This window comes from Pseudooceanicola nanhaiensis, from assembly GCF_020171315.1.
Taxonomy (GTDB): Bacteria; Pseudomonadota; Alphaproteobacteria; order Rhodobacterales; family Rhodobacteraceae; genus Pseudooceanicola; species Pseudooceanicola nanhaiensis_A.
The window spans coordinates 1-54,454 of sequence record NZ_JAIUZP010000018.1; the positions used below are offsets into that span (position 1 = coordinate 1).

56 protein-coding genes are annotated in these 54,454 nt (G+C 67.7%); 38 read left to right on the forward strand and 18 right to left on the reverse strand.

The window, feature by feature from the left end; all coding sequences use genetic code 11:
- Positions 1-248: 248 nt before the first annotated feature.
- The gene (locus tag LCM32_RS21075) at positions 249-1,421 is read right to left on the reverse strand and encodes an aminotransferase class V-fold PLP-dependent enzyme (protein ID WP_224823058.1); all 1,173 of its coding nucleotides are present in this window, start codon (positions 1,419-1,421) and stop codon (positions 249-251) included.
- Between the two features lie 126 nt (positions 1,422-1,547).
- Between LCM32_RS21075 and LCM32_RS21080 the strand changes: the two genes are divergently transcribed.
- On the forward strand, positions 1,548-2,540 hold the full coding sequence (locus tag LCM32_RS21080; RefSeq protein WP_412070703.1) for an NAD(P)-dependent oxidoreductase: 993 nt from the start codon (positions 1,548-1,550) through the stop codon (positions 2,538-2,540).
- Positions 2,541-2,742: 202 nt separating this feature from the next.
- Here LCM32_RS21080 and LCM32_RS21085 read toward each other — a convergent pair whose 3' ends face one another.
- From LCM32_RS21085 to LCM32_RS21105, 5 genes are all read right to left on the reverse strand, one after another.
- Positions 2,743-3,138, reverse strand: a complete 396-nt coding sequence (locus tag LCM32_RS21085) for a cupin domain-containing protein (protein ID WP_224823060.1) — start codon at positions 3,136-3,138, stop codon at positions 2,743-2,745.
- Positions 3,139-3,573: 435 nt separating this feature from the next.
- Positions 3,574-4,503, reverse strand: coding sequence for a LysR family transcriptional regulator (locus LCM32_RS21090; RefSeq protein WP_224823061.1), 930 nt, complete (start codon positions 4,501-4,503; stop codon positions 3,574-3,576).
- 155 nt (positions 4,504-4,658) lie between these two features.
- Positions 4,659-5,522 carry an aldo/keto reductase gene (locus tag LCM32_RS21095; protein WP_224823062.1) on the reverse strand — a complete coding sequence of 288 codons (864 nt, stop codon included), beginning with the start codon at positions 5,520-5,522 and terminating at the stop codon, positions 4,659-4,661.
- A gap of 533 nt (positions 5,523-6,055) precedes the next feature.
- Positions 6,056-6,805 carry an SDR family oxidoreductase gene (locus tag LCM32_RS21100; protein WP_224823063.1) on the reverse strand — a complete coding sequence of 250 codons (750 nt, stop codon included), beginning with the start codon at positions 6,803-6,805 and terminating at the stop codon, positions 6,056-6,058.
- 321 nt (positions 6,806-7,126) lie between these two features.
- A complete protein-coding gene (locus LCM32_RS21105; protein WP_224823064.1) occupies positions 7,127-7,540 on the reverse strand; it encodes a VOC family protein in 414 nt (137 codons plus the stop codon).
- 363 nt (positions 7,541-7,903) lie between these two features.
- Here LCM32_RS21105 and LCM32_RS21110 point away from each other — a divergent pair, with 363 nt between their 5' ends.
- From LCM32_RS21110 to LCM32_RS21145, 8 genes are all read left to right on the forward strand, one after another.
- A complete protein-coding gene (locus tag LCM32_RS21110; protein ID WP_224823065.1) occupies positions 7,904-8,764 on the forward strand; it encodes a transporter substrate-binding domain-containing protein in 861 nt (286 codons plus the stop codon).
- A gap of 132 nt (positions 8,765-8,896) precedes the next feature.
- On the forward strand, positions 8,897-9,649 hold the full coding sequence (locus LCM32_RS21115) for an amino acid ABC transporter ATP-binding protein (protein ID WP_224823111.1): 753 nt from the start codon (positions 8,897-8,899) through the stop codon (positions 9,647-9,649).
- Complete coding sequence (locus LCM32_RS21120) at positions 9,649-10,317, forward strand: amino acid ABC transporter permease (protein ID WP_224823066.1); 669 nt, start codon at positions 9,649-9,651, stop codon at positions 10,315-10,317. The genes LCM32_RS21115 and LCM32_RS21120 overlap by 1 nt, the downstream gene beginning before the upstream one ends.
- Before the next feature lie 10 nt (positions 10,318-10,327).
- Complete coding sequence (locus tag LCM32_RS21125) at positions 10,328-10,996, forward strand: amino acid ABC transporter permease (RefSeq protein ID WP_224823067.1); 669 nt, start codon at positions 10,328-10,330, stop codon at positions 10,994-10,996.
- Positions 10,997-11,018: 22 nt separating this feature from the next.
- Positions 11,019-11,948: an N-carbamoyl-D-amino-acid hydrolase gene (locus LCM32_RS21130; RefSeq protein WP_224823068.1), complete on the forward strand. Its 930-nt coding sequence runs from the start codon at positions 11,019-11,021 to the stop codon at positions 11,946-11,948.
- A complete protein-coding gene (gene hydA, locus LCM32_RS21135; protein WP_224823069.1) occupies positions 11,945-13,399 on the forward strand; it encodes a dihydropyrimidinase in 1,455 nt (484 codons plus the stop codon). Before LCM32_RS21130 ends, hydA begins: the two co-directional genes overlap by 4 nt.
- Positions 13,396-14,028 (forward strand): aspartate/glutamate racemase family protein, encoded by a 633-nt coding sequence (locus LCM32_RS21140; protein WP_224823070.1) that lies wholly within the window; start codon positions 13,396-13,398, stop codon positions 14,026-14,028. The genes hydA and LCM32_RS21140 overlap by 4 nt, the downstream gene beginning before the upstream one ends.
- Complete coding sequence (locus tag LCM32_RS21145; RefSeq protein WP_224823071.1) at positions 14,025-14,939, forward strand: LysR family transcriptional regulator; 915 nt, start codon at positions 14,025-14,027, stop codon at positions 14,937-14,939. The genes LCM32_RS21140 and LCM32_RS21145 overlap by 4 nt, the downstream gene beginning before the upstream one ends.
- 462 nt (positions 14,940-15,401) lie before the next feature.
- Here LCM32_RS21145 and LCM32_RS21150 read toward each other — a convergent pair whose 3' ends face one another.
- Entirely contained in the window at positions 15,402-16,817 is a 1,416-nt protein-coding gene (locus LCM32_RS21150) for a M20 family metallopeptidase (RefSeq protein WP_224823072.1), read from the reverse strand.
- A gap of 495 nt (positions 16,818-17,312) precedes the next feature.
- On the opposite strand from LCM32_RS21150, the gene LCM32_RS21155 reads away from it, so the two are divergent.
- Complete coding sequence (locus LCM32_RS21155) at positions 17,313-18,155, forward strand: type IV pili methyl-accepting chemotaxis transducer N-terminal domain-containing protein (protein ID WP_224823073.1); 843 nt, start codon at positions 17,313-17,315, stop codon at positions 18,153-18,155.
- A gap of 440 nt (positions 18,156-18,595) precedes the next feature.
- Positions 18,596-19,924: a trigger factor gene (tig, locus tag LCM32_RS21160; protein ID WP_224823074.1), complete on the forward strand. Its 1,329-nt coding sequence runs from the start codon at positions 18,596-18,598 to the stop codon at positions 19,922-19,924.
- Positions 19,925-20,447: 523 nt separating this feature from the next.
- Here tig and rplI read toward each other — a convergent pair.
- The 3 genes from rplI to rpsF are packed head-to-tail and all read right to left on the reverse strand — an operon-like array spanning position 20,448 to position 21,672.
- A complete protein-coding gene (gene rplI / locus LCM32_RS21165) occupies positions 20,448-21,047 on the reverse strand; it encodes a 50S ribosomal protein L9 (protein ID WP_224823075.1) in 600 nt (199 codons plus the stop codon).
- 12 nt (positions 21,048-21,059) lie between these two features.
- Complete coding sequence (gene rpsR, locus LCM32_RS21170) at positions 21,060-21,287, reverse strand: 30S ribosomal protein S18 (protein ID WP_058310770.1); 228 nt, start codon at positions 21,285-21,287, stop codon at positions 21,060-21,062.
- Between the two features lie 28 nt (positions 21,288-21,315).
- Entirely contained in the window at positions 21,316-21,672 is a 357-nt protein-coding gene (gene rpsF / locus LCM32_RS21175; protein WP_224823076.1) for a 30S ribosomal protein S6, read from the reverse strand.
- Positions 21,673-21,984: 312 nt separating this feature from the next.
- Here rpsF and LCM32_RS21180 point away from each other — a divergent pair, with 312 nt between their 5' ends.
- Complete coding sequence (locus LCM32_RS21180; RefSeq protein ID WP_224823077.1) at positions 21,985-22,215, forward strand: hypothetical protein; 231 nt, start codon at positions 21,985-21,987, stop codon at positions 22,213-22,215.
- Positions 22,216-22,356: 141 nt separating this feature from the next.
- On the forward strand, positions 22,357-22,956 hold the full coding sequence (locus LCM32_RS21185; protein ID WP_224823078.1) for a YceI family protein: 600 nt from the start codon (positions 22,357-22,359) through the stop codon (positions 22,954-22,956).
- Positions 22,957-23,124: 168 nt separating this feature from the next.
- On the opposite strand, the gene LCM32_RS21190 is transcribed toward LCM32_RS21185, so the two are convergent.
- Positions 23,125-23,715, reverse strand: coding sequence for a histidine phosphatase family protein (locus tag LCM32_RS21190; RefSeq protein WP_224823079.1), 591 nt, complete (start codon positions 23,713-23,715; stop codon positions 23,125-23,127).
- 165 nt (positions 23,716-23,880) lie between these two features.
- Entirely contained in the window at positions 23,881-25,107 is a 1,227-nt protein-coding gene (locus LCM32_RS21195) for a cytochrome b/b6 domain-containing protein (RefSeq protein WP_224823080.1), read from the reverse strand.
- Between the two features lie 161 nt (positions 25,108-25,268).
- Between LCM32_RS21195 and fabD the strand changes: the two genes are divergently transcribed.
- The 23 genes from fabD to cysE all read left to right on the forward strand — a co-directional run bounded on the left by fabD (position 25,269) and on the right by cysE (position 45,658).
- Positions 25,269-26,210, forward strand: coding sequence for an ACP S-malonyltransferase (gene fabD / locus LCM32_RS21200; protein WP_224823081.1), 942 nt, complete (start codon positions 25,269-25,271; stop codon positions 26,208-26,210).
- Between the two features lie 192 nt (positions 26,211-26,402).
- Positions 26,403-27,140 (forward strand): 3-oxoacyl-ACP reductase FabG, encoded by a 738-nt coding sequence (fabG, locus tag LCM32_RS21205; protein WP_224823082.1) that lies wholly within the window; start codon positions 26,403-26,405, stop codon positions 27,138-27,140.
- Between the two features lie 416 nt (positions 27,141-27,556).
- Positions 27,557-27,790 (forward strand): acyl carrier protein, encoded by a 234-nt coding sequence (locus tag LCM32_RS21210; RefSeq protein WP_224823083.1) that lies wholly within the window; start codon positions 27,557-27,559, stop codon positions 27,788-27,790.
- 293 nt (positions 27,791-28,083) lie between these two features.
- Positions 28,084-29,343, forward strand: a complete 1,260-nt coding sequence (gene fabF, locus LCM32_RS21215; protein WP_224823084.1) for a beta-ketoacyl-ACP synthase II — start codon at positions 28,084-28,086, stop codon at positions 29,341-29,343.
- Positions 29,343-30,509: an endolytic transglycosylase MltG gene (gene mltG / locus LCM32_RS21220; RefSeq protein ID WP_224823085.1), complete on the forward strand. Its 1,167-nt coding sequence runs from the start codon at positions 29,343-29,345 to the stop codon at positions 30,507-30,509. The genes fabF and mltG overlap by 1 nt, the downstream gene beginning before the upstream one ends.
- A 178-nt stretch (positions 30,510-30,687) precedes the next feature.
- The gene (locus tag LCM32_RS21225; protein ID WP_224823086.1) at positions 30,688-31,023 is read left to right on the forward strand and encodes a hypothetical protein; all 336 of its coding nucleotides are present in this window, start codon (positions 30,688-30,690) and stop codon (positions 31,021-31,023) included.
- Positions 31,024-31,042: 19 nt separating this feature from the next.
- Positions 31,043-32,302 (forward strand): DNA-packaging protein, encoded by a 1,260-nt coding sequence (locus tag LCM32_RS21230; RefSeq protein ID WP_224823087.1) that lies wholly within the window; start codon positions 31,043-31,045, stop codon positions 32,300-32,302.
- A gap of 198 nt (positions 32,303-32,500) precedes the next feature.
- Positions 32,501-33,676 (forward strand): phage portal protein, encoded by a 1,176-nt coding sequence (locus LCM32_RS21235; RefSeq protein WP_224823088.1) that lies wholly within the window; start codon positions 32,501-32,503, stop codon positions 33,674-33,676.
- On the forward strand, positions 33,669-33,899 hold the full coding sequence (locus tag LCM32_RS21240; RefSeq protein WP_224823089.1) for a hypothetical protein: 231 nt from the start codon (positions 33,669-33,671) through the stop codon (positions 33,897-33,899). The genes LCM32_RS21235 and LCM32_RS21240 overlap by 8 nt, the downstream gene beginning before the upstream one ends.
- A gap of 78 nt (positions 33,900-33,977) precedes the next feature.
- Positions 33,978-34,529, forward strand: a complete 552-nt coding sequence (locus LCM32_RS21245) for an HK97 family phage prohead protease (protein ID WP_412070704.1) — start codon at positions 33,978-33,980, stop codon at positions 34,527-34,529.
- Positions 34,530-34,553: 24 nt separating this feature from the next.
- Positions 34,554-35,750: a phage major capsid protein gene (locus tag LCM32_RS21250; protein WP_224823091.1), complete on the forward strand. Its 1,197-nt coding sequence runs from the start codon at positions 34,554-34,556 to the stop codon at positions 35,748-35,750.
- Positions 35,751-35,894: 144 nt separating this feature from the next.
- On the forward strand, positions 35,895-36,491 hold the full coding sequence (locus tag LCM32_RS21255) for a head-tail connector protein (protein ID WP_224823092.1): 597 nt from the start codon (positions 35,895-35,897) through the stop codon (positions 36,489-36,491).
- Positions 36,488-36,826 carry a head-tail adaptor protein gene (locus LCM32_RS21260; protein ID WP_224823093.1) on the forward strand — a complete coding sequence of 113 codons (339 nt, stop codon included), beginning with the start codon at positions 36,488-36,490 and terminating at the stop codon, positions 36,824-36,826. The genes LCM32_RS21255 and LCM32_RS21260 overlap by 4 nt, the downstream gene beginning before the upstream one ends.
- On the forward strand, positions 36,823-37,233 hold the full coding sequence (locus LCM32_RS21265) for a DUF3168 domain-containing protein (RefSeq protein WP_224823094.1): 411 nt from the start codon (positions 36,823-36,825) through the stop codon (positions 37,231-37,233). The genes LCM32_RS21260 and LCM32_RS21265 overlap by 4 nt, the downstream gene beginning before the upstream one ends.
- Positions 37,234-37,297: 64 nt before the next feature.
- Positions 37,298-37,711, forward strand: coding sequence for a phage major tail protein, TP901-1 family (locus LCM32_RS21270; RefSeq protein WP_224823095.1), 414 nt, complete (start codon positions 37,298-37,300; stop codon positions 37,709-37,711).
- Positions 37,711-38,043, forward strand: a complete 333-nt coding sequence (locus tag LCM32_RS21275; protein WP_224823096.1) for a gene transfer agent family protein — start codon at positions 37,711-37,713, stop codon at positions 38,041-38,043. Before LCM32_RS21270 ends, LCM32_RS21275 begins: the two co-directional genes overlap by 1 nt.
- Positions 38,030-38,230 (forward strand): rcc01693 family protein, encoded by a 201-nt coding sequence (locus tag LCM32_RS21280; protein WP_222490473.1) that lies wholly within the window; start codon positions 38,030-38,032, stop codon positions 38,228-38,230. Before LCM32_RS21275 ends, LCM32_RS21280 begins: the two co-directional genes overlap by 14 nt.
- Positions 38,220-38,876 carry a phage tail tape measure protein gene (locus LCM32_RS21285; RefSeq protein WP_224823097.1) on the forward strand — a complete coding sequence of 219 codons (657 nt, stop codon included), beginning with the start codon at positions 38,220-38,222 and terminating at the stop codon, positions 38,874-38,876. The genes LCM32_RS21280 and LCM32_RS21285 overlap by 11 nt, the downstream gene beginning before the upstream one ends.
- 9 nt (positions 38,877-38,885) lie before the next feature.
- Entirely contained in the window at positions 38,886-39,518 is a 633-nt protein-coding gene (locus tag LCM32_RS21290; protein ID WP_224823098.1) for a DUF2460 domain-containing protein, read from the forward strand.
- The gene (locus LCM32_RS21295; protein ID WP_224823099.1) at positions 39,518-40,402 is read left to right on the forward strand and encodes a DUF2163 domain-containing protein; all 885 of its coding nucleotides are present in this window, start codon (positions 39,518-39,520) and stop codon (positions 40,400-40,402) included. The genes LCM32_RS21290 and LCM32_RS21295 overlap by 1 nt, the downstream gene beginning before the upstream one ends.
- Positions 40,399-40,839 carry an NlpC/P60 family protein gene (locus LCM32_RS21300; RefSeq protein WP_224823100.1) on the forward strand — a complete coding sequence of 147 codons (441 nt, stop codon included), beginning with the start codon at positions 40,399-40,401 and terminating at the stop codon, positions 40,837-40,839. Before LCM32_RS21295 ends, LCM32_RS21300 begins: the two co-directional genes overlap by 4 nt.
- 3 nt (positions 40,840-40,842) lie before the next feature.
- Positions 40,843-44,745 (forward strand): glycoside hydrolase/phage tail family protein, encoded by a 3,903-nt coding sequence (locus LCM32_RS21305; RefSeq protein WP_224823101.1) that lies wholly within the window; start codon positions 40,843-40,845, stop codon positions 44,743-44,745.
- 109 nt (positions 44,746-44,854) lie between these two features.
- Positions 44,855-45,658: a serine O-acetyltransferase gene (gene cysE / locus LCM32_RS21310; RefSeq protein ID WP_224823102.1), complete on the forward strand. Its 804-nt coding sequence runs from the start codon at positions 44,855-44,857 to the stop codon at positions 45,656-45,658.
- Positions 45,659-46,018: 360 nt separating this feature from the next.
- Here cysE and LCM32_RS21315 read toward each other — a convergent pair whose 3' ends face one another.
- The 6 genes from LCM32_RS21315 to LCM32_RS21340 form a co-directional block, all read right to left on the reverse strand.
- Positions 46,019-47,329, reverse strand: a complete 1,311-nt coding sequence (locus LCM32_RS21315; RefSeq protein ID WP_224823103.1) for a pyruvate dehydrogenase complex dihydrolipoamide acetyltransferase — start codon at positions 47,327-47,329, stop codon at positions 46,019-46,021.
- A gap of 11 nt (positions 47,330-47,340) precedes the next feature.
- Positions 47,341-48,717: a pyruvate dehydrogenase complex E1 component subunit beta gene (locus LCM32_RS21320; RefSeq protein WP_224823104.1), complete on the reverse strand. Its 1,377-nt coding sequence runs from the start codon at positions 48,715-48,717 to the stop codon at positions 47,341-47,343.
- A 16-nt stretch (positions 48,718-48,733) separates the two neighbouring features.
- Complete coding sequence (gene pdhA, locus LCM32_RS21325) at positions 48,734-49,747, reverse strand: pyruvate dehydrogenase (acetyl-transferring) E1 component subunit alpha (protein ID WP_224823105.1); 1,014 nt, start codon at positions 49,745-49,747, stop codon at positions 48,734-48,736.
- 520 nt (positions 49,748-50,267) lie between these two features.
- Positions 50,268-50,567 (reverse strand): FtsB family cell division protein, encoded by a 300-nt coding sequence (locus LCM32_RS21330; RefSeq protein ID WP_224823106.1) that lies wholly within the window; start codon positions 50,565-50,567, stop codon positions 50,268-50,270.
- Between the two features lie 262 nt (positions 50,568-50,829).
- Positions 50,830-51,723, reverse strand: a complete 894-nt coding sequence (locus tag LCM32_RS21335) for a fructose bisphosphate aldolase (protein ID WP_224823107.1) — start codon at positions 51,721-51,723, stop codon at positions 50,830-50,832.
- A 131-nt stretch (positions 51,724-51,854) separates the two neighbouring features.
- Positions 51,855-53,039 (reverse strand): phosphoglycerate kinase, encoded by a 1,185-nt coding sequence (locus LCM32_RS21340; protein ID WP_224823108.1) that lies wholly within the window; start codon positions 53,037-53,039, stop codon positions 51,855-51,857.
- Between the two features lie 132 nt (positions 53,040-53,171).
- On the opposite strand from LCM32_RS21340, the gene LCM32_RS21345 reads away from it, so the two are divergent.
- Both LCM32_RS21345 and LCM32_RS21350 read left to right on the forward strand, forming a co-directional pair.
- Positions 53,172-53,678 carry a peptidylprolyl isomerase gene (locus LCM32_RS21345; RefSeq protein ID WP_224823109.1) on the forward strand — a complete coding sequence of 169 codons (507 nt, stop codon included), beginning with the start codon at positions 53,172-53,174 and terminating at the stop codon, positions 53,676-53,678.
- Positions 53,671-54,225 (forward strand): peptidylprolyl isomerase, encoded by a 555-nt coding sequence (locus LCM32_RS21350; RefSeq protein WP_224823110.1) that lies wholly within the window; start codon positions 53,671-53,673, stop codon positions 54,223-54,225. The genes LCM32_RS21345 and LCM32_RS21350 overlap by 8 nt, the downstream gene beginning before the upstream one ends.
- The last annotated feature ends 229 nt before the right edge of the window (positions 54,226-54,454 follow it).

The following is a 54,454-nucleotide window of genomic DNA, read 5'->3' on the forward strand; positions in this document are numbered from 1 at the left end:
GTGCTCCTTCAGGATGCCAATGATCTGCTCTTCGCTGAAACGGCTTTTCCGCATCGTCTGTCTCCTCGTTTGGAGAACAGGCTAACCTCAAACCGCGGACTTTTCAGGGGAGCAGGTCAGACAGGCTGCGACGTTTCGACGGTGCCCTTCACCCGCACCACTTCAAGAAACTTCGTGAAGATCCAGCTTGCTGGCTGCGCGACAGGGCGCCGCCCCGGAGGGCAGCGCGGGCCGAAACCGCTCCCGTGTCAGAGGAGCGTACCGAGGTGCGCGACAGCACGATCCAGTTCGTCCTCGGTGTTGAAGTAGTGCGGCGCGAGACGCAGCAGCGTCGGCAGGCCGCGCCGCTCCGCATCGAGGCGGGTGCTCGACGGGGCCGAGGTGCCGATGACAAAGCCGGCCTCGGCCATCCTGGCCACAAGCGATTGCGGTTCCGGGTGGTCGACCGAGACGCTGACGATGCCACAGCGCTCACGACCGAGATCGCGGAGCTGAACGCCCCGCGTCGCCGCCAGCAGCGATCGGGCGTGATCGGCCAGCAGGCGCACGCGGGCCTCGATCGCTTCGATCCCGATCCGGTCGGCGTAATCGATCGCCGCACCGAGGCCGGCGCGCAGGGCATAGGAGTTCTCCCAGGTCTCGAAGCGCCGCGCGTCGTCGCGCAGCTCGTACCGGTCCCGCTCCACCCAAGGCGCGCCGAAATGGTCGATCATCGCGGGTTCGAGGTGGTCCAGCCACCGCTCCGCAACATAGAGAAAGCCCGTGCCGCGCGGGCCGCGCAGGTACTTCCGCCCGGTCGCCGAGAAGAAATCGCAGCCCAGCTCTGCCACGTCGATGCGCATCTGGCCTGCGGCCTGGCACCCATCCAGCAGATAGGGCACCCCGTGCGCCCGCGCGATCCGGCCGACCTCGGCCGCCGGGTTCACGAGGCCACCGTTGGTGGGAATCCAGGTGATCGCGATCAGCCCCACGTCGTCGCCCATCCGGTGCTCCAACGCCTCGACGTCCAGCGCGCCATCTGCGTCCGAGGGGATCACCTCGATGATGATGCCATCGCGCTTGGCCCGCTGGAGGAAGGCGACGTAGTTGGCGGCATATTCGGCCTCGCAGGTCAGCACCCGGGCGCCCTTGCGCAGAGGCAGGGCATAGAAGGCGTGACACCACGCGACCGTCGCATTCTCCATCAACGCGATCTCGCGCGGGCGGGCCCCGATGTGGCGGGCGACGGAGGCATAGACCCCCTCCAGCGGCGCCGCCTGCTGGGCGTGGGCCTCGTACCCGCCGATCTGCGCTTCGAGCCGGGTGTGTTTGATCACCGCATCGGCCACGCAGCGCGGCATGAGGGAGGAGCCACAGGCCAGAAGATGGGTCGTGGTCTCGGCGCCGGGCGTGTCCCGGCGGACTTGTGCGATGTCGATCATGGGAGGGGGCCTGATGTCAGCGAAGGTGTTGGAGGCAGAGTGTCACCGCTCACGGCAAGATGCGCAACCGCACATCTTGGGGGGTGCGCCGCGGCTTCCAATGATGAGGGCCGACCACGAGGGGGGATGCGCTCATGCTGTCCCCGCGCGGGCAGGGGCTCTCGCCGCATAGCGGGCGGCCCTATAGCAGGCGCGGGTCTTGATGCTTTTGCCAGCGAACCGACTGATCCGGATCACATTTTTTACGCGCAGCGCAATATCGTCATGACCCCGCACATCGGTGGTGTCACGGTGCAGGCGAATGCGCGGGTCGGCGCGGAGGCGCTGCGTGGCATCTGCCAGATCCTCGCCGGCACACCGGTTCCGCCCGAGCACATCGTGAACCGTACCCTCATGGCCGCCGCTGCGGCTTCCCTCACTTCCGTGGAGAACTCACCCATGCCCGCAGGCTTCCGCATCCTCAACCGCACCCAAGTCGCCTCCAAGGAGCTGGTCGCGGCCTACGCCAAGCTGCCGGTTGCCAACGTCTCGGATAGCATGGCGCGCCTGACGGCCGCCGGTCCGGCCCTGCGTCCGATGCATGCCTCCGGCGGCATGGCCGGCGTTGCGCTGACCGTGAAGTCGCGCCCCGGTGATAACCTGATGCTGCACAAGGCCATCGACATGGCCGTGCCGGGCGACGTGATCGTGGTGGATGCGGGCGGCGATCTGACCAACGCGCTGATGGGCGAGCTGATGCTGGCCTACGCGGTGAAGAAGGGCGTGGCGGGCTTCGTGCTGAACGGCGCGATCCGTGATCTCGACGCCTTCGTCGCAACGAACCTGCCGACCTTTGCCGCGGGCGTCACCCACCGCGGGCCCTACAAGTATGGCCCCGGCGAGATCAACGTGCCGATCAGCCTTGGCGGCATGGTCATCCACCCCGGGGACATCGTGATCGGCGACAGCGACGGCGTGCACTGCGTGCCGCTGGCCGAGGCCGAGGCCGTGCTGAAGAGCACCCAGGCCAAATCCGCCGCCGAGATCGGCCAGATGAAGGCCATCGCCGAGGGCACCAACGACCGCAGCTGGGTCGACGCCGCGCTGAGGGACCTGGGCTGCGAATTCCCGGCCGATTGAGACACGACCGAGAACAGACCTACGCATGAACAGGAGGGGTCACATGCTGAGGCTGCTCCAGAAGGGCGCCCTTGCCGGTGCCATGGAGCCTTGCGGCGCGGTGCCGCCCTGCGCGGGGGCCGGTTGCGCGGCCATGAGGCTGGCGGGGCAGGGGCGACCGCCGCAATGGGGCAGGGCGCAGGCAGCGCCCTGCCGGGACGGCTCAGCCGTTGTAGTCTTCGTCGGCGACCTTATCCATCCAGGTGGTGAGCGTGCCGTTGATGCTTTCCTGAATGGCGATGTGGCTCATCGCGGTCTCTGCCGAGGCGCCATGCCAGTGCTTTTCATCCGCCGGGAAGAAGACGATATCGCCCTGGGTCACTTCCTCGACCGGGCCGCCTTCGCGCTGCACGCGGCCACGGCCGAAGGTGACGATGAGCGTCTGACCGGCAGGGTGGCTGTGCCACGCGGTGCGTGCACCGGGTTCAAACGTCACATGGGCACCCGTGGTGCGGCCGGGTTCGTCAGCCTGAAACAGCGGGTCGATGCGCACGGTGCCGGTGAACCAGTCCGCAGGGCCGGGGGTGGAGGGCGCGCTGCCGGAACGGATGATTTTCATGGGAAGTGTCCTTTCTCTGCGCCTCAGCGCAGCTTGGTGAATCTGTCGGTCCAGGACGCCGGGCCGGGCGGGCCAGGGCCAGCCGCTGTCGTCGTCTGCTGTGGTCTTTCGTGCTGCTGTCTCAGCCCTACCGTAAGGGGGATTTGGACCTCTGTCCCGCCATCGTAAATAGCGCATCCCAGCAGGTCAGTCATGAAGCCTGCTCATCTATCGCTTGTTTGTCGGCAGATCGCCGTTGCGCGCTGGAACACGGGCGCATTGCCCTTCACCTCCCCCGGTACCGGGCCGTGTGCTTGCCGGGCAGACATGCTTTTCACCGGTCTTTTCGCGACCGGTCGGTTTTGCGTCCAGATGAGGTGGAGGCGTCCACAGAAAGGTAATGCACCCGCCCCCATGCCGGTCATGATGCGCCGTTCATCAATGACTTGAGGTCGCTCAGCCGCGTTCGCGCAGCGCGTCCAGCACGATCTGGAAGGCCGAGGAGGGCCGCTGGCGGCTGGGGTAGTAGAGGTGGAAGCCCGGGAAGGAGGGGCAGAAGGCATCAAGGCAGGTGCGCAGCCGCCCCGCGGCGATATCGGCCTCGGCCAGCCGTTCGGGCACGAGGGCGAGCCCATGGCCATCGACCGCCGCGCGCAGCACAGGGTTGATCGTGTTGAAGCAGAGCTGACCGCTGACTTTGACGCGGATCTCGTGGCCCTCCCGGTCTTCGAACTCCCAGGCATAGAGCGCGCCATGGGTCGAAAGCCGCAGGTTCACGCAGCGGTGGTGTGCCAGGTCCTGCGGCACCTCGGGCGCGCCCATCTCGTCGAAGTAGCTGGGGGCGCCGACGCAGATCATGCGCTCGTCCGGGCCGATCCGCATGGCGATCATGCCGTCGCTTACCTGGTCGCCGTAGCGCACGCCCGCGTCGCACTGCGACGCGGCCAGATCGGTGAAGCCATAGTCCATCACCAGCTCGATATTCACCGCGGGGTACTCTTTCAGCACGGGCGAGAGCTTGGGCCAGAGCAGGCTTTCGATGGCATATTCCACCGCCACGATCCGCACGGTGCCGGTGGGCTGGTTGCGCGCATCGTTGAGGGCCAGCAGCCGGGCCTCGATCTTCTCGAAGCAGGGGGTGAGCGTGGCGAGCAGGTCTTCGCCCTCCAGCGTCGGCGCGACAGAGCGCGTGGTGCGCGTCAGAAGCCGCATGCCGAGCCGCTGTTCGAGCCCCTTGATCGTGTGGCTGAGCGCCGATTGCGAGACGTTCAGCCGCGCGGCCGCCTTGGTGAAGCTGCGCTCCTCGGCCACGGCAGCCAATGCGATGAGGTCGCTGATATTCTCGCGGAGCATGAGGGACGTCTCGAACTGGTGTCGGTGGATCACGGTGGTCCTGCCGAAAATAGAGGCGTGACATTCATGAGTCTAATCATCTGATTGCGAGACGTCCTTTATGTATGCGCCGGGCCGGATTAGCCGGTTGTCGGGTGGCGCGGTCCGGCTGCGAGCGCGGCCCCGAAAAGGCCGCGCGGCAGGGGCGATCAGAGCTTGCCGCCGTAGACCGGGAACATGCTCGCGTCGCCATAGTCCTTGATCCGGTCCACGTTTTTCAGCGTGTCCATGTCCGCGTCGGAGATCACGAAATCCAGCTCGGCGTTGGATTTCATATGCGCGGGCGTCGCGGTCTTGGGCAGCGCCACGCAGCCCAGTTGCAGCACGTAGCGGATGCAAAGCTGCGGCACGGTCACGCCGTAGGTGTCGGCCATGGCCTTGATCTCGGCGTTGTCGAGGATCTTGCCGTGGGCGATCGGCGAATAGGCTTCGACCAGCAGGCCGTTCGCGGTGGTGTAGTCGATGAGCTCGAAGGGCGTGTTGCTGACGTGGGCGAGGATCTGGTTCACCATCGGCTTGACGGTGGCGTTCTCCAGCAGGTTGGCGAGGTCTTCCTTCTGGAAGTTCGACACGCCGATGGCGCGGATCTTGCCTGCCTCATAAGCCTCTTCCAGCGCCTTCCACGCGGCGAGGTTGCCTTCGAAGAAGCGGTCTTCGCCGGCGAACTCCATCCACGGCTGCGGCGAGTGGATGATCATCAGGTCGATGTAGTCGAGGCCAAGCGCGTTCAGCGAGCCCTCGATGGCGGCCTTGGCGCCGTCATAGTCCTTCACCTCGGCGGCCAGCTTGGTCTGGATGAAGAGCGCTTCGCGGGCCACACCGCTGGCCTTGATGCCTGCGCCGACGCCGCGTTCGTTCTCATAGGCCTGCGCGGTGTCGATGTGGCGGTAGCCCAGTTCGATGGCGGCGCGGACGGCCTCTGCGGCCTTGTCGTCCTCGATCATCCAGGTGCCGAGGCCCAGCTTGGGTACGGAGACGCCGTTGGATAGGGTATAGGTTTCGTCGAAAATCATGGCTCTGTCCTTTCTGTCCGGCCCGGGGCCGGTCTGCATGGCCCCGCACGTGGGGGGCGGCTGATGGCAAGCAGATAGGCGCGGAGCGGGGGGCAGATAATCTGCGGATTATTCACGCTACTCATGAGCAGAGGACATGAAACCGGACGGCGTTGCGAAAGTGGAATGGTTCTTCGATAGATTATTTGGTAATGGTTTCAAAGGCTTGAAGCCTTACTCCCGTCCTCTCGATAGGGGGCGTCATGGCGGCTACCGGCGGGCCGGTCGGTCCACAGGGAGCCGACCCAAAGGCGCAAGGAGCCGTATCGATGAATAAACTTGTCCTCCATATCGGGACACACAAGACCGGCACCATGTCCTTTCAGAAGAGCCGTGTGGAGAACTAAAAGCCCCTGATCGCAAACGGTATTTGGCCAATTTTCGGCCCCCGGTTCGAAGACGTGAAACGGGTGCTGCACCCCGCCGAAACCTGAAACGGTTTCCGGGACCGTTGCGGTCAGGGCCCGGATGCCCTGACCACGCCTGTCAAAGCGTCACTGGCTGCGGAGCATGCCGCCATCGACGCGCAGCGCCGTGCCGGTGATGTAGCCCGCCTGCGCCGAGCACAGGAAGGTCACGGCTGCGGCGAATTCCTCCGGCGTGCCATAGCGCCCGGCGGGGATGGTCGCCTGCGAGGCGCGGCGCACCTCGGCGACATCCTGACCGCTGGCCTTGGCGCGCACGCCGTCCAGTTCGGCCACGCGGTCGGTGGCGATGCGGCCCGGCAGGACGAGGTTCACCGTGATCCCGAGGGGCGCGACTTCCGAGGCCAGCGTCTTGGACCAGCCCGCCACCGCGCCGCGCACCCCGTTGGAGAGCGCCAGCCCCGGGATCGGCGCCTGCATGCCGGAGGACCCGATGGTCACGATCCGGCCCCAGCCCGCGGCCTCCATGCCGGGCAGGGCGGCATCGGCCAGACGGAAGAGCGCGACGGCCATCTGCTCGAAGGCGGTGCGCCATGTCTCGGCGGACTGGCCCCGGGCGGGGCCGGCCTTGGGGCCGCCTGAGTTCAGCACGAGGATATCGACCGGTTCTGCCGCCAGCCTTGCCTCCATCGCGGCGACCGATGCCGCGTCGGAGAGGTCGAGCGTCACGCCGGTGACGCCCGCACCCGTGGCCGTGCCGGAGCGCGAGGCGGCCAGCACCTCTGCGCCTTCTGCCGCCAGCATGGCCGCAGAAGCGGCGCCAAGGCCGCGGCTGGCCCCCAGCACGAGGGCGCGTTTGCCGGTCAGTCCGTAATCCATCTGTGGTCTCCTCAGGTCATCCGCTGTGCCGGGCCGGGTGGCGACCGGGCGGTGCGTGGTATGTCTCGGCACGTCTTCGTGCGGCCATCGCGGCGATGCCGCGCCGACCTCGCCGGTCTGGCTCTGTCCCGTCATGCCTGCGGGAGCGGCGCCGGGCAAGGTGCAGCGGTAAGGCAAAGCCCGCCGCGCGGCCGGGGCAGGGCGTATGAAAAAGCCGCCGCTCCATGGGAGCGGCGGCCAACTGTCACAGGACGCGATCTGCGTCGGGCATCTCGGCGGCTCTCATGGTCCCGTCCGGGTGTCCATGGGGGCCGGCGCCGCTCACTTGGCGAAGAGGCCTTCGAAGTCGGCAAAGCCCTTGATCTCGATCGGGTTGCCCGAGGGATCGAAGAAGAACATCGTGCGCTGTTCGCCGGGCTGGCCTTCGAAGCGGACCACGGGCGGGATGTCGAAGGCGATGCCCTTTTCCTGAAGCCGGTCGGCGAGGGCCAGCCAGTCGTCGAGGCGCAGCACGGCGCCCATGTGGGGCATCATCACCATGTGATCGCCGACCTTGCCGGTGCGGGTGGTGGGGAAGGGCTCGCCCAGGTGGAAGGAAAGCTGGTGGCCGAAGAAGTCGAAGTCGACCCAGGTGTCGGTCGAACGGCCTTCCTCGCAGCCGAGCACGTCGCCGTAGAAGGCGCGAGTCTCGTCGAGGTCTTTCACGTGGATGGCGAGGTGGAAGAGCGATTGCATGGTCTGTCCTTTCGTTGGCCCCCCGCAGAGGGCCCGGGTTGACGGGGCGTCTGCCTCTTCCTTGCGCACAGTTGCTGAGCGGTAAAGAGAGCAGCCATCGCGGGCCGGGTTGTAAGCGCCCCCCGGAATCGGCGCTTCGGGGCCTCTTGGGGCCCTGTGTTCCACCTTTATTATCAGTGATCTAGGGGAATTCGCACGACAGGCGGCGAATGTCATGAAACCGCAATATATAATATCCGATTATATTGATAGTTGTATAATAATCCTGATCTATACTGGAAAACAGGCGCTTCAGATGTCTTCTGGGGGCAGGACACGCCCCAGAAGGTGTGCCGCTAGACGCAACCAACAGGATTCTGACCCATGATGAAGCATCTTCTCCTCGCCTCCGCCGCCACCGTGGCGCTTGCCGGGGCCGCCTCTGCCGAGCTGGCCGAGATCAAGCCCGAGGGCTACAAGGTCGCTCTTGACGGCACCTTCGCTCCCCACGCCATGCCGACCATGTCGGGCGGCGTCGAAGGCTTCAACGTCGATCTCGCCGCTGCGATCGCCGAAAAACTGGGCGTGCCGGTCGATGTCACCGCCGCTCAATTCTCGGGTCTGATCCCCGCGCTGCAGGCCGGCACCTACGACTTCCTCGTCGCGCCGACCACCGTGACCGAGGAGCGCGCCGCCAACCTGCTTTTCACCGAAGGCTTCATGGACACCAACTTCCGCTTCGTCGTGCCCAAGGGCTCGGAAGCGGCGGCTTACACCACCCTCGAAGACTTCAAGGGCAAGACGCTGGCCGTGAACAAGGGCTCGGTCTACGAGCGTTTCCTGAGCGACAAGGCCGATGAAATGGGCTGGACCGTCGTCTCCTTCGGCACCAACACCGACGCGATCCAGGCCGTGACCTCGGGCCGGGCCGACGCCAACATGGCCGGTGCCACCGTTTCCGCGTGGGCCGTGCAGAAGAACCCGCAGATCGAGCTGTCCTTCGAATACCCCACGGGCCTCGTCTGGGGTCTGCCCTTCCGCAAGGATGACGCCGCCACCCGTGACCTCGTCGACAGCGTGCTGGAATGCCTCAAGACCGACGGCACCCTGACCGCCCTGTCCGAGAAATGGTTCGGCGTGACCCCGGCCGAAGGCGCCACGATCATCACGCCCACCGCCGGCTACGGCACCCCGGGCTTCGACGGCTACGACGCCACCGAACACGAGATCACCTGCGAATTCTGATCTCCCTTCGCTGCGAGGTCTGATCTCCCCTCTCTTCTCGCAGCTGGCGGGGGCCCTTGTTCTCCCTCTTCCGGGCCCCCGCCACCAATATCCCTCAATATAAAGGCAACAGCGATGACCCAACCGCGCACCATGCTCGAAATCTCGGGGCTCGAAAAAAGCTTCGGAGATATCGAGGTGCTGAAAAGCATCGACCTCAAGGTGCAGGAAGGCGAGCTGGTCTTCGTGATCGGGCCCTCCGGTTCGGGCAAGTCCACGATGCTGCGCTGCTGCAACCGGCTGGAGGAACCCACCTCCGGCGCGATCTTCATCGAGGGCGAGCGGATCACCGACATTCCGCGCCGCGATCTCGACCGCATGCGCCTAAAGGTCGGCATGGTCTTTCAGGGCTTCCACCTCTATCCGCACATGTCCGTGCTGAAGAACGTGATGCTGGCCCAGATCAAGGCGCTGAAACGGGCCAAGCCCGAGGCCGAGGCCCGCGCGCTGGAAATGCTCGACCAGGTCGGGTTGAAGCACAAGGCCGACGCCATGCCCGCCGAGCTTTCGGGCGGCCAGCAGCAGCGGGTGGCGATTGCCCGCGCGCTTGCGCTCGACCCGGGCGTGATGCTCTTCGACGAACCCACCTCGGCGCTGGACCCGGAACTGGTCGGTTCGGTGCTGAAGGTGATGAAGGACCTGCGCGACAAGGGCATGACCATGCTCGTCGTCAGCCACGAGATGCAGTTCGCCCGTGAGGCCGCCGACCGCGTGATCTTCATGGATGGCGGCTACGTGGTGGAGCAGGGGACCCCGGAGGAGATCTTCGGCAATCCCAAGTCCGACCGCCTGAAGACCTTCCTCAGCCGCGTCTCGCACGAGGACGCCGGGGCGGAGGCCGACTGATGCGGTTCATCGAGACATTCTTCAACACCAAGGTCATGGCGGATTACATGCCGGACCTGATCCACGCCATGGGCGTGACGCTGGGCCTTGCGGTGGCGACGATTATCACCGGGATCCTGTGCGGCGCGGCTCTGGCCTGCCTGCGGGTGGCCGGGCTGAAACTGGTGAACTTCTGCATCATCGTCTTCGCCGACATCATGCGCGCCCTGCCGCCGCTGGTGCTGATCCTGATCCTCTTCTTCGGGATGCCCTCGCTGGGGCTGAACATCTCGGGCTGGATGGTGGTCTACATCGTCCTGTCGCTGGTGCTGACCGCGTTTTCCGAAGAGATCTTCTGGGGCGGGCTGACCGCCATTCCCGCGGGCCAGTGGGAAGCGGGCCGGGCCACGGGCCTGTCGAAGGCGCAGACGCTCTTTTACATCGCCTTCCCGCAGGCTGCGCGCCGGGGCATCCCGCCGCTGGTGAACCGCGTGCTGGCGACGACCAAGCTGACCGCGCTCGGCTCTGTCATCGGGGTGAAGGAAATCCTCTCGGTCTCCTCCTCGGCGCAGAGCTTCTCGGGCTCGGCCACGCCGCTGACCATGGCGGCCATCGCCTATCTCATCATCTTCATTCCCGCCGTGATCGCATCGCACAAGATCGAACGGCGCTACCACTTCGCGACCTGAGGGGGGCATCATGGACACCTTCATCCAGACCTTCTTCAACCTCGACATCATGTCCCAGGCCTTCCCGCTGCTGCTCAAGGGCGCGGTGATGACCCTGAAGCTCTGCGCCGTGGTCATCGTCTGCGGCCTCGCGGGCGGGCTGATGCTTGCGCTTGCGGCGCTCTCGCCCAACCGGGCGCTGCGCTGGAGCGCGATCGCCTATATCGACCTCTTCCGCGCGCTGCCGCCGCTGGTCCTGCTGGTCTTCGTCTATTCGGGCCTGCCCTTCGCGGGCGTCCGGCTGTCGCCCTTCATGGCCGTGGTCATCGCCTTCTTCCTGAACAACTCCTCCTACTTCGCCGAGGTGTTCCGCGCGGGCATCAACGCGGTGCCCAAGGGCCAGACCGAAGCCGCGCGGGCCACGGGCCTGTCTCAGGCGCAGGCGCTGACCTACGTCGTGCTGCCGCAGGCCGTGCGCAACGTGCTGCCGGACCTGCTGTCCAACACCGTCGAGGTGGTGAAACTCACCTCGCTGGCCTCGGTCGTGTCCCTGTCGGAGCTGCTCTACTCCGCCAACATGGCGCGCTCCGTCACCTACAACGCCTCGCCGCTGGTTCTCGCAGCCGGCATGTACCTCCTCGTGCTTTGGCCCCTGGTGCGCGTGATTGCCCGCTACCAGCGTGGACTGGCCGTGAATTGATCCCCCCGAAAGGACATCTCCCATGACGAAAATGATGATCGGCGCCGCCCAGATCGGTGGCATCCAGAAGGCAGAGACCCGCGAAGAGGTCGTCGCGCGCATGATCGCGCTGATGGACGAGGCGGCCGCTAAGGGCGTCAAGTTCCTGGCCTACCCGGAAATGACGCTGACCACCTTCTTCCCGCGCTTCTACGTCGAGGACCGGGCCGAGTTCGATCATTGGTTCGAAAAGGAAATGCCGAACGCCGCCGTCCAGCCGCTCTTTGACAAGGCGAAGGAATACGGCATGGGCTTCACCTTCGGCTATTGCGAGCTGACCCCGGAAGGCCAGCACTTCAACACCTCGATCATCGTGTCGCCCGAGGGCGAGATCATGCTGAAGTACCGCAAGACCCACCTGCCGGGTCATGCCGAGTTCGAGGAAGAGCGGAGCCACCAGCACCTGGAAAAGCGCTACTTCCTGCCCGGTGACACCGGCTTCAACGTGGTCCGCAGCCAGGGCGTGATCATGGGCATGTCGATCTGCAACGACCGCCGCTGGCCGGAAAGCTGGCGCGTGATGGGCCTGCAGGGCGTTCAGCTTGTCTCGATCGGCTACAACACGCCCTCGCAGAACAACCTCTCGGCGGATGAAGGTCTGGCCAAGCGGCTCTACCACCACGAGCTGTCGGTCTGCGCCGGTGCCTACCAGAACTCCACCTACGCCATGGCCGTCGCCAAATGCGGCACCGAGGACGGCAACCACATGATCGGTGGCTCGATCATCGTCGATCCCGATGGCTTCGTGATCGCCAAGGCCGAAGGCGAAGGCGACGAACTGCTTGTTGCAGAGGCAGATTTCGACAAATGCGCCTTTGGCAAGTCGACGGTCTTCAACTTCGCCGCACACCGCCGTACCGAACACTATGGCCGGATCGTTTCGCAAACCGGCGTAGAGGAACCTTCGGAATGACTTTTGACACGGTAATCCACGGCGGCACGATCGTGACCGCCGACGGACAGTTCAAGGGGGATCTCGGGATCAAGGACGGCCGCATCGCGGCCGTTGCCGAGACCCTCGATGGCGGGGAAGAGCGGATCGACGCGGGCGGGCGGCTCGTCATGCCCGGCGGGATCGAGGCCCATGCCCACATCGCGCAGGAAAGCTCCTCCGGCGTCATGACCGCCGATGATTACCTCTCTGGCTCCATCTCGGCGGCCTTTGGCGGCAACTCTTCCTTCATCCCCTTCGCGGCGCAGCAGCGCGGCCAGTCGGTGGATGACGTGATCAAGACCTACGACGCCCGCGGCGTCCGGTCGGTGATCGACTATTCCTACCACCTCATCATCTCGGACCCGACCGAGAAGGTCCTGACGGACGAACTGCCGCGCGCCTTCGCCCGCGGCATCACCTCGTTCAAGGTCTTCATGACCTATGACCTGATGAACCTCGGCGACGGCGGGATGCTCGACATCCTCGAAGTCGCGCGCCACCACGGCGCCATCACGATGGTCCATGCCGAAAACAACGACATGGTGAAGTGGATGAACAAGCGGCTGGCAGGCAACGGCCTGACCGCGCCGAAGTACCACGCCATCAGCCGTCCGCAGCTGGCCGAGGAAGAAGCGATCAACCGCGCGATCCAGCTCGCCAAGCTGGTCGATGCGCCGCTCTTCATCGTCCACGTCTCGACCGAGGCCGGCGCCGAGATCGTGCGCCGCGAGAAGTTCAAGGGTGCCAAGCTCTTTGCGGAAACCTGCCCGCAATACCTTGCGCTGACCCGCGACGACCTCGACCGCGAGGGCATGGAGGGCGCCAAGTACATCTGCTCGCCGCCGCTGCGCGGGGCCGACACGCAGGAGCTCCTGTGGCACCACATCGCGCAGGGCACGTTTGAAAGCGTCTCCTCCGACCACGCGCCCTACCGCTTCGACGAGACCGGCAAGTTCCTGAACGGTGCCAATGCACCCTATCCCAAGATCTCGAACGGGATGCCCGGCATCGCCGCGCGTCTGCCGTACCTCTTCTCCGAAGGGGTGGTGAAGGGCCGGATCACGCCCGAGCAGTTCGTGGCGCTGTCCTCGACCAACGCCGCCAAGACCTTTGGCTGCACCACCAAGGGCCGCATCGCGCCCGGCATGGATGCCGACATCGCGATCTGGAACCCCGAGGTGACGCGCACCGTCGTCGCGGCCGACCAGCACGACAACATGGACTACACCCCCTTCGAGGGGATGGAGCTGACCGGCGTGCCGGAAGTCGTGATGAACCGTGGCCGCACCATCGTGGCGCACGGCGCGCTGAAGGCCGAGGAAGGGCAGGGCCGCTTCTTCGGTCGTGCGCCCGTCGATCTGCGTGGCAAGCCGGGCTATCAGGCGCCGGAATTCGACCCGGCGCAGAACTTCGGCACGGTCCTGCGATGAGCCGTATCCTCGTCATCAACCCCAACAGCTCCTCCGCGGTGACGCGGGGGATCGCCGAGGCGCTTGCGCCGCTGGGGGATCACTTCGACTGCCGCGACCTGCCGTCTTCGCCCGCGACCATCGCGACGGACGAGGACGTGGCGCGCGCCGGTGTCGGACTGGCCGAGATGGTCAAGACGACGCCTGCCGCGGCCTATGTCACGGCCTGCTTCTCGGACCCGGGCCTCGACATGGCGCGGGCGCTGACGGACCGGCCTGTGATCGGTATCCAGGAGGCGGGCATCCTGACCGCCATGGCGCGGGCGGACCTCTTCGGGATCATCGCCCTGGGGCCGAATTCCATTGGTCGTCACCGGCGCAAGATCCGCATGATGGGCGTCGAATCCCGTCTGGCCGGTGAACTGCCGCTGTCGGGCGTTTCTGCCGAGGCCTCGGGCCGGGATGAAACCGTCTATGCCGAAGTGCGCGAGACTGCCGCCCGGCTGCGCGACATGGGCGCGGGCGCGATCGTTCTGGGCTGTGCCGGCATGGCCCCGATCCGGGCGCGGTTGGAGCGTGACACGGGCGTCGCCGTCATCGACCCCGTCATGGCGGGTGCGGCCATGGCGCTTGGCGCGGTGCTTGGATGACGCGCGCGGCGGATCTGCCCGAGGTCTCCCTGCGTCTGCTGGAGATCTTCGCGGCCATGATGCGCTGCACCACCACGGTGGAAACCGCCGAGTTCCTCGGCATTTCGCAGCCCGCGGTCTCCGCCGGGCTGCGACAGCTGGAAAACCAGCTTGGCTTCTCGCTCTTCGAGCGGACGGGCCGCAGGCTGACGCCCACGGGTGAGGCCAACGATCTCTTCGAGGAAATCCGCCCGCTCTTCGGCATCCTGCGCTCCTTCTCGACGCGGGCGCGGGACATCCGGTCCGGCCGTGTCGGGCGTCTGCGCGTCATGGCGACGCCGCCGCTTGGCTATTCGCTGGGGCCGCGGGCATTGCAGGCCTTCCATGTAGCCCGGCCCGAGGTCACGATCAGCTATGACGTGCGGCGGCTGGAGAACGTACTGGATGCGATCCAGACCGGGCAGGCGGACATCGGCCTCGTGCTGAACGCCGAGCGGCTGGAGACCGTGAACTCCGAGATCATCCAGCGCAGCCAGATGGTCGTGCTGATGCCGGAAGACGATCCGCTGGCCGAGGGCGCCTTCGTCACCGCCGAAGAACTGACCGGACGCCAGATCGTCGGCATCGACCAGGCCTCGCAGCTGGGGCGGCTGGTGGCCAAGGGCTTTGCGCAGGGCGGCGGGCAGTATCGCCCGGGGATCGAGGTGCGCTATTGTCAGACCGCCTCGGCGCTCGTGGCGGATGGCATGGGCGTCACGGTGACGGACCCCTATTCGGCCGAGCCCTACCTTGATCGCGGTCTGGTCTCGCGGCCGTTCATGCCGACGCTGGAGGTGAGCGCCTCGATGCTGACCCGCAAGGGCGTGCCGCATTCGGGGCTTCTGCTGAGCTTCATGGAAGAGTTGCGGCGGCAGTTGAACCGGAGCCGGTGACGGGGCGGCAGGGCCCGTTTTGGTGCGGGGCCTTCGCTATCTCGCAAGGGGCATACCCCGCCTCGGCGGCGAGGGGGTACCTATCTCGGCGATATTTTCGTGAGACCTAGCTGACCCACGCTGATCTTGCAGTGGCTCGAGTAAGCAGTGCTGCGCGGCAAGGTAGAGGCGTCGCCTCTATCGGACACCGTTGCGCCGACTTCTCTACCATGTTCCGCCCGGCCTCAGGCCGGGCAGCGCCGTCCCGCCCCCCTGGGGCGGCGCTATTGCGCCACCCCGCGGGACGGCGCTGCCCTTTGCGTTTCGTCGGCAATGTCTTGGAGGGGGGGCAGGGTCGCTGAACAGCCCCCGCTGCCCCGGGGTAGCCGCCCGCTGCCCTTCGGGTTCAACCGCCAGCCATCGGACAGGGCTCGAAATGAAAAACGCCCCGGCGAAAAGCCGGGGCGTCTCCAATCGTCAAGCTCAGCCCTTCACGGGCGGCATCACGTCGTCCGGCAGCGGGCAGCGGTAGGGCGTCTGCGCCAGCTTCTGCTCATGCACCGCCTTGGCCGCAGCCAGCAGCTGCGGCTCGCGGATCAGGTCGCGCGCCGTGGCGGCCATTGCCTTGGCGGCCTGCACCATGCCCTTGTGCGCCATGGGCGACTTGCCCTGCGCCGTCAGCTGCCAGCTGTGGAAGGCCGTGCCCATGGCGCAGGTCGCCATCCAGCACTGCGCCGTCGGCACCGCCCAGCTGACATCGCCCACGTCGGTCGACCCGGCCCCGCCGCGCCCCGCGGGCGTGTCCAGCGGCACCACGAAATCGCACAGCGCCAGATCCGGATCGGTCGGCAGGCCGACGCCATTCAGGGTCGAGGCGATGTCCTCGGCCGAGAGCGTCGCGCGGATTTCCTCGGCGAAGGCGCGGTCCTCGGCGTCGAAATCGGGCGCGCCCAGACGGTCGAGGTTGGCCTGCAGCAGCTCCTCCAGCGGGCGGTTGCCCAGAAGGTTCGACACGCCGGAGAAGACCTTGGCCTCCACCGTGGTGCCGGTCATCAGCGCGGCGCCGTCAGCGATCTTGCGGACCCGGTCGAGCAGGTCGAACATCTCGGGCAGCTGCGGGGCGCGCACCAGCTGGCGCACGGTCGCCTTGGCGGGCACCACGTTCGGCGCGATGCCACCCGCGTCGAGGTAGGCGTAATGCACGCGGCAGCCGTCGGGCATGTGTTCGCGCATGTAGTTGATGCCGACGTTCATCAGCTCCACCGCGTCGAGCGCCGAGCGCCCGAGGTGCGGCGAGGCCGCGGCATGGGCCGCCTTGCCGGTGAAGGTGAAGTCGATCCTCGTGTTCGCCAGCGAGGTGGGCCGGTCCACGCCGATGAAGGGCGAGGGGTGCCAGGTGATCGCGGCGTCCACGTCATCGAAGAGGCCCGCGCGCACCATGTAGGTCTTGGCCGCGCCGCCTTCCTCGGCCGGGCAGCCGTAGTAGCGCACCCGTGCCTCGATGCCTTCCGCCTCCAGCCACTCCTTGACCGAGGCGGCGGCCATCAGCGCGGCTGAGCCGAGCAGGTTGTGCCCGCAGCCGTGGCCCATGCCGTCGCCGGGCAGGGGGGTGTGGCTGGTGGCACCCGCTTCCTGGCTGAGGCCGGGCAGGGCGTCGAACTCGCCGAGGATCGCGATCACCGGGCCCTTCTCGCCCGCTTCGCCCATCACGGCGGTGGGGATGCCCGCGATGCCCATCGTCACCTTGAAGCCTTCGGCCTCCAGCTGCTGGCGATGCTCCTCGACCGAGCGGTATTCGTCATAGGCGATCTCGGGCATGTCGAAGACGCGGTCGGCAAGGCCGGTATAGGCGGCGCGGCGGCTGTCGACGATGTCCCAGATCGGATCGGTATTCTGCATGTTCGGGTCCCCGTGAACACTGGATGGTCTGGCCTGATGGCCCGCGCTCTCTTTGCCGCAGGGCGTCGGGCAATTCCATGCCTTGCGCACGTAAATCACGAGAATTCGAGGGGGGCGCCTTAACGGTGATCATTCGCGGGCAGCGGGCCGCCGCGGTCTGCGTGGCGGGCTGGCGAAGGCTGGCGGGCTGCGTGGAGACGGGGCCGGAGGGCTGGCTGCCTGGGGAGCGGGCTGGCGTCCTTGCGGGGCTGGCGTGCGATCCTGGGGGGCGGGCTGTCCGACCGTTGGGGAGGGGATAACCCCACAGGCCCGCGCAGGACATGCGACAGGCGCGCCCGAGTGATTTTATCGGGAACGCATCCGGCGCGGCGGCAGGGGCCTGTTGCGGGGTTCTTAACCCCTCGCCGCTAGGCAGGACCCATCCAGTCGAGGAGACGCGCCATGCCCCGATTCCCTTCTCTGCCCCGAGTCCTTTTCTTGCCCGGAGTCCTTCTCGTGTTCTGCGCCTTGGCGCTCTGCCTGCTGGCCCCTGTGCCGCTTCATGCGGCAGAGGGCAGCGCGGCGGAGCTTGCCAAGTACAAGATCAACATCGCCGGGCGGCAGCGGATGCTGTCGCAGCGGATCGCCAAGGCCGTGTGCCTGAACCGGATCGGCGCCTCGGCAGAGATGCAGGCCCATCAGGCCCGCACGGCGATCGCGGAGTTCGACAAGGTGCTGGTGGCCCTGCGCCACGGTGATGCAGAGCTGAAGCTGGAGCCGGAGGTAAATCCGGAGATCGCCGCGCAGCTCGACCATGTCGGCACGCTCTGGCAGGCCTATCGCGCCGCGGCGGAGGGGCTGCTGGCGGGCGATGCCGGGCAGGTCACCGCCTTCGTTCAGGGCGCGGGCGAGGTGCTGGTCGAGATGAACAAGGCCGTGGGCCAGATGGACAAGGCCTATGGCGCAGGGCTCATTCACCCGGACCTTGCCCGCGCGATCAACGTCGCGGGCCGCCAGCGGATGCTGAGCCAGAAGGCGCTGAAGGAATACTGCTTCACCGAACTGCCCGGCGCCCCGGAGGCCCGTGGCGACCTGACCCAGACGGTGTCCAGTTTCGACGGGGCGCTGCATGCCTTGATCCAGGGCGATCCCGCACAGCATATCCTGCTGCCGCCCACGTGGGAGCTGATGGCCCAGCTGGACGGTGTCGGCATGATCTGGGCCCGGGTGAAGCCCGAGCTTGATCGCGTGGCCGCCGGTGGCGTGCCGGAGCGGGCGGAGCTGAGCCGCTTCCTCTCGGACAGCGAGGAGCTGCTGAAAGAGATGAACAGCGCGGTGTGGATGTACGAGTCCCTCTGAGGGGCCAAACGGACGTCCGGCGGCGGACCCTGTGGGGTGGCATCGGCCCGGTCGACCCAGTTGTGGCCCCTGATGCAAACGCGCGCGCGCGTCGGGGCCGGCGCCTCGCGCCGATGGGCGGAGTTGGCCGGCGCCTCTCGGCCATGCGCGGAAGACGTTGGGCAGGACTGCGCAAAGATTGGGCGGAGGGCTGGCCGGGCCAGCCTGCGCCAGCCCTCTCGCCACGGAGAATTTCCCCGCCTGAGCGCCGGTGACGGGCGGGCTTGGGGCGTCACGGTGCCGTGAGGGGGCAGCGAATGGCGCATTCCGGTGTCGCAGCCCGTGTAATCAGGTCTTTTCACCTTGCATGAGCGCGGGCCGCCTCATAGAAGGGCGACTGATTTTACCACCGCCCGCGGGCGGTGCGTTGCTTGATAGCCTGAGACAGAAGGACGACAACGATGCAGGTCACCGAGACCCTGAACGAAGGCCTCAAACGGGGGTACCAGATCACCGTGACCGCCGCCGAGCTCGACGCCAAGGTGCAGGACAAACTGACCGAGGCGCAGCCCGAAATCGAGATGAAGGGTTTCCGCAAGGGCAAGGTGCCGCTGGCCCTGCTGAAAAAGCAGTTTGGCCCGCGCCTCCTCGGCGAAGCGATGCAGGAAGTCATCGACGGCGCCATGTCCGAGCATTTCGAAACCTCCGGCGATCGCCCCGCGCTGCAGCCGGAAGTGAAGATGCAGGACGGTGAGAACTGGAACGAGGGCGACGACGTCGTCGTCGACATGTCCTACGAAAAGCTCCCCGAGATCCCCGAGGTCGAGCTCAAGTCGATCAGCCTCGAGAAGATGGTCGTGAAGGCCGACGACTCGGCTGTCGACGAGGCCCTGAAGAACCTCGCGGAGAACGTGAAGGACTTCGAGACCAAGGACGGCGCGGCGGAAGACGGTGACCAGGTGGTCTTCGATTTCCTCGGCAAGGTCGACGGCGAAGCCTTTGAAGGCGGCGCGGCGGAAGACTACCCGCTGGTGCTCGGCTCGGGCCAGTTCATCCCCGGCTTCGAAGAGCAGCTGGTGGGTACCAAGGCCGGCGAGTCCAAGGACGTCACCGTGACCTTCCCCGAAGAGTACCAGGCCGCGCATCTCGCCGGCAAGGAAGCCGTCTTCGAGTGCACCGTCAAGGAAGTGAAAGCTGCCAAGGACGCCGAGATCGACGACGAGCTGGCCAAGAAATACGGCGCCGAGGACCTCGACGCGCTGAAAGGCCAGATCCGTGAGCGTCTGGAAGCGGAATACGCCGGTGCGGCCCGCGCGGTCATGAAGCGCGGCCTGCTGGACGCGCTGGACGAGACCGTCACCTTCGAGCTGCCGCCGAGCCTGGTGGAAGCCGAAGCCGGTCAGATCGCGCACCAGCTGTGGCACGAGGAAAACCCCGACGTGCACGACCACAGCCACGACAAGATCGAGCCGACGGATGAGCACAACAAGCTCGCCGAACGCCGCGTGAAGCTGGGCCTGCTGCTGGCCGAGCTGGGCCAGAAGGCAGAGGTCCAGGTGACCGACGCCGAGATGACCCAGGCGATCATGAACCAGGCGCGTCAGTACCCGGGCCAGGAACGTCAGTTCTTCGAGTTCATCCAGCAGAACGCCCAGATGCAGCAGCAGCTGCGCGCGCCGATCTTCGAAGACAAGGTCGTGGACTACGTCTTCGAACTGGCCGACGTGTCGGAGAAGGAAGTCAGCAAGGACGACCTGACCAAGGCTGTCGAGGCGCTCGACGAAGAATAATCCCGCATCGGGATCATGGATTGAGGGCCGCTCGTTTGAGCGGCCCTTTTTCGTTTGTCGGGCTGGGATTGGTTCGACCGTCGGGGAGGCAGCTGTGAGGCGCTTAGGGCTGCGCCTCGATGTGCGCGATACCAGGGTCTGTCCCCTGTGCGCTATTCCCTCGGCAGGTCCCGCCCGGCCGAGAGGCCGGGCAGCGCCGAACCGCCCCCACGGGGCGGCGCTTTTGCGCCACCCCTCGGTTCGGCGCCGCCCGGTGTGTAAGCCGGAAGGGAGGGAGGAGGCGCGGGTGCATCGCGGGTTTGCACGACGGGTCAACGCGCGGATTTTTCAGCAGGGCAGCAGGGCAGCAGGGCAGCAGGGCAGCAGGGCAGCAGGGCAGCAGGGCAGCAGGGCAGCAGGGCAGCAGGGCAGCAGGGCAGCAGGGCAGCAGGGCAGCAGGGTAGGGCCGTCTACACACCCACAAACGCAAAACGCCGCGCGAAGATCGCGCGGCGTTCCGTGTCTGGCGAAAGGGGAGGGAAGCTTACGCTTCGTCTTCCCGTGCGGGGCCTTCGTCGTCGTCCGAAGCGGCCGAGCCGATGTCGTCGAAGAGTTCCGAGATCTCGTACTCTGCGGCGGCTTCTTCTTCAGCGGCCAGTTCCTGGATCGACTTGCCCGACGCCTGCAGTTCGGCCTCTTCGGGCGAACGCGCGACGTTCAGGGTGATGACCGCTTCGACTTCGGGGTGCAGGGTCACGTTGACCGGGTGCAGACCGAGGTCCTTGATCGGCATCGGGATGATGACCTGCTTGCGGTCGACCGAGAAGCCGGCCTCGGTGGCAACCTGGGCTGCGTCACGGGGCGTGACCGAGCCGTAGAGGTTGCCGCCGTCCGATGCGGAGCGAATCACCACGAAGACCTGGCCGTCGAGCTTCTCGCCCAGGGCCTCGGCTTCTTTCTTGGTTTCCAGGTTGCGCGCTTCGAGCTGCGCTTTCTGGGCTTCGAAGGAGGCGATGTTCTCTTTCGAGGCGGTCAGCGCCTTGCCTTGCAGCAGCAGGTAGTTGCGGGCGTAGCCGGGCTTGACGGAGACAACGTCGCCCATCTGGCCGAGCTTGGCCACGCGTTCGAGAAGAATAACGTCCATTGTGCGTTCTCCTTACTTCACGGCGTAGGGCAGCAGGGCGAGGAAGCGGGCGCGCTTGATGGCGCGGGCCAGTTCACGCTGCTTCTTCGCCGAAACGGCGGTGATGCGGGACGGCACGATCTTGCCGCGCTCGGAAACGTAGCGCTGCAGGAGACGAGTGTCCTTGTAGTCGATCTTGGGTGCGTTGTCGCCCGAGAAGGGGCAAACCTTGCGGCGGCGGAAAAACGGTTTTGCGGCCATGATTTAGTGTCCTTTCCTCAAGCTGCGATCAACGGCGCTCGCGACGGCGATCGTCGCGGTCTTCGCGCTTCTGCATCTGGACCGAGGGGCCCTCTGCGTGCTCGTCGACCTTGATGGTCAGGACGCGCATCACGTCGTCATGCAGACGCATCAGGCGTTCCATTTCCTGCACGGCGGACGCGGGTGCGTCGGAGCGCAGGAAGGCGTAGTGGCCCTTGCGGTTCTTGTTGATCTTGTAGGCCATCGTCTTGACGCCCCAGTACTCGTGATCCACGAGTTTCCCGCCGTTGTCGGACAGGACGGCGCCAAAGTGCTCGATCAGGCCTTCGGCTTGCGCGTTGGAAAGATCCTGGCGCGAGATGAATACATGCTCGTACAGCGGCATGTGCACTCCATTTCTATCAAGGCGCGTTTCATAGGCGGGTCTGATGTCTTCCACGACCCTGCCACGAGAGTCCGCGCGGTTCAGCTAGACATGCGGAAGACCCGCGGTCCTTACGCCGGAATGACCGGCCGCGCAACCCTTCGCCTGCGGGTGCCGCCCGGCGGGGTGCGATCACTGTGGGCCCGCCTCTGCCACACCCGGGGCAGGAATGAGGCAGGCTGCCTGCGTGTTTCCAATTTCGGAACCTATTGTTGCCGATTTGGATTGCGACCCTGAGGGCCAGAGACAGCAACAGCAACAGGAGTTCGTCCCATGGCCTACATGCCCCGCGACCGTGAAGAGACCCTGCCGGTGCCCGGCGTTCTTGTCCGTTTTGTAAGCTTCCTGTTCGGGGCCGCGATGATCGTGGCCGGGTTCGGGCTGGGGATCGCCTGCCTTGCCGGGGCCGCGCCGGGCGGGTCGCTCCTGCTGGGCGGGCTGCTGATCGGCCTGCTTTTGCTGGGCGGTGTGACGATCATCGAATGCGGCGCACCGCGCGACTGAGCGGCGGTTCGCCGCGCTCTGTTCGCAGGTTCACAGATCCTGTGGGTTTCTGTGGAATTGAGAACGTGCCGCGCTGCGGCGATGTCTAGTCCCGAAGGCGGTGCCATTCCGGCGGCCGCCATGACCGATACGAGGACAGACATGACCACGATCCTTCAGAAGACCGGCCTTGCCCTTGGCCTCATCACCGGCCTCGCCATTGCCGCACCGGCCGTTGCAGAGCCCGTCGACTACGCCTTCGACCCGAGCCACAGCCAGCTCGTCTTCCACTACAACCACTTCGGCTATTCGACCACCTGGGGCATGTACTCCGGCTTCGACGGTGCCATCGTCTTCGATGCAGAGGCGCCTGCCGAGTCGTCCGTGGAAGTGTCCTTCCCCGTCGACAGCATGATCACCGGCTGGGACGAGCGTCTGGCCCACTTCATGTCGCCCGATTTCTTCGGCGGTGAAGGCAAGGACATGACCGTCACCTTCAAGTCGACCTCGATCGAAGTGACCGGCGACAATACCGCGCTGATCACCGGTGACCTGACCCTGAACGGCATCACCAAGCCGGTCGTGCTGGACACCACGCTGACCAACGACCAGCCGAACCCGATGACCAACGCGCCGGCGCTCGGCTTCTACGCCACTACCACGCTGCTGCGCTCCGACTTCGGCGTTGAACTCTACGCGCCGATGGTCAGCGACGAAGTGCAGGTCGAGATCTCGCTCGAAGCGGCTGCCGCTGCCGAGTGATCCTGTCTCCTTCGGGACAGAGAAGGCCGCCGGGCAACCGGCGGCCTTTTTCGTGTCTGGGAGGGGGAATGGGCGCCTCCGGCGGGTGAAAGGGCCGCGGGCCGGGGGTGGCCCTGTACGGGCTGCGGGAGCGTGGTCCCGGCAGGGCGTTTTGCGGGCCGGGCTGGGTCAGGGGGCCGAAAGGGTCTCCATCGCCTCCCAGCCCGCCGCGGGCCTGCCGCCGGGCGCAAAGCCGAACCAGCACCCGCCGCCGCCCGGTCCCTGATCGTGCTGCCGGTCGATGGGCAGCCCTGCGAGCGCACAATAGAGCAGCGTGCCGACCCCGCCGTGCCCGACGAAGAGCACATCGCCCTCGGACGGCTCTGCAAGGCAGGCGGTGACACCCGCGAGGATGCGGGCCTGCGCGGCAAAAGCCGTCTCCCAGCCGCGCACCGAGGTGTCGGGGGCGGCAAAGAAGGCATCTGCCACGGCCTCGAAGGCGTCGGGCGGCAGGAAGCCGGTGGCGCTTCTGTCGTTCTCGTGCAGGCCCGGGCGCACCTCGACCCGCAGGCCCAGGGCCTCGGCCAACGGGGTGGCGGTCTCGATCGCCTTCGTCTCGTCGCTGCTGATGATCCGGGTCGTGGCACGCAGCGCCCCGGGTGCGGCGGCGAGGGCCGCGACACGGGCCCGGCCCGTCGCGTTGAGGGACCAGCGGGGCACCTCGATGGCGGGATCGACGGTGACCTGCGGGTGGGTCAGGTAGCGGATCATGCGGGGCATCCCGGTCTCCTGTGGCGCGAGGGATGACGGCAGGCTGACCGCGCCCCGCGCCGAGGTCAACCGGAAGGCGCAGACGAACCGGAAGGCCCAGATGAACCGGGAGGCGCACACGAAAACGCCCCCACCGGTGGGGCGGGGGCGTTTCGCATCAGGATGGACTGAAGGTCAGCGCGTGGCAGTGAGGTTAAGGGAGACCTCGACGTCCTCGGCCACGGTGGAGCCGGGCACAGCCGCGCCGATGCCGAAGTCCTTGCGGTGCAGCGTGAAGCTGGCGGCCATGATGGCTTGATCGCCTTCGACGGTGAGGTCGAAGGGGAAATCGACCGGCTGTTCGATGCCCTTGAGGGTCAGGGTGCCGCGCGCCTCATAGCCCTCGGCGGTGGTGAAGAGCGTGCCTTCGTAGACTGCTTCGGGATGGGCCTCGGCATCGAAGTAATCGGCGGCGAGCGCCTGCGGCGTGACCGAGCCAAGGGTCAGCGAGGGGATCGGGATGGCGACACGGACATGGCCGCTTTCGCCCTCGCTCACCGTGTCATCGAAGGTGATGTCGGCGGTGAAATTGCCGAACGTGCCGCCGACGCTCTGGCCGAACTGTACGACGGTCAGGCCGATGGAGCCCTCCTGCACCTGCCAGTTGCCTGTCCCGGCCTGCGGGGCAGAGGCGGTCACCTCGCCCTCGGGGACGCCCCGGGCGGCAAAGCTGCCATTGGCCGCGCCGACGCCGAAGGCCACGACGAGGATCGCAAGGGCGGCAAGCGCGGGCGCCGTATGGCCGGGCTGGCGGGCCGAGGCATGGGCGGCCACCGGGCGGCGGGGCAGCATCCGGCGCAGGGTATCGTCGCGGTCGATGACGTGGTGCTTCAGCGCGCCGGCCACATGGGCCACGATGGTGCCGAGCAGGACCCATTGCAGCAGTTCATGGGCCGCGCCGAAGAGATGGGCGAGGCTCTCGCTCTGCGGCACGAAGGGCAGGGCCTGACCGAAGGGCCAGAGGATCGGCGCAAAGCCCGAGGTGGCCGAATGGTGCAGCCAGCCCGCCAGCGGGGTCAGCAGCATGGCGGCATAGAGCAGCCAATGCGCGGTGGAGGCGAGCAGCGCCTCGGCCTTGCGGTCGCCGTGCAGCAGCCCGGGGTGGGGCTGGATCACGGCCCAGACCAGCCGCAGCGCGGCGGTCAGGAAGGCCAGCACGCCAAGCGTCTTGTGCAGCGAGAAGATCGTGGCGGCGCGCTCCAGCAGGGCGGCCTGTTCGGCGCCGCTGGCCTGGGCGAACTGGTGCGAGGTGTTCGCGCCGAGGAACCCGAGCGGGAAGGCGCACAGGATCAGGAAGGCGGTCAGCCAGTGGAAGGTCTTGGCAACACCGCCGTAGCGGTCGGTCGTATTGGCGAGGGGCATCGTCGGGGTGCTCCGGGCAAGGATATGGCTGGCCCAAGATATGCTGCCCTGCAGAAAGAGAAATCGCTGCACCCGCACGGCGCCTGTGCGGGAATGCGCGAAGAGTTGCAACGTGGGGAGGGGCAGGGTATGCCCCCGCAAAACCAGAAATGGAGGGGCTCATGAGCCGTGCATTCGTGTTTCCGGGGCAAGGCGCCCAGACCATCGGGATGGGCAAGGCGCTTGCCGATGCCTACCCGGCCGCCAGGGCTGTCTTCGACGAAGTGGACGAGGCGCTCGGCGAGAGCCTGTCCGCGCTGATCTGGGAGGGCGAGGCCGAGACCCTGACCCTGACCCAGAACGCGCAGCCCGCGCTGATGGCGACCTCGCTGGCCGCGATGCGTGCGCTGGAGGCCGAGGGTGTGAAGATCACCGATGCGGCCTTCGTCGCGGGCCATTCGCTGGGTGAATATTCCGCACTGGCCGCCGCTGGCGCCCTGTCGATTGCCGATGCGGCGCGCCTGCTGCGCACCCGCGGCCGCGCCATGCAGGAGGCCGTGCCGGTAGGCGTGGGCGCCATGGCGGCGCTGCTGGGCCTCGACTTCGCCACCGCGCAGGCCGTGGCCGAGGAGGCCGCACAGGGCGAGGTCTGCCAGGCGGCGAACGACAATGACCCCGGGCAGGTCGTTGTCTCCGGCCACAAGGCGGCCGTGGAACGTGCGGTGGAGATCGCCAAGGGAAAGGGCGCGAAACGCGCCATGATGCTGCCGGTCTCCGCCCCCTTCCACTGCGCGCTGATGGCGCCTGCCGCCGAGGTGATGGCCGAGGCCCTCGCCGGTGTCACGCTGAACGCGCCCGCCGTGCCGCTGGTGGCCAACGTGCGCGCCGCCGCCGTGACCGATCCCGCCGAGATCCGCGCCCTGCTGGTGGAGCAGGTGACTGGTTCGGTCCGCTGGCGCGAGAGCGTGGCCTACATGGCCGGCGAAGGTGTCGGCGAGATCTGGGAGATCGGCGCGGGCAAGGCGCTGTCGGGCATGGTGCGGCGGATCGCCAAGGAGATCTCCTGCACCGCCGTCGGCACGCCCGAGGACGTGGCCAAGGCCGTCGAGGCGCTGAAGGGCTGAACGCGGCCTGCGGTCTTCGCGGGGAGCGCCGGGGGCTTTGCGCCCCCGGACCCCCGCAGGATATTTGAGAACAGTGGATGATCGGGAGACCGGTCGGGAAATGGGCCGGAGCGTGCTTCGGTTTTGAGATCGGGGGGCGCGCCCCCTGGAACGAGACAGGGGGCCGCGGGCCCTTCGACCGGGAGACATGAGATGTTTGATCTGACGGGTAAGGCGGCGCTGATCACGGGCGCTTCGGGCGGGATCGGCGGGGCGATTGCCAAGGCGCTGCACGGGGCGGGGGCCACGGTGGGCCTGTCCGGCACCCGCGAGGCGCCGCTTCAGGAGCTGGCGGCGGAACTGGGCGAACGCGCCCATGTGCTGCCCTGCAACCTCGGTGACGCGGAAGCGGTCGAGGCGCTGCCGAAGGCCGCCATCGCGGCCATGGGTTCGCTCGATATCCTCGTGAACAACGCGGGCATCACCCGCGACCAGATCTTCATGCGGATGAGCGACGAGGACTGGCAGAGCGTGCTGGACGTGAACCTGACTTCGGCCATGCGGCTGTGCCGCGGCGTGATGCGCCCGATGATGAAGGCGCGCTGGGGCCGGATCATCAACATCTCCTCCATCGTGGGGGCCACCGGCAACCCCGGCCAGGTGAACTATGCCGCCGCCAAGGCGGGCATGGTGGGCATGACCAAGTCGATCGCCTACGAGGTCGCCTCGCGCGGGATCACGGCGAACGCGGTGGCGCCGGGCTTCATCGCCACCGCGATGACCGACAAGCTGAACGACGAGCAGAAGGCCAAGATCGACGCGCAGATCCCGGCGGGCCGCATGGGCCAGCCCGAGGAGATCGCGGCGGCGGTGCTCTACCTGGCCAGCCCCGAAGCGGGCTATGTCACGGGCACCACGCTGCATGTGAACGGCGGCATGGCGATGCTCTGACGGCCCTGGCCGCGGGGCGGGAATCGCCCCGCCGCGGCCCACCGGGCGACCGGGACAACAGGCATCCGGACGGATGCGCAGGGGGCGTTCCAAGGGGCGCCCCCGGCTTTTTCGGCGGGGCGAAGGCGGATTTGGCGCAGGTTTTCTTTTGCGCCGCTTTTCAGCCGCTTGCGCCCGCCCGCAAAGGGGGGCAGGCTTGCCGCCGGGGCGGTGCCCCCCATGTTTCGAAAGCGTTTGCCTCTCTTCACGCATGTGCTATAGGCGGCGCAGATTTTGCCGGGGGCGACCTGTTGCGCCGGTCGGTGTCCTGCATCCTGCAGGGTCGGAATCGCCCGCAAGGGCAGCAAATCGCGGCCCCCAAGGGGGCGAGGGCAAGAAACGGGCCTCAAGGGCCTAACACACGTGAGGAAATGAAAATGAGCGATGTCGCAGACCGCGTGAAGAAGATCGTCGTCGAGCATCTGGGCGTTGAAGAGGAAAAGGTGACCGAGAACGCTTCGTTCATCGACGACCTCGGCGCAGACAGCCTCGACACCGTCGAGCTGGTCATGGCCTTCGAAGAAGAATTCGGGATCGAGATCCCCGATGACGCCGCCGAGACGATCCAGACCTTCGGCGACGCCGTCAAATTCATCAGCGAAGCTGTCTGATAGATAGATTTCGTGCACCTTCCGGTGCCGAGCGGCCCTTGCCCCTGTCGGGCGAGGGCCGTTTGCTATTGGAAGGGCCGGTTTCGAAGACTGTCGGCAAGAAGACTGCCGGGAAGACGACGGGCCACCATGGGCAGGGCCCGGACCGCGCTGAACCGGCGCGACTGAGCTGCGGGGGCGGGCGGAGGACCGCCATCTGACCTCCGCGTGATCTGGACGGGCGGCGGCCGCTCTTGCCCCTGTGGGGGCAGGCGGGGTATGAGCGTCGCGACAAGAAGCGAAGGGGCAAACACATGCGTCGTGTGGTTGTAACGGGTCTGGGGCTGGTGACGCCGCTGGCCTGCGGGGTCGAGGAAAGCTGGGCACGTCTGCTGGCCGGTCAGTCGGGGGCGGGGACGATCACCCGTTTCGATGCGAGCCATCTGGCGACGGACTATGCCTGCGAAGTGCCGCATGGCGACGGCACCGACGGTACGTTCAATGCCGATGACTGGATGGAGCCGAAGGAACGCCGCAAGGTCGACGACTTCATCCTGTACGGCATGGCCGCCGCCGATCAGGCGGTGAAGGACAGCGGCTGGATGCCCGAGGACGAGGAGAGCCGCTGCCGCACCGGTGTGCTCATCGGCTCCGGCATCGGTGGCCTGAACTCCATCGCGGACACGGCAGTGCTGATCAAGGAACGCGGCCCCCGGCGGGTGTCGCCCTTCTTCATCCCCGGCGCACTGATCAACCTGACCTCCGGGCAGGTCTCTATCCGCTACGGCTTCAAGGGCCCGAACCATTCGGTCGTGACTGCCTGTTCGACCGGCGCGCATGCCATCGGCGACGCGGCCCGTCTGATCCAGTGGGGCGACGCGGACGTGATGATCGCGGGCGGGGCCGAGGCCTCGATCAGCGAGATCGGCATCGCGGGCTTCAACGCCTGCAAGGCGCTCTCCACCAAGCGCAAGGACAACCCGCAGGCGGCCAGCCGCCCCTATGACGCGGACCGTGACGGCTTTGTCATGGGCGAGGGCGCGGGCATCGTCGTGCTGGAGGAATACGAGCACGCGGTGGCACGGGGCGCCAAGATCTATGGCGAATACCTGGGCTACGGGATGTCGGGCGATGCCTATCACATCACCGCACCGGCCGAGGATGGCGACGGCGCCTTCCGCTCGATGACGGCCGCGCTGAAACGCGCGGGCATCACCCCGGACCAGGTGGATTACATCAACGCCCATGGCACCTCGACCATGGCAGACGTGATCGAACTGGCCGCGGTGGAACGTCTGCTGGGCGATGCCGCCGGCAAGGCGACGATGTCCTCGACCAAGTCCGCCACCGGCCACCTGCTGGGGGCTGCGGGCGCGATCGAGGCGATCTTCTCGATCCTCGCGATGCGTGATCAGGTCGCACCGCCGACGATCAACCTTGACACGCCTGCGGTGGACACGCCGCTGGACCTCGCGCCGAACGTCAAGCGCGAACGGGAAATCAACATCGTCCTGTCCAACAGCTTCGGCTTTGGCGGGACCAACGCGAGCCTTGTGTTCGGGAAAGTCCGCTGATGTGGAAGGCTGTCGCCTCCAACGCCCTGACCCTGCTGATCGTGGCAAGCTTCCTTCTGGGGGGCATCGTCCTGTGGGGCAAATCGCAATATTCCGATGCCGGTCCGCTGGCGGAGGCGATCTGCGTCCGGGTGCCCTCGGGCGGCAACATGTCCACGCTGTCCCGTGACCTGGAAGAGCGCGGCGCCGTGTCGAGCGGCGCCATCTTCCGGATCGGGGCGGATTATTCCGACAAGACCGACGCGCTGAAGGCCGGGAGCTTCCTGGTGCCGGCGGGGGCCTCGATGGAGTCCATCGTCGATATCGTGACCAGGGGCGGGGCCAACACCTGCGGCAGCGAGATCGTCTATCGCATCGGTGTGACCCGCTCGACCGTGGAACTGCGCGAGCTGGACCCGGCGACGGCCACCTATGTCGAGCGGGCCGAGTTCGTGCCCGGCACGGACGAGCAGCCCGCCGAGATCGCGACCGCGATGCAGGACAGCGGCATGCGCTACCGCGTGCTGGTGGCCGAGGGTGTGACCTCCTGGCAGGTGGTGGATTCGCTGAAACGCTTCTCGCCGATGACCGGCGAAGTGTCGGCGGTTCCGGCGGAGGGGACGCTTGCGCCTTTCAGCTACGAGATCCGCAAGGGCGATGATCGGTTCGACCTGCTGGTGCGGATGCAGGAACGTCAGAAGACGATCCTTGCCGCCGCATGGGAGAGCCGGGCCGCCGATCTGCCCTTTGACACGCCCGAAGAGGCGCTGGTTCTGGCCTCGATCATCGAGAAGGAAACCGGCGTTCCGGAGGAGCGGGGCACCGTGGCCAGCGTCTTCGTCAACCGTCTGCGCGAGGGCATGCGCCTGCAGACGGACCCGACCGTGATCTATGGCATCACCAAGGGCGAGGGCGTTCTGGGCCGGGGTATCCGGCAGAGCGAACTGCGCGCGGAGACGCCCTACAACACCTACGTGATCACGGGCCTGCCGCCGACGCCGATCGCCAACCCCGGTGCCGCCAGCATCGAGGCGGCCGTGAACCCGCCCGAGACGGATTTCCGCTTCTTCGTGGCGGATGGGTCCGGTGGTCATGCCTTCTCGCGGACGCTGGAAGAGCATAACGCCAATGTCGCCAAGTGGCGGCAGATCGAGGCGGAGCGCGCGACCCAGTCGAGCGGTAACTAACAAGGTCTTGCCGGAGGGTTTCTTAACCCTTTGGCAAGGCTTGATTTCTTGACAGGGCGCGCGGTCTATCGTATAGGTTGTGCCATGCTGGAGATGATGTGAAACGGCCCGGGGGCGACCCTGAGGGCCGTTTTTTCATGCTTTGCGCGGGGGTCCCTCAAAAGAAAGGCATGAGCAGATGTCGAATAGACCTTCCGAAGAAGAGGGGCTGCGGCTCGACGAGGTGATGGCCTCGATCGAAGCGCAGCTTCTCGCAATGAAGGCGGATCTTGAGGCGCTCGGTGACCGGGTGCGTACAGGCGACGTTGGAAGCGTGCGGGACGCCACCCGCACGCTTTCGGACATACGGGCGTGGTTGAAACTGGCGCTGGAGACGGAGGAGAAGCTCCATGAACGACGAAAGAGGTATCGCGGCGGCGACTGGGAGATCGACATGGACGGGGCGCGGGATACGATCGGGCGCCGCCTGGATCGCCTCCGCGCCGCGGGATGTCCAATGCTCGTTTCTGAATGAACTGGCGGAGGGAGAGCTGATGGCTCTCCCTTTTTTGTTCGAGTTCTGGGCCATGGATCACCAGCTGCCCCCGGATGGGGACTGGCGGACATGGGTGATCATGGGCGGGCGCGGTGCGGGCAAGACCCGGGCCGGGGCCGAATGGGTGCGCGCGCAGGTCGAGGGATCGGGGCCGCGCGATCCGGGGCGCTGCCGGCGCATCGCCCTTGTGGGCGAAACGGTGGATCAGGTGCGCGAGGTGATGGTTTTCGGCGAGAGCGGTCTGCTGGCCTGTTCACCGCCCGACCGGGTGCCGGAGTGGCAGGCGACCCGCAAGCGGCTGGTCTGGCCCAATGGCGCGGTAGCGCAGCTCTTCTCTGCCCATGAGCCCGAGGCCCTGCGCGGGCCGCAGTTCGATGGCGCCTGGGTCGATGAGCTGGCCAAGTGGAAGAAGGGCCGCGAGACTTGGGACATGCTGCAGTTCGGCTTGCGGCTGGGAGACGATCCGCGGGTCTGCGTCACCACGACGCCGCGCAACGTGGGCGTGCTGAAGGACCTGCTGCGGATGCCGAGCACGGTGGTGACCTCGGCCCCCACCGAGGCCAATGCGGCGAACCTCGCGGCGTCCTTCCTGGCCGAGGTGAAAGCCCGCTACGAGGGCACGCGGCTGGGGCGGCAGGAACTGGAGGGCGTGCTGCTGGAGGACGTGGAGGGCGCGCTCTGGCATACGGCGGCGCTGGAGCGGGCGCGGGTGGATATCCTGCCCGAAATGGACCGCATCGTCGTGGCCGTCGATCCGCCGGTGACAGGACACGCGGGATCGGACGCCTGCGGGATCGTGGTGGCGGGTGTGACCATGCGCGGCCCGGTGTCGGAGTGGCGCGCCTACGTGCTGGAGGATGCCTCGGTCACGGCGGCGAGCCCGGCGCAATGGGCACAGGCGGCGATTGCCGCCATGGACCGCCACGGGGCCGAGCGGCTGGTGGCGGAGGTGAACCAGGGTGGCGACCTGGTGGAGAGCGTGCTGCGGCAGGTCGATCCGCTGGTGCCGGTGCGCAAGGTTCATGCAAGGCGTGGCAAGGCGGCCCGGGCCGAGCCGGTTGCGGCGCTCTATGAACAGGGGCGGGTGCGCCACGCGCGGGGGCTGGGCGTGCTGGAGGAGCAGATGTGCGCCATGACGACCGGGGGCTTTCAGGGGCGGGGGAGTCCGGACCGGGTGGATGCGCTCGTCTGGGCGCTGCATGAGCTGATGATCCTGCCCGCGCAGAGCTGGCAGCAGCCCATGGTGCGCTCGCTGTGAGGGCCCTGTCGAGCGGGCTTTGAGACGCGCCGTCCGGCGAGGGGCGCGGGCGGCGCGCCGAGGTGTTGCAGGGCACCGCACGGCGGTCTCAACCGTCCTTAACGCCTTCTGCGCATTCTCTCTCGCACAGGCCGCGGTGCAAGCGGTCGGAGGGAGGCGCGGGAGGCCGCGTCGGGCAGTTTCCAACCGGAGGGGCGCATGGGCGTGATCGATTATTTCCGCAAGGACAGCGCGGTGCCGGAGGCCAAGGCCTCGGCGGCGGGGCCGGTGGTGGCACTGGCCGGGTCGGGCCGCGTGGCCTGGAGCCCGCGGGACACGGCGAGCCTGGCGCGGACCGGTTTCGCGGGCAACCCGGTGGGCTTCCGCGCGGTGAAGATGATCGCCGAGGCAGCCGCGGCGCTGCCGCTGGTTTTGCAGGATGCGGAGCGGCGCTATGAAGCGCACCCGGTGCTGCGGCTGATCGCGGCGCCGAACCCGGCGCAGGGGCGGGCCGCGCTCTTCGAGGCGCTCTATGGCCAGCTGCTGCTGACCGGGAATGGCTACCTGGAGGCCGTGGCGGGCGAGGCGGGTGTTCCGGTGGAGCTGCATGTGCTGCGCTCGGACCGGATGGCGCTGGTGCCCGGCGCGGATGGCTGGCCGGTCGCCTATGAGTACCGCGTCGGCGGGCGCAAGCATCGCTTCGACGTGTCGGGGGGCCGGTCGCCAGTCTGTCACGTGAAGATGTTCCACCCGCAGGACGATCACTATGGCCTCTCGCCGTTGCAGGCGGCGGCGCAGGCGCTGGACGTGCACAACGCCGCCTCGCGGTGGTCCAAGGCGCTGCTCGACAATGCGGCACGGCCCTCGGGGGCGATTGTCTATCGCGGGGCGGACGGCCAGGGCAGCATGACGGCAGAGCAGTTCGCCCGGCTCTCGGCCGAGATGGAGGCGCATCACCAAGGCGCGCGCAACGCGGGCCGGCCGATGCTGCTGGAGGGCGGGCTGGACTGGAAGCCCATGGGGTTCTCGCCCTCGGACATGGAATTTCACCGCACCAAGGAGGCTGCCGCGCGGGAGATCGCGCTGGCCTTCGGGGTGCCGCCGATGCTGCTGGGGATCACGGGCGAGGCGACTTACGCGAATTACCAGGAGGCGCATCGGGCCTTCTATCGGCTGACGGTCCTGCCGCTGGTGGCGAAGGTCACGGCGGCGGTGGGCGAATGGCTGTCGGGCTTTGCCGGCGAGGGGCTTGAGCTGAAGCCCGACCTCGACCAGGTGCCCGCGCTGTCGGCGGAACGGGACGCGCAGTGGCGCCGGGTGAGCGAGGCCGCCTTCCTGTCCGACCCGGAGAAACGCGCCCTGCTGGGCCTGCCGCCGGTGGCGCTGGATGGCTGAGACGCGGCGCTATGGCTTCGAGAGTTTCGACTGCGCGCCGGCGCTGCGGCTGGAGGCGCAGGAGCAGGTCGCGCGGATGCAGACCGAGGCGCTGAACGCGCGGCTCGACCGGCTGGAGGCGCTGATCGAGCGGCTGGAGCGGCGGCTGTGGCTGACGGTGTTCGGCGTGGTGGGCGTGATCCTGGGCCAGGCGGCCCAGTCGATCATGGAGCGCCTACCGTGAGATGAGGGAAGAAGAATTTTCGAAAATTCTTCTCAAAATTCTTCGAAGAATTTTGGGTGCGGGCCGAGGGGGATGCGCATGGAACTGGAACGGAAATTCAGCCGCATCGGCGAGGCGCTGACGGTGACCGACGGCGCGGTGATCGAGGGTTATGCCTCGCGCTTCGGCGCGGCGGATCAGGGCGGCGACGTGGTGCAGGCAGGGGCCTATGCGGCCTCGCTGGCCGGTCTGGCGCGGGAGGGGCGGCGGGTGAAGATGCTCTGGCAGCACGACCCGGCGCAGCCCATCGGGGTCTGGGACGAGGTGCGCGAGGATGCCACGGGCCTGTGGGTCAAGGGGCGCATTCTGGAGAGCGTCGAGAAGGGCCGCGAGGCCTCGGCGCTGCTGCAGGCGGGGGCGATTGACGGGCTGTCGATCGGCTATCGCACGAAGCGGGCGCAGAAGGACAGCGGGGGCGGCAGGCTCCTGACCGAACTGGAGCTTTGGGAGGTGTCGCTGGTGACTTTCCCGATGCTTCCGAGCGCGCGGGTCGCGGGCAAGGGCGAGACGCCCGCCGCCCCCGACTGGCGCGGGATTGCCGCGGCCTTTGGCGCGGCGGCCGAGGAGATGGCGGCGCTGCGCGACGCCTGAGCAACCCGGAACCGGGAGAGGGAAATGACGAGAACCGAGACGACGGCTCGGGCCGGGGAAGATCTGTCTGCCGACAGCTCCCCGACCGGGCAGGCCACGACCGCGATCGCGGCATTCATGCGGGAGTTCAAAGGCTTCCGCGACGATGTTCATGAGAAATTTCAGCAACAGGAAGAGCGCATGACCAAGCTTGACCGGAAATCCCTGCGCGTCGCGCGCCCCTATCTTGCCTCGGCCGCCGAGACCGAGGCCCCGCATCAGAAGGCCTTTGCAGCCTATCTGCGCAGCGGGGATGATGACGCCCTGCGTGGGCTGGAGCTGGAGGGCAAGGCGATGTCCACCGTTTCAGGCGACGGCGGCTATCTCGTCGATCCCGAGACCTCGGAGACGATCCGGTCGACCCTCGCCGGGGCGGCCTCGATCCGGCAGATCGCCAACGTGGTGAACGTGGAGGCGACCTCCTACGACGTGCTGATCGACCAGAGCGACCTCGGCTCCGGCTGGGGCGACGAGACCTCGCAGGCGGAGACCGGCACGCCGCAGATCGAGCGCATCTCGATCCCGCTCTACGAGCTCTCGGCCCTGCCCAAGATCAGCCAGCGGCTGCTGGATGACAGCGCCTTCGATATCGAGGGCTGGCTGGCGGGCCGGATCGCCGACAAGTTCTCGCGCGCGGAGGCGGCGGCCTTTGTCACCGGCGACGGCAGCGACAAGCCCACGGGCTTCCTGACCCACACCATCGTGGCGAACGGCAGCTGGAGCTGGGACAAGCTGGGCTATGTGGCCACGGGCGCAGACGGGGGCTTTGCCGCGTCCAGCCCGGGCGATGCGGTGATCGACCTCGTCTATGCGCTTGGCGCGCGGTACCGGGCGAACGGCACCTTCGTGATGAACTCCAAGACCGCGGGCGCGGTGCGCAAGATCAAGGACCTCGACGGGCGGTTCCTGTGGTCGGACGGGCTGGCGGCGGGCGAGCCTGCGCGTCTGCTGGGCTATCCGGTGCTGATCGCCGAGGACATGCCGGACATCGCGACCGACGCCTATGCCATCGCCTTTGGCGATTTCGCGGCCGGCTACACCGTGGCGGAGCGTCCGGACCTGCGCATCCTGCGCGATCCCTTCAGCGCCAAGCCCCATGTCCTCTTCTACGCCACCAAGCGCGTGGGCGGCGACGTGAGCGATTTCGCCGCGATCAAGCTGCTGAAATTCGCGGCCTCCTGACGGGGGTGGCGATGGGGCGGGCCGGGTGACCGGCCTGTCCCGGCGCGTGCCGCCGGGTTTGGCGTTGTCCAGCTGCTCCCTCCGTTCGAGCAACGCGGGTGGCACGCGTCGCAGGACGCGGAGGGGTGAGGGAAAGGGGCTTTCATGCTGATCGAAGAGAACGAGGTGCCGCTGGCCGCTTTGCCGATCGAGGCCTTCAAGGCGCATCTGCGGCTGGGGACCGGGTTCAGCGAGACCACGGTGCAGGACGCGGTGCTGGAGGGGTTCCTGCGGGCGGCCCTGGCTGCGATCGAGGGGCGGACCTCGAAGGCGCTGCTGGCGCGCGATTTCGCCTGGGAGGTCCGGGAGTGGCGCGATCCGGCGGGGCAGGCGCTGCCGCTGGCGCCGGTGAGCGCGCTGCTGGAGGTGGTGCGGATCGCCGCGGACGGGGCCGAGACGGTGCTGGACACGGCGCTCTTCCGGCTGGTGGCGGATGCCCATTGCCCGATGCTGGCCCCGGTGGCGGCGCTGCTGCCCTCGGTGCCGACGGGGGGCGCGATGCGGGTGCGGTTCACGGCCGGTTTCGGCGCAAGCTGGGGCGATCTGCCGGCCGATCTGGCGCAGGCGGTGCTGCTGCTGGCCGCGCATTATTACGAGTTCCGCAGCGAGACGGCCCTGGCGCAGGGCTGCATGCCCTTTGGCGTGACGGCGCTGCTGGAGCGGTATCGCGTCGTGCGGCTTGGCGGGGGAGCGGGGCAATGATGCCCCGGCTGAACCGGGCGCTGGAGCTGGAGACAGCGCAGCGGATCGCCGATGGCGCGGGCGGGTTTTCCGAGGTCTGGCAGGGGCTTGGCACGGTCTGGGCCGAGGTCTCGGCCCGTGGCGCGGGGCGCGAGCGGGGCGGCGAGGCGCTGCCTCTGGGACAGGTCGGCTGGCGGATCGTGGTGCGCGGCGCCCCGGAGGGCGATCTGGCGCGGCCGCAGGCGGGGCAGCGGTTTCGGGAGGGCGCGCGGGTCTACCGCATCCTCGCGGTGGCGGAACGTGATCCGGCGGGGCGCTACCTGACCTGCTTTGCAAGCGAGGAGGCGGTGGCATGAGTTACGGCGTATCGTCGGCCTTGCAGAAGGCGGTGTACCAGAGGCTGACGGCAGATGCGGCGCTGGCGGCGCTGGTGGGAACGGACATCTTCGATGCGCCCCCCAGCGGCACGGTGCCCGCGACCTACGTGAGCCTCGGGCCCGAGGTGGCGCGGGATGCCTCGGACCAGACGGGTGCGGGGGCGCTGCACGATTTCACGGTGACGGTGATCACCGATGCGGCGGGGTTCCAGCTGGCCAAGGACGTGGCGGCGGCGGTGGGCGATGCCCTGCATCAGCCGATGCCCGCGCTGGAGCGCGGCACGTTGATCTGGCTGGGCTTCCGCCGTGCCAAGGCGCAGCGCGAGGGCGCGGAGCAGTTGCGGCGGATCGACCTGACCTTCCGGGCGCGGGTCGAGGACGCCTGAGACATATGGCTGACATGGAGCGCGCGCCGGAGCGGGCGCGGCACAACCCTTTGGAGGGACTGAGATGACGGCTCAGAACGGCAAGGATCTTCTGATCAAGGTGGACATGACCGGCGACGGCCTGTTCGAGACCATCGCGGGGCTGCGCGCCACGCGGATCGCCTTCAACGCGCAGAGCGTGGATGTGACCAGCTTGGAAAGTCAGGGCGGCTGGCGCGAGTTGCTGGCGGGGGCGGGCGTGCGTTCGGCCCAGATCAGCGGGGCGGGGGTTTTCAAGGACGCAGGCAGCGACGAGCGTACGCGGCAGATCTTTTTCGACGGTGAGACGCCGGAGTTCCAGGTGATCATCCCGGATTTCGGCGTGGTCGAGGGCGCGTTCCAGGTGACGGCGATCGAATACGCGGGCGCCCATGATGGCGAGGCGACCTACGAGATGGCCATGGCCTCGGCCGGGGCGCTGAGCTTCACGGCGCTCTGATGGGCAACCCCTGGGCAGGCGAGGTCACGCTGGTGATCGACGGCACGCCGCGGCGGCTGAAGCTGACGCTGGGGGCGCTGGCGGAGCTGGAGGCCGGGCTGGGGGACGACAGCCTGGTGGCGCTGGTGGAGCGGTTCGAGGCGGGCCGGTTTTCCGCGCGCGACCTGCTGGCGCTGATCCTCGCCGGGCTCAGGGGCGGGGGCTGGCAGGGGCGGTCCGAGGAGCTGGCGCAGGCCGAGATCGCGGGCGGCCCCATGGGGGCGGCACGGGCGGCGGCGGAATTGCTTGCGCGGGCCTTTACCGTGCCGGGCGGGGCCGATGGCCCGGTTTGACTGGCCCGCGCTTATGGTGGCCGGGCTGCGGGGATTGGGCCTGCGACCGGCGGAGTTCTGGGCGCTGACGCCTGCCGAGCTGCGGCTGATGCTGGGGCAGGCGGGCGGTGCGGCGCCCCTGGCACGGCAGCGGCTGGATGCGCTGCTGGCGGCCTATCCGGATGAAAGGACACGGGATGGAGAGTGAGGGGATCGAGGACCTGGCCCAGCAGGTCGAGGCGCTGGACGCCTCGCTGGGGCAGGCGGCGGGGATGGCCGCGGCCTTCGACGGCGAGTTGCGGCGGATGCGCGGCGCGCTGTCCGAGACCGGCAAGGACGTGCAGGTGCTGGAAAAGGGCCTGAGCCGGGGTCTGCGCCGGGCGCTGGATGGCGTGGTCTTCGACGGGATGAAACTGTCGGAGGCGCTGTCCACCGTGGCGAAGTCCATGGTGAACACGGCCTATTCCGCCGCGGTGCGCCCGGTGACCGATCATTTCGGCGGGCTTATGGCGCAGGGCGTGGGCGCGCTGGTGCAGGGGATGCTGCCCTTTGCCAATGGGGCGGGCTTTGCGCAGGGGCGGGTGATGCCCTTTGCGCAGGGCGGCGTGGTCAGCGGGCCGACGCTTTTCCCGATGCGGGGCGGCACCGGGCTGATGGGCGAGGCGGGGCCGGAGGCGATCATGCCGCTGGCCCGCGGCGCCGATGGCCGGCTGGGGGTGCGCAGCGACGGCGGTGCCCCGGTGCAGGTGGTGATGCACATCCAGACCCCGGACGTGGAGGGCTTCCGCCGGTCGCAGAGCCAGGTGGCCGCACAGATGTCCCGCGCGCTGAGCCGCGGGCAGCGCAACCGCTAGGAGGGCGCGATGAGCTTTCACGAGGTGAGATTTCCTGCCAGCCTGAGCTTCGGCTCTACCGGCGGGCCGGAGCGGCGCACGGAGATCGTGACGCTGGCCAATGGCTTCGAGGAGCGCAACAGCCCCTGGGCGCAGTCGCGCCGCCGCTATGACGCGGGGGTGGCGATGCGCTCGCTCGACGATGTGGAGGCGCTGATCGGCTTCTTCGAGGCGCGTCAGGGGCAGCTGCACGGGTTTCGCTGGAAGGACTGGGCGGACTACAAGTCCTGCCTGCCGAGCGCGGCGGTGGCCTATGACGATCAGGAGATCGCGCGGGGTGACGGCGTGGGGCGGGTGTTCCAGCTGGTGAAGATCTATCGCTCGGGCCTGCAGAGCCACGTGCGGGAGATCACCAAGCCGGTGGCGGGCACGGTGCGCGTGGGCGTGGCGGGCGACGAGTTGCAGGAGGGCGTGCACTACGAGATCGACACGGCGACCGGGCTGGTCACGCTGGCGGAGGTCCCGGCAGAGGGCGCCGCGGTTTCGGCCGGGTTCGAGTTCGACGTGCCGGTGCGTTTCGACACCGACCGGGTGCAGGTCTCCGTCGCCTCGTTCCGGGCCGGGGACGTGCCCAATGTGCCGGTTGTGGAGCTGCGGGTCTGATGGGGTTTCATGCTGGGCTGAAGGCGCATCTGGAAAGCGGGGCGACCACGCTGTGCCATGCGTGGAGCGTGGTGCGGCGCGATGGTGTCGTGCTGGGGTTCACCGATCATGACCGGGATTTGTCCTTTGATGACTTGGTGTTCCGAGCAGACAGCGGGCTGAGCGCGCTTGCCCTGACGCAGGGCACCGGGCTGTCGGTGGACAATTCCGAGGCCATCGGGGCACTGACCGGCGGCGCGCTGACCGAGGCGGATATCGAGGCCGGGTGGTTCGACGGCGCCACGCTGCGCTGCTGGCTGGTGAACTGGGCCGAGGTGGCGCAGCGGCAGCTGATCTTTCGCGGCACCATGGGCGAGATCCGCCGCGCGGGCGGGGCCTTTAGGGCAGAGCTGCGCGGGCTGACCGAGGCGTTGAACGTCGAACGCGGGCGGGTCTACCAGCGGCCCTGCGGGGCGGTTCTGGGGGATGCGGCCTGTGGCGTCGATCTGGACGCGCCGGGCTATGCCACGGAACTGGCGGCGGAAGGCGTGGTGGAGAACGTGCGGTTCGACTTCGCCGCGCTGAACGGGTTCGAGCCGGGGTGGTTCACCCGCGGCCAACTGGTGGTGCAGAGCGGCGCGGGTGCCGGGCTGCGCGGCAGCGTGAAGCGCGACCGGGTGATCGACGGCGTGCGACGGGTCGAGCTGTGGACGCCGCTGCGGGCCGAGATCGCGCCGGGCGACCTCCTGCGGCTGGAGGCGGGCTGTGACAAGCGGTTCGAGACCTGTCGGTTGAAGTTCGACAACGGTCTGAACTTCCAGGGCTTCCCGGACATCCCCGGCGAGGACTGGGTGATGGTGCAGCCGGTGCGCAGCGGCGAGATCTCGGGCGGGAGCCGGAGATGAGCGGCGTGATCGGCGACGAGGTGGTGCGCGCGGCGCGGGGCTGGATCGGCACGCCCTACCTGCATCAGGCCTCGGTTCGGGGGGCGGGGACCGATTGCCTCGGCCTGCTGCGCGGGGTCTGGCGCGAGGTGCTGGGGGCGGAGCCGGAAGCGGTGCCCGCCTACAGCCGCGACTGGTCCGAGCCGCAGGGCGACGAGGCGCTGTGGCGCGCGGCGCGGCGGCATCTGCACGTGACCGGGCAGGCCGCCCCGGGCGACGTGCTGCTGTTCCGGATGCGGGAGGGCGCGGTGGCCAAGCATCTGGGGCTGGCGGCGGAGGTGGGCGCACGGCCCACGTTCATCCACGCCTATTCAGGCCACGCGGTCGTGGAAAGCCCGCTGAGCGCCCCCTGGGCGCGGCGCATCGTGGCGCGATTTGCCTTTCCCGAGAGGAGCTGAGACATGGCGACGATCCTTCTTTCTGCCGTCGGTGCGGCGGTCGGCGGTTCCCTCGGGGGCTCGGTTCTGGGGCTGTCGGCGGCGGTGGCGGGCCGCTTCGTGGGCGCGACCGTTGGGCGGGTCATCGACCAGTCGCTGATGGGGCGCGGTTCCGACGTGATCGAGAGCGGGCGGATCGACCGGTTCCGCCTGACCGGCGCAGGCGAGGGCGAACCTGTGGCGCGGCTGCATGGCCGGATGCGGGTGGCGGGGCAGGTGATCTGGGCCTCGCGCTTTACCGAAACAGTCACCACCAGCGGCGGCGGCAAGGGCGCGCCCGCGCGACCCACGGTGGAGCGGCACAGCTATTCGGTGAGCCTTGCGATCGCGCTCTGCGAGGGGGAGATTTCCGGCGTGGGCCGGATCTGGGCCGACGGCGGCGAGATCGCGCGCGATGACCTGACCCTCCGGGTCTATCGCGGTGGCGCGGATCAGCAGCCCGATCCTAAGATGGAGGCCGTGGAGGGTGCGGGGCTGGTGCCCGCCTATCGCGGCACGGCCTACGTGGTGATCGAGGAACTCGACCTTGCGCCCTATGGCAACCGGGTGCCGCAGTTCTCCTTCGAGGTGATGCGGCCCGCGCCGGCGGCCCTGCCCGGGGCCGGGGATGTGCCGCCGCGCGCGGTCAGGGCCGTGGCGATGATGCCGGGGACGGGGGAATACACGCTGGCCACGACGCCGGTGAGCTTCGATCTGGGCGCGGGGCAGGTGCGGATGGCGAATGTGAACTCGCCCGCCGGCAAGAGCGACTTCTCCTCTTCGCTGGACCAGTTGGAGGCGAGCCTGCCGAACTGCGGTGCGGTCTCGCTGGTGGTGAGCTGGTTCGGCGACGACCTGCGCATGAGCGCCTGCGAGCTGCGGCCCCGGGCCGAGCAGGGGGAGCAGGACGGCACGGGGATGCCGTGGCAGGTTGCAGGCGTTGCGCGTGCCGCCGCGGGGCTGGTGCCGCGCGACGTGGAGGACCGGCCCGTCTATGGCGGCACGCCCGCCGACGCGGCCGTGGTCGAGGCGATCCGCGAGATGACGGCGCGCGGGCAGGAGGTGATGTTCTATCCCTTCATCCTGATGACCCAGGCCGCCGAGAACGGGCTGAGCGATCCCCATACCGGGGCAACGGATCAGCCGGTGCTGCCGTGGCGCGGACGGATCACGCTGGCGGCGGCCCCGGGCCAGCCGGGCAGCAGCGACGGCACCGCGGTGGCGGATGTGGAGGTGTCGGAATTCTTCGGCACGGCATCGGCGAGTGATTTCACCGTGGGCGATGGCGAAGTGAGCTATTCCGGCCCTGAGGAATGGCGCTATCGCCGCTTCGTCCTGCACTACGCGGCGCTCTGCGCGGCGGCGGGCGGGGTCGAGAGCTTCTGCATCGGATCGGAGATGGTCGGCCTGACCACGGTGCGGGGAGCGGCGGGCTATCCGGCGGTGCAGGCCCTGCGGCAGCTGGCGGGCGAGGTGCGCGCGCTGCTGGGGCCCGGGTGCAAAATCTCCTATGCCGCGGATTGGTCGGAGTATTTCGGCCACCACCCGCAGGACGGCTCGGGCGATGTGCGGTTCCACCTCGATCCGCTGTGGGCCGACCCGGAGATCGACTTCATCGGGATCGACAACTACCTGCCGCTGTCCGACTGGCGCGAGGGCGAGGATCACCTCGATACGGGCTGGGGCACGATCTATGACCTCGACTACCTGCGCAGCGGGGTCGAGGGCGGCCAGTACTACGACTGGTATTACCACTCCCCCGAGGCCGAGGCCGCGCAGATCCGCACCCCGATCGAGGACGGGGCCCATGGCGAGCATTGGGTCTATCGCACCAAGGACATTCGCGGCTGGTGGGAAAATCTGCACTACGAGCGGATCGATGGGGAGCGGCAGGCGATCCCGACAGGCTGGCAGCCGGGGATGAAGCCGGTGCGCTTCACCGAGCTGGGCTGTGCCGCCGTGGACAAGGGCACCAACGAGCCGAACAAGTTCCTCGACCCGAAATCCTCGGAAAGCGCGCTGCCGCGCCATTCGACCGGGCGGCGCGATGACCTGATCCAGATGCAGTACCTGACGGCGGTGCTGTCGCACTGGGGCGCGAATAACCCGCAGTCCGAGGTCTATGGCGGGCCGATGCTGGACATGGATCACGCCTATGTCTGGGCCTGGGACGCGCGGCCGTTTCCGTTTTTCCCGGCCGCGCTCGACACCTGGGCGGATGGCGAGAACTACGCCCGCGGGCATTGGATCACGGGCCGCGCGGCCGGGCGCGATCTGGCCTCGGTCGTGGCCGAGATCTGCGAAGGCGCGGGAGTGGCGGACTATGACGTCAGCGGGCTGCACGGCTATGTCGCGGGCTATGTCGAGGACCGGGTGATGCCGGGGCGGACGGCGCTGCAGCCGCTGATGCTGCGCTTTGGCTTCGACGCGGTGGAGCGCGAGGGGCAGCTGGTGTTCCGGATGCGCGATGGCCGCGTAGATGCAGAGGTGACGGAAGAGGCCCTGGCGCTGCACCCCGAGATCGAGGGCACGCTGGAGGAGACCCGCGCGCCGGAGGCGGAGCTGACCGGCCGGGTGCGGGTGCGTTTCCTGCAGGGCGAGGCCGATTACGCCGTGATCGCGGAGGAGGCGGTGCTGCCGGGCGAGGACACCGGCGCGGTCTCGGCCTCGGAGCTTCCGATGGTGCTGAGCCGCGGCCTTGGCCGGCAGGTGGCGGAACGCTGGCTGAGCGAGGCGCGGCTGGCGCGCGACAGCCTGCGGCTGGCCCTGCCGCCCTCGCGGGGCGACCTCGGCCCGGGGGACGTGTTGCAGGTGGGCGCGCGGGGGCTCTTCCGGCTTGACCGGGTGGAGCGGGCGGGCGCGCTTCTGGCCGAGGCGGTGCGGATCGAGCCCGAGACCTATCGCCCCGTGGACATGGACGAGGACAGCGTGGCGCTGTCGCAGTTCGTGCCGCCGGTACCGGTCTTCCCGCTCTTCCTCGACCTGCCGCTGATGCGCGGCGAGGAGGTGCCCCATGCGCCGCATCTGGCGGTGACCTCGGTGCCCTGGCCCGGGTCGGTGGCGCTCTATGCCTCGGATCAGGACAGCGATTATGCGCTGAACCGCACGCTGTCCCTGCGGGCGACGGTCGGGGTGGCGCAGACGGCGCTTGGCGCCGGGCCGGTGGGGCGGATCGACCGGGGCGCGGGGCTTTCGGTGCGGCTGACCTCTGGCGGGCTGTCCTCGATCAGCGATGCGGCGCTCCTGTCGGGCGGCAACCTGATGGCGATCGGGGACGGCACGCCGGGGGGCTGGGAGCTGTTCCAGTTTCGCGACGCCGTCCTGACGGGCGAGAATACCTACCTGCTGTCGCACCTGCTGCGCGGACAGTTCGGCACCGACGCGGCGATGCCCGAGGCCTGGCCGGAGGGGTCCTACGTCGTGCTGATGAACGGCGCGGCCGAGCAGATCGACCTTGCCCTCGGGCAGCGGCGGATGGCGCGGCACTACCGGATCGGGCCGGCGCAGCGGGCGGTGTCCGACCCTTCCTACCGGCACGAGACATGGGCCTTCGACGGGATCGGGCTGCGGCCCTATGCGCCCTGTCACCTGAGCGTGGCCGAGACGGCGGGCGATCTCGCCTTCGGCTGGGTGCGCCGGACGCGGATCGACGGCGACAGCTGGGAGGGGATCGAGGTGCCCTTGGGCGAGGAGAGCGAGAGCTACCTTGTCCGCGTGGTGCAGGGCGGCGTGGTCCGGCGCGAGGCCATCACGGCCACGCCCGCCTGGACCTATGACGCAGCGGCCCGGGCGGCTGACGGGTTGAGCGGGCTGGCGGAGCTGGAAGTGGCGCAGATCTCGGCCAGTTTCGGGGCCGGTGCGGTGGCGCGGTTGGTCTTCGCGGTGTGACCCCGCAGGCCGGGCCGGTCGATCAGCGGATGTGATCCGGCGGATCACCCCATTGCGTTTTCCCCACTCGGGCTTATCTGCTACACTCAGATGCAAAGGAGAGGTCCCGATGCCCGAAACACGCGCCAAACTGGCAGAGCTGGACCCGGTCTGGGCCCGTATCACCCGTGAGGCCGAAGAGGCGATCCGGGAGGAGCCCCTGCTGGGCGGGCTGATCCATTCCTCCGTGCTGCACCATCCCTCGCTGGAGCGGGCCTTGGCCTACCGCATCTCGGCCAAGCTGGCCTCGCACGAGATGTCGGAACAGATCCTGCGCGAGATCTGCGACGAGGCCTATGCCTCCGAGCCGGAGCTGGCCAATGCCGCCCGTGCGGACATCGCGGCGGTCTATGACCGGGACGCGGCCTGCCACCGGTTCCTGCAGCCGGTGCTCTACTTCAAGGGCTTCTTCGCGCTTCAGGCGCATCGGGTGTCGCATTGGCTCTGGAAGCAGGGACGCCGCGATCTGGCCTATTTCTTCCAGATGCGCCTGTCCGAGCTTTTCGCCATCGACATCCACCCCAATGCCCGGATCGGCAAGGGGATCATGATGGACCACGCCCATGCCATCGTCGTGGGCGAGACGGCCGTGGTGGGCGACAACGTCTCGATGCTGCATTCGGTGACCCTCGGCGGCACCGGCAAGGAAGAGGAAGACCGCCACCCCAAGATCGGCGATGGCGTCCTCATCGGCGCGGGCGCCAAGGTGCTCGGCAATATCAAGGTGGGCCATTGCTCGCGGATCGCGGCGGGCTCCGTCGTGCTGCACGAGGTGCCGCCCTGCACCACGGTGGCCGGCGTTCCGGCCAAGATCGTGGGCGAGGCGGGCTGTGCCCAGCCGTCCATGAACATGGACCAGATCCTGCGCGGCTGACGGTCGGGTCACGAGGGCCGGGCCACGTCGGTTTGGTCAAGTCGGTCGGGTCAACCCGCCGCTCCACGATACCCCAAGTTAGGCCGCACTGCGCGTGCCGCCAACAGGGGTGTCAGGCCAGACCTGCATCTCGCGCCTCCAACCTTCATCTTTCCTGAAATACTCCGTGGGGGAATTGGCCGAAGGCCAAGGGGGGCAGCGCCCCCTTTTCCATGTTCTATCCGCACCTACGCGCTGAGTGACCGCGCGCCGGGATCGCAGGTCCCGGTCGCACAAAAGAAATCGCGCCCCCGTCAGGGGGCGCGTCATTCAGGTCAGACCCGGCCCGCCGACGAGGTCGGCGGCCCGGGACAGCGGGCCTCAGGCCAGCATCACCATCGGGTTCTCGAGGTTCTCGACGATGGCCTTCAGCAGCTCCGCGCCAAGCGCGCCGTCGATCACACGGTGATCGACCGAGAGCGTCACCGACATGACAGTGGCCACTTCGACCTCGCCCGCATCGTTCACCACCGGCTTCTTCACGCCCGAGCCGACCGCGAGGATCGCGCCATGTGGCGGGTTGATCACGGCGTCGAAGTTGTCGATGCCGAACATGCCGAGGTTGGAGATCGCGAAGGAACCGCCCTGGTACTCATGCGGCGCCAGCTTGCGGTCGCGCGCCCGGGTGGCTAGGTCCTTCATCTCGGCCGAAAGGGCCGAGAGCGACTTCATGTCGGCGTCTTTCAGGACGGGCGTGAAGAGCCCGCCGTCGATTGCCACGGCCACCGCCACGTCGGAGGGTTTCAGCTCCAGCACGCGGTCACCGGCCCAGACGGCATTCGCCTTCGGCACCGATTGCAGCGCAAGGGCACAGGCCTTGATGATGAAGTCGTTGACCGAGAGCTTCACGCCGCGGCCTTCCAGCTGCTTGTTCAGCTGGGCGCGGAACTTCATCAGCGCGTCGAGCTTGATGTCGCGGCGCAGGTAGAAGTGCGGGATCGTCTGCTTGGCCTCGGTCAGGCGGGCGGCGATGGTCTTGCGCATCCCGTCCAGCTTGACCTCGGTGAAGGCGCGACCTTCGTACATCTTGAGCACGGCATCGGTCGACGGGCCCGCCGGGGCGGCGGCGGCCGCAGCAGCAGGCGCCGCGGCCGCGGCTTTCGGGGCCTCGGCGGCCTTGGGCGCGGCGGTGGCTTTCTCGACGTCCGCTTTCACGATCCGGCCATGGGGGCCGGTGCCGCTGATCTGGGTCAGGTCCAGACCCTTGTCCGCCGCGATGCGACGGGCCAGCGGCGAGGCGAAGATGCGGGTGCCGTCGGTGGTCTGCGGTGCAGCCGGCGCGGGGGAAGCGGCGGCGGCAGGGGCGGCGGCTTCGGCCTTGGGGGCCTCGTCCGATTTGGCCGCGGCCGGGGCAGGAGCCGAGACATCGCCGATGTCATCGGCGCTCTCGCCCTCTTCCAGCAGGACGGCGATGGGCGTGTTCACTTTCACGCCCTCGGTGCCCTCGGCGATCAGGATCTTGCCGATGACGCCTTCGTCCACGGCTTCGAATTCCATCGTCGCCTTGTCGGTCTCGATCTCGGCCAGCAGGTCACCGGAGGAGACGGTGTCGCCCTCCTTGACCAGCCATTTCGCCAGCGTGCCTTCCTCCATCGTGGGGGAGAGGGCGGGCATCAGGATTTCTGTGGGCATCGCTCCGCTCCTTACCGATAGGTGACTTTTTTCACCGCCGCGATGACCTCATCGGTGGTCACCAGCGCCAGCTTTTCGAGGTTGGCCGCGTAGGGCATCGGCACGTCCTTGCCCGTGCAGTTGATCACCGGCGCATCGAGGTAGTCGAAGGCGCGTTCCATGATCGTCGCGGACAGGTGGTTGCCGATCGAGCCGACGGGGAAGCCTTCCTCGACCGTGACGCAGCGGTTGGTCTTCATGACCGAGGCCAGCACGGTGTCATAGTCGATCGGGCGCAGGGTGCGCAGGTCGATCACTTCCGCCGAGATGTCCTCTTCCGCCAGCTTGTCCGCCGCTTCGAGGGCGTATTGCATGCCGATGCCGAAGGAGACGATGGTCACGTCGGTGCCTTCGCGCCAGACGCGGGCCTTGCCGAAGGGGATCGCCAGATCCTCGATGTCCGGCACCTCGAAGGAGCGGCCGTAGAGGATCTCGTTTTCCAGGAAGATCACCGGGTTGGGATCGCGGATCGCGGTCTTCATCAGGCCTTTGTAGTCGGCGGCCGAATAGGGCATCACGACCTTGAGGCCGGGGATCATCGCGTACCATGCCGCGTAGTCCTGGCTGTGCTGCGCACCCACGCGGGCGGCGGCGCCGTTCGGACCGCGGAAGACCATGGGCGCGCCCATCTGGCCACCGGACATGTAGAGCGTCTTGGCCGCGGAGTTGATGATCTGGTCAATCGCCTGCATGGCGAAGTTGAAGGTCATGAACTCGACGATGGGCTTCAGCCCGCCGAAGGCCGCGCCGACCGCGATCCCGGCAAAGCCGTGTTCGGTGATCGGCGTGTCGATGATCCGCTTGGCGCCGAATTCGTCGAGCAGGCCCTGGGACACCTTGTAGGCACCCTGGTACTCGGCGACTTCCTCGCCCATGAGATAGACGTTCTCGTCGCGGCGCATCTCTTCGGCCATGGCGTCGCGCAGCGCTTCGCGGACCGTCTGGGTCTTCATCGGCGCATCCGCCGGCCAGTCGGGCGAGGCGTTGGACTTGGGCGCGTCGGGGGCCGGGGCTGCGGCCTTGGCGGGGGCTTTCGCTTCCTCGGCGGGGGCCTCGGCGCTGGCGGCGGGGGCGGCTGCGACATCACCGATGTCATCGGCGCTTTCGCCTTCTTCCAGCAGCACGGCGATGGGGGCGTTGACCTTCACGCCCTCGGTGCCTTCGGCCACGATGATCTTGCCGATCACGCCTTCGTCCACGGCTTCGAATTCCATCGTGGCCTTGTCGGTCTCGATCTCGGCGAGGATGTCACCGGAGGAGACGGTGTCGCCCTCCTTGACCAGCCATTTCGCGAGCGTGCCTTCCTCCATGGTCGGAGAGAGGGCGGGCATCAGAATTTCGGTAGGCATCTTGTCTCTCTCCCCCTCAGGCTTCGTCCTGCGGCGCGACATCGGCGTAGATGTCGGTCCAGAGTTCTTCCAGCGCGGGCTCGGGGCTTTCCTTGGCGAAATCGGCGGACTCGTTCACGATGTCCTTGATTTCCTTGTCGATCGCCTTGAGGTCGTCCTCGGTCGCGTGGCCGCCCGAGATCAGCAGCTCGCGGACGTGCTCGATCGGGTCCTTCTCTTCGCGCATCTTCTGCACTTCCTCGCGGGTCCGGTATTTCGCCGGGTCCGACATGGAGTGGCCGCGATAGCGGTAGGTTTTCACCTCGAGGATGTAGGGGCCGTTGCCGGCACGGCAGTGGGCGAGGGCCTTCTCGCTGGCTTCCTTGACCGCCAGCACGTCCATGCCGTCGACCAGTTCGCCGGGGATGCCGAAGGGCGCGCCGCGGGTGAAGATCTCGTCCGTGGAGGTCGAGCGCTTCTGCGCGGTGCCCATGGCGTATTGGTTGTTCTCGATCACGAAGATGACCGGAAGCTTCCACAGCGAGGCCATGTTGAAGGTCTCGTAGACCTGGCCCTGGTTCGCCGCGCCGTCACCGAAGTAGGTGAAGGTCACGTTGTCGTTGCCGAGGTACTTGTCAGCGAAGGCGAGGCCGGCGCCGAGCGGCACCTGCGCGCCCACGATGCCGTGGCCGCCGTAGAAATGCTTCTCTTTCGAGAACATGTGCATCGAGCCGCCCTTGCCCTTCGAGTAACCGCCTTCGCGGCCCGTGAGCTCGGCCATGACGCCGTTGGGGTCCATCCCGCAGGCCAGCATGTGGCCGTGATCGCGGTAGGAGGTGATCCGTTTGTCACCCTCTTTCGTCGCGGCTTCCAGCCCGACGACGACCGCTTCCTGCCCGATATAGAGGTGGCAGAAGCCACCGATCAGGCCCATGCCGTAAAGCTGCCCGGCCTTCTCTTCGAAGCGCCGGATCAGCAGCATGTCGCGGTAATATTGCTTGAGTTCATCCGCCGATACGTTCGGCTTCTTGGTGGTCCTGCGTGCCGCCATGGCCGTACAACCCCTCCCGAAGTGGATAGTTTAGCGTTAAACTATCTCTTACAGCATTCGGACCGCGCTTGCGAGAGCGAAATTGACGCGGGGCGCTTGCCGGCGAAAAAGCGGTCGGGAATTGTGCGGGCGGGGGCAGGTTTTACAGGAAAATTCGAATTTTCCGGGCCGGAATTTTTGAAAATTCCGGGTGCGATTGCGGGCGTGTGTTGGGGGAGAGGCGGTGCGGGCCGGGGAGGGAGGAGTCGCGTCGCCGCGCGCCAGACCGTGAGGAAGGGACGTAGCGTGGCGGTCTCCATCGAGCACCCGCCCGGCCGAGAGGCCGGGCAGCGCCGTCCCGCCCCCATGGGGCGGCGCTATGGCGCCACCCCGCGGGACGGCGCTGCCCTATGTGGTGGATGGAGAGCGTGTAGGGGGGCGGGGAGCCTTACGCACGACGTTAGGGCCGGACGCCCGGAGGCGCGGGCCGGTCAGGGCTGTCTTCGTTGGGGAAGCGGAGGCGAGCCGATGAAGCTCCGCCTCAGCGGATCACGATCTCGTCGCTGCGCAGCATGCCGAGCACGTCGCGGGCCTGTTCGTCCAGCAGGTCGAGGTCGAGGTAATCGTCCGACAGCCGGTGGGTCAGGTTCTCCATCCGCGCGACCTCGACGTTCAGCTCGTCGAGCCGGGCGGAGAGCTCGTCCTTCTGGGCCATCACCTCGGCCCGGCGCAGCAGGCCGTAATCGCCCTGCACGGCGGCAAAGGTGAAGTAGAGCCCGAGGCTCAGCGCGATCGAGAAATAGATCAGGCCGCCAAAGGCGGGGCGTTTGCGGGTGGTCATCGGGTCTGCCTCATCTCCGCCTCTGACGGGCGGTCAGAAGAGAGAATAGCGCAAGTGATTCGAAATGGGAATCCCCCGTGTTCATCGCAGCGTCACGATCCCGCGGGCGCTGTGGCGGGGCGGACTCGCCGGGCCACCCGGTCCCTCCTCTCGCGGGCACGGGACAGATCGGCCCGGAGGGCAGGCCATGAGGGCAGGGACCCCGGCCATGAAAAAGGGCGGCCCCGTGGGACCGCCCTTTTCTGTTTGCGTGCAGGCCGGATCAGCCCGCGATCGAAGCCTTGTAGATGCTGTCGATCGTCTCGGCGAGGGTCGCGTCGAACTCGGCGTCGGACTGCTGGGCCGAGAGGCCCTCGGTCAGCGCACGCGAGAAGGAGGCGATCATGCCGGTGTTCTGCGACAGGCGGGTGTTCGCCTCTTCGCGGGAATAGCCGCCCGACAGGGCCACGACGGTCAGCACGGCGGGGTGGTCCACCAGCGACTTGTAGTGGTTCGCGGTCTCGGGCAGCGTCAGCTTGAGCATGACCTTGGTGCCCTCGGGCAGCGCGTCCAGCTGGGCGGTGATCTCGGCCAGCAGCAGGTCTTCGGCGGCGGCCTTGTCGGCGATGGTGATCGTCACCTCGGGCTCGATGATCGGGCACAGACCCTTGGCGAGGATCTGCTTGCCGACCTCGAACTGCTGCGCCACGACGGCCTTCACGCCCTCGGGCGAGGCGGCGTCGATGACCGAGCGCATCTTGGTGCCGAAGATGCCCTTGGACACGGCCTTGTCGAGCAGGGCGTCCAGTTCGGGCATCGCCTTCATGACCTTCACACCGTTCTCACTGTCGGCCAGACCCTTGTCGACCTTCAGGAAGGGCACCACGCCGCGCTTTTCCCAGAGGTACTGGGCGGTGGGGATGCCGTCGATCTCGCCGTCCATGGTGCGTTCGAAGAGGATCGCGCCCACGACCTTGTCGCCGGTGAAGGCGGGCGACTTGATGATCCGCGCGCGCATGTCGTGGATCAGGCCGAACATCTCGTCCTCGGAGGAATAGGCGTCTTCCTCGATCCCGTAGAGTTTCAGCGCCTTGGGGGTCGAACCGCCGCTCTGGTCAAGTGCCGCGATGAAACCCTGGCCCTTGCCGATCAGCTCGGCCTGTTTGTCTGTCGTCATGGAATGATCGCCCTGAGTAGTATGAATGATCGCCCCCCTTCGGGGCCTCGCCCCCGCTTCTAAGGAAGCGGGGGATGCCTTGCAATTCTGGTGGCGCTAACTTGGGCTGCGGCCGCGGGAAAGCGCGGGTCTCAGCCTTCCAGCGCCGCAACGCCGGGCAGGGTCTTGCCTTCCATCCATTCGAGGAAGGCGCCGCCGGCGGTGGAAATATAGGTGAAATCGCCTGCCGCCCCGGAGGTGTTGAGCGCGGCGACGGTGTCGCCCCCGCCCGCGACCGAGATCAGCTTGCCCGCGCGGGTCAGCGCGGCTGCCGCCGTGGCGGCAGCGTTGGTGGCGGTGTCGAAGGGCGCGATCTCGAAGGCGCCGAGCGGGCCGTTCCAGATCAGCGTCTTGGCCTCCTCGAAGATGCCCTCGATCCGGGCCACCGCGTCGGGGCCCGCGTCGAGGATCATCGCATCCGAGGGGCACTGGGTCGCGGGCACGGTCTCGTTCGCGGCATTGGCCTTGAACTCGCGCGCCACCACCACGTCGGCGGGCAGCACCAGCTGGCAGCCGAGGTCGAGCGCCTTGAGTTTGATCTGGGTGGCGATCTCGGTCATGTCATGCTCGGCCAGCGACTTGCCCACGTCGATGCCTTCGGCCGCGAGGAAGGTGTTCGCCATGCCGCCGCCGATGATCAGGTAATCCACCTTCTCGACGAGGTTGCCCAGCAGTTCCAGCTTGGTCGAGACCTTGGCCCCGCCCACCACGGCCACCACGGGGCGTTCGGGCTTGCCGAGGGCGGATTCCAGCGCCTCCAGCTCGGCCTGCATCAGGCGGCCGGCGCAGCAGGGCAGCAGCTTGGCGAGCGCCTCGGTCGAGGCATGGGCCCGGTGCGCGGCCGAGAAGGCATCGTTCACGTAGACATCGCCGAGACCGGCGAGGCGCTGCGCGAAGGCGGGGTCGTTCTTCTCTTCGCCCGGGTGGAAGCGGATGTTCTCCAGCAGGATGACCTTGGCCTCGCGCTGTTCGTCGGTCTGGGCCTCGGCGGCGTCCAGCGTCTCGTCGAAGGCGACCTTGGTGCCGAGGGCGGCCTCCAGCGCGGGCAGGGTGACCCGCAGCGACATGTCGAGCACGACCTTGCCCTTGGGGCGGCCGAAGTGCGCCAGAAGGATCGGCTTGCCGCCTTTTGCGAGGATATCCTTCACGGTGGGAGCGATGCGGTCGATCCGCGTGGTGTCCGTTACCTTGCCGTTCTCGACGGGGACGTTGATGTCCACCCGTACCAGAACGCGTTTGCCGGCAAGATCCATGTCATCCAGCGTTTTCCAACCCATCGGTTTCTGTCCTCCTGATGTCGGTCGGGCGATACATCGCCGCTCCTCCCGCCATCGTCAACAGGGCGCCGCTTGGCAATTCGCCTCATGCGCCTTATGCATCACGGCAAAGCCAAAAAAGGAGGCCCTGCCATGGCCGAGATCAAGGACCCCGAAAACACCATCCTGATGGAGCTGAAAGGCGGCACCGTCACCATCGAACTGCTGCCCGACGTGGCGCCCAAGCACGCCGAGCGGATGAAGGAACTGGCGCGCGCCGGTGCCTATGACAACGTTGCCTTCCACCGCGTGATCGAGGGCTTCATGGCCCAGACCGGCGACGTGGCCAACGGCAACATGGAAAAAGACTTCAACATCCGCATGGCGGGCACCGGCGGCTCCGAGCTGCCCGACCTGCCGGCAGAATTCTCCAAGCTGCCCCACGACCGCGGCACCCTCGGCGCGGCGCGTTCGGCGAACCCGAACTCGGCCAACTCGCAGTTCTTCATCAACTTCAAGGACAACCACTTCCTGAACGGGCAGTACACGGTCTATGGCCGCGTCGTCTCGGGCATGGAGCACGTGGATGCGATCACCCGCGGCGAGCCGCCCGCGAGCCCCGACCGCATGATCAGCGTCAAGGTCGCGGCAGATGCGTAATCTGGCCGCCGCAACGCTTGCCGCGCTGCTGGCTGCCGGTCCGGCCCTGGCCACCGGTCTGGATATCCAGATCGGCGGCGAGGCCAACGGCACGGTGCATATCGACCTCTTCGAGGACATCGCACCCGAGCACGTGAAGCGGATCACCACGCTGGCGGAAGAGGGCAAATACGACGGCGTCTACTTCCACCGCGTGATCGAGGGCTTCATGGCCCAGACCGGTGACGTGGAATTCGCCCACGAGGGCGGCGACATGCGCCGCGCCGGCATGGGCGGTTCCGACCTGCCCGACCTGAAGGCCGAATTCTCGGACGAGAATTTCGACCGTGGCGTGGTGGGCATGGCCCGCTCGCAGGACCCGGACAGCGCGAATTCGCAGTTCTTCATCATGTTCGCCCCGGCGCCGCATCTGAACGGCGGCTACACGGTGGTGGGCAAGGTGACCTCGGGCATGGACGTGGTCGATGCGATCAAGCGCGGCGAAGGCCGCAACGGTGCCGTGATCGGCGCGCCGGACCGGATGGTGAAAGTCACCGTGACGGAGTGATCCGTTACCGGATTGGAGATGATGCGCGCCGCTCCGAAAGGGGCGGCGCGTTTTCGTTGGGGGAGGGTATGGCGGGGCAGTGTGCTTGCTTGCGGAGGGGAAGGCTGATGCTCTGACGCTCTGACGCTCTGACGCTCTGACGCTCTGACGCTCTGACGCTCTGACGCTCTGACGCTCTGACGCTCTGACGCTCTGACGCTCTGACGCTCTGACGCTCTGACGCTCTGAC

Coding starts and splice junctions, on each gene's coding strand:
- LCM32_RS21075 (WP_224823058.1), bottom strand. CDS start 1,421: ATGATCGACATCGCACAAGTCCGCCGGGACACGCCCGGCGCCGAGACC.
- LCM32_RS21080 (WP_412070703.1), top strand. CDS start 1,548: ATGCGCTCATGCTGTCCCCGCGCGGGCAGGGGCTCTCGCCGCATAGCG.
- LCM32_RS21085 (WP_224823060.1), bottom strand. CDS start 3,138: ATGAAAATCATCCGTTCCGGCAGCGCGCCCTCCACCCCCGGCCCTGCG.
- LCM32_RS21095 (WP_224823062.1), bottom strand. CDS start 5,522: ATGATTTTCGACGAAACCTATACCCTATCCAACGGCGTCTCCGTACCC.
- LCM32_RS21100 (WP_224823063.1), bottom strand. CDS start 6,805: ATGGATTACGGACTGACCGGCAAACGCGCCCTCGTGCTGGGGGCCAGC.
- LCM32_RS21105 (WP_224823064.1), bottom strand. CDS start 7,540: ATGCAATCGCTCTTCCACCTCGCCATCCACGTGAAAGACCTCGACGAG.
- LCM32_RS21110 (WP_224823065.1), top strand. CDS start 7,904: ATGATGAAGCATCTTCTCCTCGCCTCCGCCGCCACCGTGGCGCTTGCC.
- LCM32_RS21115 (WP_224823111.1), top strand. CDS start 8,897: ATGCTCGAAATCTCGGGGCTCGAAAAAAGCTTCGGAGATATCGAGGTG.
- LCM32_RS21120 (WP_224823066.1), top strand. CDS start 9,649: ATGCGGTTCATCGAGACATTCTTCAACACCAAGGTCATGGCGGATTAC.
- LCM32_RS21125 (WP_224823067.1), top strand. CDS start 10,328: ATGGACACCTTCATCCAGACCTTCTTCAACCTCGACATCATGTCCCAG.
- LCM32_RS21130 (WP_224823068.1), top strand. CDS start 11,019: ATGACGAAAATGATGATCGGCGCCGCCCAGATCGGTGGCATCCAGAAG.
- hydA (WP_224823069.1), top strand. CDS start 11,945: ATGACTTTTGACACGGTAATCCACGGCGGCACGATCGTGACCGCCGAC.
- LCM32_RS21140 (WP_224823070.1), top strand. CDS start 13,396: ATGAGCCGTATCCTCGTCATCAACCCCAACAGCTCCTCCGCGGTGACG.
- LCM32_RS21145 (WP_224823071.1), top strand. CDS start 14,025: ATGACGCGCGCGGCGGATCTGCCCGAGGTCTCCCTGCGTCTGCTGGAG.
- LCM32_RS21150 (WP_224823072.1), bottom strand. CDS start 16,817: ATGCAGAATACCGATCCGATCTGGGACATCGTCGACAGCCGCCGCGCC.
- tig (WP_224823074.1), top strand. CDS start 18,596: ATGCAGGTCACCGAGACCCTGAACGAAGGCCTCAAACGGGGGTACCAG.
- rplI (WP_224823075.1), bottom strand. CDS start 21,047: ATGGACGTTATTCTTCTCGAACGCGTGGCCAAGCTCGGCCAGATGGGC.
- rpsR (WP_058310770.1), bottom strand. CDS start 21,287: ATGGCCGCAAAACCGTTTTTCCGCCGCCGCAAGGTTTGCCCCTTCTCG.
- rpsF (WP_224823076.1), bottom strand. CDS start 21,672: ATGCCGCTGTACGAGCATGTATTCATCTCGCGCCAGGATCTTTCCAAC.
- LCM32_RS21180 (WP_224823077.1), top strand. CDS start 21,985: ATGGCCTACATGCCCCGCGACCGTGAAGAGACCCTGCCGGTGCCCGGC.
- LCM32_RS21185 (WP_224823078.1), top strand. CDS start 22,357: ATGACCACGATCCTTCAGAAGACCGGCCTTGCCCTTGGCCTCATCACC.
- LCM32_RS21190 (WP_224823079.1), bottom strand. CDS start 23,715: ATGCCCCGCATGATCCGCTACCTGACCCACCCGCAGGTCACCGTCGAT.
- LCM32_RS21195 (WP_224823080.1), bottom strand. CDS start 25,107: ATGCCCCTCGCCAATACGACCGACCGCTACGGCGGTGTTGCCAAGACC.
- fabD (WP_224823081.1), top strand. CDS start 25,269: ATGAGCCGTGCATTCGTGTTTCCGGGGCAAGGCGCCCAGACCATCGGG.
- fabG (WP_224823082.1), top strand. CDS start 26,403: ATGTTTGATCTGACGGGTAAGGCGGCGCTGATCACGGGCGCTTCGGGC.
- LCM32_RS21210 (WP_224823083.1), top strand. CDS start 27,557: ATGAGCGATGTCGCAGACCGCGTGAAGAAGATCGTCGTCGAGCATCTG.
- fabF (WP_224823084.1), top strand. CDS start 28,084: ATGCGTCGTGTGGTTGTAACGGGTCTGGGGCTGGTGACGCCGCTGGCC.
- mltG (WP_224823085.1), top strand. CDS start 29,343: ATGTGGAAGGCTGTCGCCTCCAACGCCCTGACCCTGCTGATCGTGGCA.
- LCM32_RS21225 (WP_224823086.1), top strand. CDS start 30,688: ATGTCGAATAGACCTTCCGAAGAAGAGGGGCTGCGGCTCGACGAGGTG.
- LCM32_RS21230 (WP_224823087.1), top strand. CDS start 31,043: ATGGCTCTCCCTTTTTTGTTCGAGTTCTGGGCCATGGATCACCAGCTG.
- LCM32_RS21235 (WP_224823088.1), top strand. CDS start 32,501: ATGGGCGTGATCGATTATTTCCGCAAGGACAGCGCGGTGCCGGAGGCC.
- LCM32_RS21240 (WP_224823089.1), top strand. CDS start 33,669: ATGGCTGAGACGCGGCGCTATGGCTTCGAGAGTTTCGACTGCGCGCCG.
- LCM32_RS21245 (WP_412070704.1), top strand. CDS start 33,978: ATGGAACTGGAACGGAAATTCAGCCGCATCGGCGAGGCGCTGACGGTG.
- LCM32_RS21250 (WP_224823091.1), top strand. CDS start 34,554: ATGACGAGAACCGAGACGACGGCTCGGGCCGGGGAAGATCTGTCTGCC.
- LCM32_RS21255 (WP_224823092.1), top strand. CDS start 35,895: ATGCTGATCGAAGAGAACGAGGTGCCGCTGGCCGCTTTGCCGATCGAG.
- LCM32_RS21260 (WP_224823093.1), top strand. CDS start 36,488: ATGATGCCCCGGCTGAACCGGGCGCTGGAGCTGGAGACAGCGCAGCGG.
- LCM32_RS21265 (WP_224823094.1), top strand. CDS start 36,823: ATGAGTTACGGCGTATCGTCGGCCTTGCAGAAGGCGGTGTACCAGAGG.
- LCM32_RS21270 (WP_224823095.1), top strand. CDS start 37,298: ATGACGGCTCAGAACGGCAAGGATCTTCTGATCAAGGTGGACATGACC.
- LCM32_RS21275 (WP_224823096.1), top strand. CDS start 37,711: ATGGGCAACCCCTGGGCAGGCGAGGTCACGCTGGTGATCGACGGCACG.
- LCM32_RS21280 (WP_222490473.1), top strand. CDS start 38,030: ATGGCCCGGTTTGACTGGCCCGCGCTTATGGTGGCCGGGCTGCGGGGA.
- LCM32_RS21285 (WP_224823097.1), top strand. CDS start 38,220: ATGGAGAGTGAGGGGATCGAGGACCTGGCCCAGCAGGTCGAGGCGCTG.
- LCM32_RS21290 (WP_224823098.1), top strand. CDS start 38,886: ATGAGCTTTCACGAGGTGAGATTTCCTGCCAGCCTGAGCTTCGGCTCT.
- LCM32_RS21295 (WP_224823099.1), top strand. CDS start 39,518: ATGGGGTTTCATGCTGGGCTGAAGGCGCATCTGGAAAGCGGGGCGACC.
- LCM32_RS21300 (WP_224823100.1), top strand. CDS start 40,399: ATGAGCGGCGTGATCGGCGACGAGGTGGTGCGCGCGGCGCGGGGCTGG.
- LCM32_RS21305 (WP_224823101.1), top strand. CDS start 40,843: ATGGCGACGATCCTTCTTTCTGCCGTCGGTGCGGCGGTCGGCGGTTCC.
- cysE (WP_224823102.1), top strand. CDS start 44,855: ATGCCCGAAACACGCGCCAAACTGGCAGAGCTGGACCCGGTCTGGGCC.
- LCM32_RS21315 (WP_224823103.1), bottom strand. CDS start 47,329: ATGCCCACAGAAATCCTGATGCCCGCCCTCTCCCCCACGATGGAGGAA.
- LCM32_RS21320 (WP_224823104.1), bottom strand. CDS start 48,717: ATGCCTACCGAAATTCTGATGCCCGCCCTCTCTCCGACCATGGAGGAA.
- pdhA (WP_224823105.1), bottom strand. CDS start 49,747: ATGGCGGCACGCAGGACCACCAAGAAGCCGAACGTATCGGCGGATGAA.
- LCM32_RS21330 (WP_224823106.1), bottom strand. CDS start 50,567: ATGACCACCCGCAAACGCCCCGCCTTTGGCGGCCTGATCTATTTCTCG.
- LCM32_RS21335 (WP_224823107.1), bottom strand. CDS start 51,723: ATGACGACAGACAAACAGGCCGAGCTGATCGGCAAGGGCCAGGGTTTC.
- LCM32_RS21340 (WP_224823108.1), bottom strand. CDS start 53,039: ATGGGTTGGAAAACGCTGGATGACATGGATCTTGCCGGCAAACGCGTT.
- LCM32_RS21345 (WP_224823109.1), top strand. CDS start 53,172: ATGGCCGAGATCAAGGACCCCGAAAACACCATCCTGATGGAGCTGAAA.
- LCM32_RS21350 (WP_224823110.1), top strand. CDS start 53,671: ATGCGTAATCTGGCCGCCGCAACGCTTGCCGCGCTGCTGGCTGCCGGT.